Genomic DNA, 55,279 nt, shown 5'->3' with positions numbered 1-55,279 from the left:
TCCTGCCATTCCGGCACCCAGGTGGTTCCAAAGGGCAGGAACAGCCCGTTGGGCAATCGCGCGAGAAGATCCGGATCATAGGTAAAAACGCGGAAGAACCGCCGATGGCTGAGCCGCAGCAGACGGTGGTGGGACGCCGACATGATCTTCGGCTCCATCACCATCAGCGACAGCTGCGCGCGGCAATACCAGTTTAGCTGAAAATGCATCGCCGTCTTGGCAAAGACGATCAAATGATCCGCCGCGGTCAGATCGCCAACGCTGCCGCCCTGCAGCCGGTCGGGGCAGCCCAGTGGCCAGTGCAACTGCGCCAGCGGCATCTGCGGCAGCCCCCGATCAAGTTTCTGGCCGTAAGGCAGGATAGCAATCGCAGGCTCAGTCATGGCAACCGCTCCAGCATGGGAGGCAAGAGAACTCAGAACTCAATCACATGCTCCCATTTACAAATGCAGCGGAAGATCGACCTCTCCCCGCATCAGAACAAATCCCTCTCCGGCAACTTTTACCCCCGTCAGCGCCTCTGCCGGTCCCACGCGGGTCACACGCGCCTGCCCCGGCCGCCCCAGCCCGTGCCCCTGTTCAGCCACGAAGCTGTCCTTAAGCATCAGCCCGTGCTTCCACAGATAGGCCGCCATCGCGCCGGTTGCTGAGCCAGTAAAGGGATCCTCCGGTGGGCTCGGCGGCGCCATCAGCAGGCGGGAAAAGGTATCCCCCGCCTCTGTGGCGCCATCCAGCGTCACCAGAAAGGGCTCCATCATGTCGATCCCATCAGCGCCAAGCTGTGCCGTCAGCCGGGCAAGGGCATCAAGATCCAGCCTTGCTGCCTCTAGCGCGGCGCGGTCCTTCAGCACGGTGACGCAAAAGGGCAAGCCGGTCGACACTTTCTGCGGCTCACCGATAATGGCTTCCGGCGGCAGGGACACTGCTGCCGCAACCAGGGCCGGATCCGGCTGCGGGCCGAACTCTGGCGCCACCTGCGTCATCTCGATCAGGTCGCCCTCGATCTGCACCGGAACAATTCCCGCGCCGGTTTCCAGCGTCACCGAGGTGCCGTTGATCAGCCCGCGATCCTTGAGCGCGGCAACGGTGGCGATGGTAGGATGACCGGCAAAGGGGATTTCGCGGCTGGCCAGGAAATAGCGCACTTTGAAATCCGCCACCTGCGACGGCCCGGTAAAGGTGCATTCGACCAGAGAAGTCTCCCGCACGAAGGCGGTGCAGACCTCCACCGGCAGGCTGGCACCCTCATGCACGACCGCGCAGCCATTGCCGCCAAAGGGGCGATCCGAAAACGCATCCACCCAGTCAAAAGAAAACGATGTCATGATATCAAACGCCCCAAACCGCTGTTTTACCGGGACGTTACCGGCGCAGAGAGCAATGATCCAGCCGCGAAAGCCCGTCGGGGACACGACTTGCGCCTCAACAGCCGTTTTGGACGATTATTCTCCCGGTCTCGCGCGGGAGGTTTCTGGAAGCTATCCAAAGGCACGACTGCCCCGCCACAGCGGGGCAATCCGGGGGGGCGCATTCGCGCCCCTGAAGGAGTTGTTCAGTGCACCGTCACCGGCGACAGGTCATTCTGGCGCGCCAGAACAAAGGCCATGCGGCGGTCTGCCACCAGCGCCAGCTGTTCGCCTTCGGCGTCGTGCACCGCGTAAAGCTGCTTGTGTCCCTTGGCACCGGCCTGCACATCCTCGGGCAGGTCCGCAACATCAACCGCCTTGACGTAGACGATCCGCTTGCCGGTTTCGTTGAAATCAAATGGTGTATGCATGTCTCTTACCCCTTTCGAATATTGATGGTCTGAACCACGGTTTCCGGGCGGGCACGGGTCAGGTCCACGTGCAGCAGACCATTCTCCATCAGCGCCTCGCCCACTTCGACCCCGTCGGCCAGCACGAACATGCGCTGGAACTGACGCGCGGCGATGCCCCGGTGCAGGAAGACGCGGCCATCGCTGTCGTCGCGCTGACGGCCACGGATGACCAACTGGCGGTCCTCGACGGTGATGGAAAGATCCTCTTCGGCAAACCCGGCCACGGCCAGGGTAATGCGATAGGAATGATCCGAGGTCTGCTCGATATTATAAGGGGGATACCCCTCGTTGCCGGATTTGGCCGAGCGTTCCAGAAGGCGTTCAAGCTGCTCAAACCCCAGCATATGCGGGTAAGAGCCCAAGGTAAGTTTCGACACGTGTTACGTCCTTTGTTCGAAAGCGACGGATAGTCTTGCGGCCCCAACAGGCGACCGCTCTTACAGAATATGGTAAGTTCTTTTGATTACTCAAGAGCGTGGACGCATAGGCCTAGCCGAAAAGCCGTTAACGAAGTATCTTGAACCCCGCATCTTTCACCAGCCTCCGAGTCGCCAATGAACGCCCCTACCGATATCTCGATGAAGACCGACGACGTCCTCAAGGTTGAGCTTGAGGTGTTCCGCAGGCAGCACCGGGATCTGGACGAGGCGATTACCGCCCTGCAGGAACGCGGCACCGCAGATCAGCTGACCATCCGGCGGCTGAAAAAGCAGAAACTGGGCCTCAAAGACAAGATCGCCCTGATCGAAGATCGGCTGACACCGGACATCATCGCCTGATCGCCTTGGCGGGCTGACAGACGCCCGGTCGCCGACCTCTTCCAGCCGACCCGCCTCTTGCTTCTGGCGTCAAAGTGCGCCCGCCGATCAATCCAGTTCAAGCCACCCAAATCCTCCCGCGCCTTTTGCAGGTTGGCAGCCATGCTGCCGCAGGCAAAACCCTTGGGCCCGGCAGCGCGCATGGGCGCGCTGTGGTCACGCAAATCGGTAGCCTGGGCCCCCGGGCGTTTCCGTGCCGACACAGCCTTATTTTGCCCGCATTGCCGCATTGCACCATGCGCGTCTTCGACTATAGTGCGCGCTCCTTCCACCCCAGCAGGTCCAATGCAGGCCTGCGGCATGACAGGACCGGATCACATGCCTGAAACCACCGCTGACATCAAAGTGGGCATCATCATGGGCAGCCAGTCAGACTGGCCCACCCTGAAAGAGGCCGCCACGATTCTGGATGAACTGGGCGTGCCCTACGAGGCAAAAATCGTGTCGGCGCACCGCACCCCTGACCGGCTGTGGACCTATGGCAAGAGCGCGGCAGAACGCGGTTTGCAGGTCATCATCGCCGGCGCTGGTGGCGCGGCGCATCTTCCCGGCATGGTTGCCTCGAAAACCCGCGTTCCGGTGGTAGGCGTCCCAGTGCAGACGCGGGCGCTGTCGGGTGTGGATTCACTTTATTCGATCGTGCAGATGCCCAAGGGGTTTCCCGTCGCCACCATGGCCATCGGCGCCGCCGGTGCTGCCAATGCCGGGTTGATGGCCGCTGGCATCCTCGCCCTGCAGGATCCCGCGCTTGCCACCCGTCTGGACGACTGGCGCGCAGCCCTTTCCGCCTCGATCCCGGAGGAACCCGTCGATGACTGATCCTTTGCAGCCCGGCGCAACAATCGGAATTCTCGGCGGCGGTCAGCTGGGGCGCATGCTGTCAGTTGCGGCCTCCCGCCTTGGCTTCAAGACGCATATTTTTGAACCCGGCGCCAACCCGCCCGCAGGCGATGTCGCTCACATGGTCACAACCGCACCTTATGAGGATGAGGCCGCGCTGGCCGCCTTTGCCGCCTCGGTGGATGTGATCACTTATGAGTTCGAAAACATCCCCACTGCGGCGCTGGATGTACTGGAGCAGCACCGCCCGATCCGCCCGGGGCGCGAAGCCCTGCGTGTGTCGCAGGATCGGCTGACGGAAAAGGCCTTCCTGCAGGATCTAGGCCTGCAAACCGCCCCCTTTGCCGACATCCCAGATCAGGCCGCACTGGATGCGGCGCTGGCAGAGATCGGCGCGCCCGCGATCCTGAAGACGCGGCGCTTTGGCTATGATGGCAAGGGGCAGGCGCGGATCATGGCCGCAGAGGACGCCGCCCCCGCGCTGGCCTCGCTCGCCGGTGCGCCTGCCATTCTCGAAGGGTTTGTCAATTTCACCCATGAAGCCTCGGTGATTGCCGCGCGCAGCCCTAGCGGCGAGGTCGCCTGTTTCGATCCCGGCGAGAACGTGCACCGCGACGGCATCCTGCACACCACTACCGTGCCTGCCCGCCTCAGCCAGAGCCAGCGCATGGATGCGGTGCTGATGGCGGCGAAGATCCTGAACGCGCTCGATTATGTCGGCGTGATGGGGGTCGAGCTCTTCGTCACCCCCAAAGGGCTGGTGGTCAACGAGATCGCGCCGCGCGTCCACAACTCCGGTCACTGGACCCAGAACGGCTGCGCGGTGGATCAGTTCGAACAGCACATCCGCGCAGTGGTCGGCTGGCCGCTGGGCGACGGTCAGCGGCACAGCGATGTGGTGATGGAGAACCTGATTGGCGACGACGTCATCCGTATCCCCGATCTGGCGCGGGAGCGCGATTGCGCCTTGCATCTCTATGGCAAGGCCGACGCCAAACCCGGGCGCAAGATGGGCCATATCAACCGGGTCATCCGCGCGCAGAAATAACACTTCGCCAGCCGCACGCATCCGAAATTCGCCAATGGCGGGTTTCGGGCGCAGCATTGAGGGTCCGCCAGCCGGGCGTGAGAGGCCGCGCCCTGCCTGCCCGATTGAGGGTTAGCCTAGAAAGCGCGCCACGATCTCGCCGCTCATATAGCTGACGCGCCCGCCCGACAGGGTTGCCGCAACCCGCTGGCTGTCTTTCTCAAGGATCACCACATCGGCGCGTTTGCCTGGCGCCAACTCTCCACGGTCATCCAGCCCCAGAACTTCGGCAGGGCCCTTTGACACCAGATCCCAGGCCCCTGCCAGATCCAGCAGCCCGCTACGGGCCAGCATCAGCGCAGCGCGGCGCGGGCTGGGATAGTGATAGTCCGAGGCGATCGCATCACACAGCCCCATGGCGATCAGCTCAACCGCAGACACGTTGCCCTTATGCGAGCCACCCCGCACCACGTTCGGGGAGCCCAGAATGATATGATCGCCCCCGGCCCGTGCCGCCTCTGCCGCTTCTAATGTTTCCGGAAATTCGCTGATCCGCACACCGCGATCCCGCCATTCGGCCCGCATGGCCGCGTTTTGGTCATCATGGCTTCCAAGACGCACGCCCATAGCGCCAAGTTCGGCGCAGATCGCATTCAGAGCAGCAGGCACCTCATCCGATCTGGCGTGCATATCCTGCAGCATCTGCCAGTGGACCTCCGGGTTGCGCCCCGCCTTCAGCGCCTGCCCCACAAGCCGGGGCGGTTTCTTTCCCACTGCCAGCCGGTCATGCGGCAGGTGATCGTTGAAAACAACATAGCCCACTCCGGCCGCCGCAATACGCTGAGGCAGGCCCGCGTAGTCATCCAGCATATGAGTCTCGAACCGTAGCTGTGGTAGGATATCCGTCACTACCCGGTTCCGCACAGCAGTGATCGCAGCAAAGACCTGGTCGGCATAGTCCGGCGCGCGCAGCCCGCCTTCCCAGCTGTGGAACTGCGCCAGAACCGCCGTGGTGATACCGGTGGCTGCCAATTCTGCCTCGGCAGCGATGACGCCCTCGTCCATCTGCTTCATCGCGCCGCGTCGGGGGGCAAGATGGCGTTCGAACCCGTCGCCGTGCAGGTCGATGATGCCCGGCAGTACCAGATAGCCAGACAGATCCACCGCGCGACCGGCGCGATCCGCGACGATTGCCCCCTCCGCGAGTGAGAGTTCCGCGCCCGGCACCAGCCCCTCAGGCAGCAGCACATCGGCGCCCTGCAGCGTCAGTTCAAGTGTCATCAGCTCCCGGCTCCTTTGCCGCCTTGTCGGTACAGGCGCCCTCATCGCACAGGCCGTCGGGCAGGCCAAGCACCGCATCAAGCCAGGTGATCTTGGGATCGAACCGGCCATGCTCCAGAAAATGTAGCGCCTGGGCGATGACCAGCGGATTGTTCATCATGAATGTATGGGTGACCGGCAGTACGATGTGATCGGCCATCCCTTCGAGCCGGGTGCTTTGAACCGAAACCTTGCCATCGTCCTGACCGGGAATGAGACTGGACCACACCGGGTTGAGCGAGCGGTTCCCCGCTATAATCCCCAAGGGGAAATCCGCAGGCGGCAGCCGGTTCGGCAGGCTCTCCGGCCCGGTGCCCAGCTGCAAACCCGCCGGTCCGTGCAGCAGGCCAAACACCTCCCAGTCGCCCAGTTCGTCCACCAGTTCGCTACCATGGTTCGGAGGCGCTAGCATGACAACGCGGCCCAGATTTTCCGGTCGGTTGTCCTGCAGCCATTGTCGCACCAGAATGCCGCCCATCGAATGGGTAATCAGATGCACCGGCTGATCGCCGCAGGCCGCAAAGGCATCAGGCAGCGTCTGTTCGGCCAGCACGGCCACAGGTTCCTCGGTCGAAGGATAGCCCGGGCTCTGCACGGTGATGCCGCGCCCCTCCAGAACCTGTTCCATCACCGAGAAGGACGATTCCGTGCGAGCCAGCCCGTGCAGCAGGATGGCGCAATCCGCCAGAGCGGGCAGAGGCAGCAACAGGGACAGCGCTGCAAGAACAGGGGACATAAGACGTTTCATGCAGATCAGATAGACATGCACCGCGCCAGCGAAAAGCCCCTATCGCGCGCGCGGTGCGCTCCAGATCACCAGGGCAATCCCGCCAAGGACCGCACAGGTTCCCAGCGCCAGCCGCAGCCCCACGGGTTCGGCCAGAAAGACAAAGCCTCCCAGAATGGCAATGATCGGGACGCTCAGCTGGATCGTCGCAGCGACCGCAGGCTGCAATTCCGGCAAAACACGGTACCAAAGCGCATAGCCCATCCCCGAGGTGACAGCCCCGGATATCACCGCCAGCAGGATACCTTCGGGCGAGGCATGGAGCGATGCCGCCGCAAACAGCATGAAAGGCAGCATCATTAGGGTTGCGACCACAAAATTCATCGCGCTAGCCCGCACAGGATCGCCCGCACCACGCCCAAGCAGGGTATAAACCGCCCAGCCCAGACCGCTGAGCGTCATCAGCGCAGCAGCCCCCGGCGGCACCTGCACCGGGCCGCTGGGCCAGACCACATAGGCGAGACCCGCAAACGCCACCAAGGCCCCCAATACCTGACCAGCCGTTGTCCGACTGCCACGCAGCGCGCCCCAGCCGAACATGGAAATCTGCACCACGCCAAACAGAACCAGCGCGCCAAGACCAGCATCAAGCCCCTGATAAGCGAGACAAAATCCAATCATATAGAGGGTCAGAGCCGCCCCGCCCAGCAGGGCGTCTTTCCATCCTGCGACCGGCGTCTCCCCCGCCCCCTTGCTTCGTGACCGGGCCGCTTGCAGCGCGACCAGAAACACCAGGGCAACGGCGCCAGAAGCCAGGCGCAGCAGGCCAAAGCCCATCGCATCCATATAGCCCCAGCCGATGGCCATGCGGCCCAGAACCGAATTCGCCGCAAAGGCAATCAGGACGAGCAGAACCAGAACAACGAGTTTCATCACCGGCCTCCGTTTCAGGCCGGAATGACCCGCCTATCAGTTCAGAATACGCAGGTCGGTATCACCGTATCCGCAGGTGTAGCAACAGTCATTGCACCTTTGTGAATTGTTGAGACCGACACCCCAATACTTGTTGCTGTCGCCGCGCACCCAGGCGCCATAGCAGATCGTCTCGCCGGTCTCACAGCTGAGGCTATATTCGCGCACATCGTAGTCGTCGACGATATAGACCTGACCGTCTCCGGGCCAGGCACGGCGATAGTCCTGACTGTAGAATTCCAGACTTACGATATGCGGATAATCGCTGCGGATCGTCCATTTCAGACTGTCCGCCCTTGCTGCCTCTACAGCTCCAAAAGTGGCAGCAACAACCGCCAGCAGTGCCAATCCCTTCATCACGTCCCCCAGTGCACAATTTTTTGAACGGGTTCAGCGTACGGGACAACTTCGAAGAAAATCAAAATATTTCGGTATTGGCGCAGGTCTGGAACGAAAAACAGGCAAGGAGGCACGCGCTCTCCCCAAAAAAAGAAAAAGGGGCCGCCCGAAGGCGACCCCCAAATCATCCGGTTGGATGGCGTGACTTACATCATGCCGCCCATGCCGCCCATGCCGCCCATGTCGGGCATGCCGCCGCCAGCTGCGCCATCTTTCGACGGCTTGTCAGCAACCATGGCTTCGGTGGTGATCAGCAGGCCTGCGATCGAGGCTGCGTCTTCCAGTGCGGTACGGGTCACTTTGGCCGGGTCGATCACGCCGAAGGAGAACATGTCGCCATATTCTTCGGTCTGAGCGTTGAAGCCGAAGTTCTTGTCGGAGCTTTCGCGGACCTTACCGGCCACAACCGCACCGTCGACACCTGCGTTCTCGGCGATCTGGCGCAGCGGCGCTTCGATAGCCTTGCGCACGATCACGATACCGGCGTTCTGGTCGGAGTTTGCACCTTCCAGACCTTCCAGCGCCTTGCCGGCCTGAACCAGAGCAACACCGCCACCGACGATCACGCCTTCCTGCACGGCTGCGCGGGTCGCGTTCAGAGCATCATCCACACGGTCTTTGCGCTCTTTCACTTCGACTTCGGTCATGCCGCCGACGCGGATCACAGCAACACCGCCTGCCAGTTTGGCAACGCGCTCTTGCAGCTTCTCACGGTCGTAGTCCGAGGTGGTTTCTTCGATCTGGGTGCGGATCTGAGCAACGCGTGCTTCGATCTCGGCCTTCTCGCCTGCACCGTCAACGATGGTGGTCTCGTCTTTGGTGATCTCGACTTTCTTGGCGGTGCCCAGCATGTCCATGGTGACGGACTCAAGCTTCATGCCCAGATCTTCGGAGATGACCTGACCACCGGTCAGGATCGCGATGTCTTGCAGCATGGCCTTGCGGCGGTCGCCGAAGCCCGGTGCCTTGACGGCTGCAATTTTCAGGCCGCCGCGCAGTTTGTTGACAACCAGAGTTGCCAGCGCTTCGCCTTCGACGTCTTCCGCGATGATCAGCAGCGGTTTCTGCGATTGGATGACCTGCTCCAGCAGCGGAACCATCGGCTGCAGGGAGGAGAGTTTCTTCTCGTGCAGCAGGATCATGCAGTCGTCGAGATCTGCGATCATCTTGTCCGGGTTGGTGACAAAGTAGGGCGACAGGTAGCCACGGTCGAACTGCATGCCTTCGACCACGTCGGTCTCGGTTTCCATGCCTTTGTTTTCTTCGACGGTGATGACGCCTTCGTTGCCGACTTTCTGCATCGCGTCTGCGATCTGCTGGCCGATTTCGGCTTCGCCGTTCGCGGAGATGGTGCCAACCTGAGCGACTTCAGCGGAGTCGTTCACCGGGCGAGCCATTTCTTTGATGCCTTCAACGACTTTGGCGGTTGCCATGTCGATGCCGCGCTTCAGGTCCATCGGGTTCAGACCAGCAGCAACCTGCTTCAGGCCTTCGCGCACGATCGCCTGGGCCAGGACGGTTGCGGTGGTGGTGCCGTCACCGGCTTCGTCGTTGGTGCGGGAAGCAACTTCCTTCACCATCTGGGCGCCCATGTTTTCGAACTTGTCTTCCAGTTCGATTTCCTTGGCAACCGAAACACCGTCTTTGGTGATGCGCGGTGCGCCAAAGGATTTGTCCAGAACCACGTTGCGGCCTTTGGGGCCCAGGGTCACTTTGACAGCATCAGCGAGAACGTTCACGCCGTTCAGCATCTTGTTGCGGGCATCGGTGTCGAATTTGACGTCCTTAGCAGCCATATCTGTTTCTCCTCGAGAAAATCTGTAGTTGTCAGCGATAAAGGGGGATCAGAGAAGCCGGTGGGCTTACTCGATGATGCCCATGATGTCGCTTTCTTTCATCATCAGCAGCTCTTCGCCGTCGACGGTAACTTCTGTGCCGGACCACTTGCCGAACAGGATGTTGTCGCCGGCTTTGACGGCCATTGCGATCAGCTCACCGCTGTCTTTGCGGGCGCCTTCGCCGGTGGCGACAACAACGCCTTCGGAGGGCTTTTCCTTGGCGCTATCGGGGATGATCAGCCCGCCAGCGGTTTTCTCTTCGCTTTCGGTGCGGCGCACCAGCACACGGTCATGAAGCGGTTTCAATGCCATCTTTGCAGCTCCTTAATAGGCTCAAAGGTTGTTATATCTGGTCTGCCCCTGCTCTCCGCAGAGGCGTTATCACTCACACCGGGTGAGTGCTAACGGAGCAATAGCTAGGCAGCGGCCTGCGCCGAGTCAACAGGTTTGATGCAAGAAAATTGACCCATCCCGCACGGAAAATCAGACTGCCGCAACGCAGCAATCTGAAGCAGCTCTGCGGACCTGTTCAAGAAAGGCTGTGATCCCAGTCCGCTAACCCGCTGCGCCCCTGTTCGCTAAGCTCGTAGATGCCCTTCTCGACCTTGGTGAACCAGCCATAATGGTTGTCCCGCATCAGCGTCGTGGCCCGCCCAACGCCGGTTGTATGCGCTACCTCAGCCCCCTTGCAGGCACCGTGCTGCGCCAGATGCGCGGCACAGACCAGGGCATCCTGCCGATAGGCGGTGACGATTCCGTGGCGGGTGGCGCCACCGGAATTCGGATCCCCGCGCAGCCGGTCGAACTCCCGCAGCAGGCGCTGTTTGCGGACCTTGGATTTGCGCGGTGCATAGGGGCCGGGATCGCATTGCACTTCGGCCCGGCCATCAGCCAAAACAGTGATCAATCCAAGGCCAAGACGCCGACATAAGGACAGGTTGTCCTTCAGCATCCGCCGCGCCTGTTTACCCTTTGGTTTTGGCACCGCGATATAGACCAGATCTGTCACGGCCTGCCGGGACACGGCCTGATGGAACAGCGACAGGGCAAACCGCAGCTTCAGCTCGACGATCACCGGATCCTCATCCCCGCGCCGCGCCACCACATCGGCGGCACCGACCTCTCCCTTCACCTCATAGCCCTGCCGTTCCAGCAGCGCCTTGATGGGGGGATACAGCTGTTCTTCTTTTTCCATGCCCGCAGCATAACCAGCAATGACCGCGAGAAAAACCACATCAAGCCAGATCGCGTCCTGCTTGTCGTGCGTGCCGCCCGCCCATAGCATGAGGGCCACAGACAAAAGGACATACCATGCGCGCCTTCCTCCTTCTTTTTCTCTGCCTGCTGCCCGGTGGGGTGTTTGCGGCCTGCGGCGGCAACGACCTTCGCCTGACGCTGAGCCCGGCCGAGCGCGAACAGATCCAGGCCGACCTCGCCGATGTGCCCTTCAAGGAAGGCAACCACTGGATTGCGACCAAAGGCACCCGCCGGGTGCATGTGATTGGCACGATGCATCTCAATGATCCCCGCATGGAGAAGATCACCAAAGATCTGACACCACTGATCACCAGCGCCGACACGCTAATGCTTGAAGCGACGAGCGCAGATCAGACCGCCATGCAGAAACAGATGGGGAAAACCCCATCCCTGTATCTGATCACCGAAGGCCCCTCCCTGATCGACCGCATGGGAGAAGAGGACTGGGCGCTGCTCTCTGAACGCAGCGCGGCGCGTGGCATTCCGCCCTGGATGGCCGCCAAGATGCGCCCCTGGTTTCTGTCACTGTCGCTTTCCCTGCCGCCGTGCCTCAAACAGAAGGAGCAAATCAAAGACGGCATGGACCGGCGTCTGGAGATGCTGGCGCATGAAAACGGTGTTGCGACGGCATCACTCGAAGACCCGCTGACGGTGATCGAAACGCTGAACCTGCACCCGCTGGACGAACAGGTCCGGCAGATGCGCGCCACATTATCGATGTACGGAAACGGCAGCCCCGATGATTACCATACCATGGCGGAAAGCTATTTCGACGAAGAGGCTCGTTTCTATCTCGCCTTGGCCAAGCAGCGTTTTAAAGCCGACACCAAGCTGCCCGCCGCCGAGGCCGAGGCTCTCTGGGCCGAGGCGATGCATCTCCTGATCCGCGAGCGCAACCACAACTGGGTCCCGGTGATCGAGGCTGCCGATGGCGACCGCATCGTCGTTGCCGTCGGGGCGCTGCATCTTCCGGGACCCGATGGCGTGCTGAACCTTCTGGCCAAACAGGGATATCATCTGCAACGCGCCGCGTTCTGACACCTGACTGGCGTACCCTGCATTCAGGTGATACGGGTTCCTGTGCGACCTTTCGCCCAAAACCGTGTCCCCGGCGCCTCCTGCATGGCCGCCCCGCAACAGCTGCAACGCTGGCGGGGTGACAAACCTCCCTGCCCTGTTATAAGGCGCGCAAAATCGCCCGCTATGTATAGGACTGCATCATGACCACGCTTGTTTTCGGCCACAAGTCTCCCGACACCGATTCCACCGGCTCCCCCATCGTCTGGGCCTGGTACCTGAACGAGATCAAAGGCATCGACGCCGCGCCCAAACTGCTGGGTGAACCCAACACCGAAGCCGCCTTCATGCTGCAGCGCTGGGGCCTCGAGAAGCCCGAGATCATGGCGGATGTGGCCGACGATCAGGCCGTTGTCATCGTGGACACCAACAACCCGGCCGAACTGCCCGCCAACATCAACGGCGCCGACGTTCAGGCCATCATCGATCACCACAAATTGGTTGGCGGTCTGGAAACCAAAGGCCCGATCGACATCACCATCCGTCCGCTGGCCTGCACCGCAACAATCATGCACGACCTGATCGGCGATGACATGGCGAAGATGCCCGAAGCCATCAAAGGCGCCGCGCTGACCTGCATCCTGTCCGACACGCTGGAGTTCCGCTCGCCCACCACCACCGATCACGACCGCGCCGTCGCCGAAAAACTGGCCGCTGATCTGGGCATCAACATTGCCGACTACGCAGCCGAGATGTTCGCCGCGAAATCCGATGTGTCCTCCTTCTCCGATGCCGAGCTGATCCGCATGGACTCCAAGGAATACGAAGTCGACGGCACCAAGTTCCGCGTTTCGGTTCTGGAAACCACCGCGCCGGGCGTCGTTCTGGACCGCAAGGCCAGCCTGATGGACAGCATGACCACCGTCGCCAGCGAAGACGGCGTGGATCAGGTGCTGCTGTTCGTTGTCGACATCCTGAACGAAGAAGCCACCCTGCTGGTGCCGAACGATCTGGTCAAAACCGTCGCCAAGAAAAGCTTTGACGCCGATGCGACAGGCGACACCGTCGTTCTGCCCGGCGTGATGAGCCGCAAGAAGCAGATCATCCCGAACCTCAAGGTCTGAGTTCGAGCACATTTTCCTATGAAAAGGCGCCCCTTGGGGCGCCTTTTTTCTTAACTCGCCAATCCATCGAAACAATGCACACCGTCGGGAACGTGGTGGAATGCCTGTTTCTCGGCCAGGTACAGCGCTACTTTCGGGCCGCCGAACCGTGCCGGATCGTCAAGCGTTCCGATTTTCACAATCACCGCCTCCAGACCGTCGCGGTGGTTGGCCACATGCGTGCCGCAGCTTTCGCAGAAGTCGCGCGTCACCATCGCATCGGCTGCATCACGCCGGAACTGTCTCGGGGTCCCTTGGGTGTAACTGAACCCCTGTTTCGGCATCACCATGAACAAATTCGGCGCGCCGCCCGAATGGTGCTGACAAGACCGGCAGTGACATTGCCCCTTCATCAACGGCCTGCCTTCTACCTGGTAGCGTAGCGTACCGCAGAAACACCCACCTTCCATTTTCATCACGTCTCTCCTTCTGGCTTTGCCACAAGATGGACAGGGGCACGTCGGCATCATAGTGTCGCATTTGACATCTTTCAGGCCAAAATGGACAAATGCCCACTATCGACACCATCATCCTTTGCCCCGATCCCTGCCAGCGCTCCAGTCTCGCGATCTCGGGCGACATGCTGGAGGCGGCCAACCGGGTTGCCCGTATAAACGGAAAGCCCCCCTTTTTCACGGTCAGGCAACTCACTCCGAGTCAGGCACTTGCACCGGATGCTTCGGCACAGCTTGTGATTCTGCCGGGGATGGGTCTTGCGACCGAACGCGAGGTGCGTGAGACGACACAAACCGTCCAATTCGCCACGCTGACTGACGCTCTGGTCAAACTGGCCGCGCCCGGAACGATCATTGCCGGGTCCTGTTCGGGCTGTTTTGCTTTGGGACAGGCAGGGTTGCTGGACGGTCGGGTGGCCACGACAACATGGTGGCTGGCCCCTTTGCTGAAGACCATGTACCCAAGGGTCCGATTGAACAGCCGTGACATTGTAGTGGAGGATGGCCCACTGGTCACCGCCGGGGCTGCATTCTCACACATCGACTTGTTGTTGCACCTGATCGAACGCTTTGCCGGTTTCGCCGTTGCCGAAGACTGTCGTCGTTTCATGATGGCTGATAGCCGCCCCAGCCAGTTGCCTTATCTTTCGGTTGGCACTTTGCTGTCCGCAGCTCCCGATCTGCAGCAGGCCGAACTCTTCTTACGTCGCAACATCAGGCGACAGGTGAGCATTGCCGAACTGGCGGCGGCCTGCGGCATGTCTCCGCGCACCTTTTCCCGGCACCTGCAACGCGTTACCGCGATGACCCCGACAGCCTTTGTTCAGATCCTAAGGGTCACGGAAGCAATCCGTTTGCTCCGAACCCGGGGCCTGACCGCCGATGAGATCGCAGCTCGTGTGGGTTATGCTGATGCAACCGCGCTACGCCGCGTAATGCGGAAAAGAACCGGTCGGACCCTCGACAGTTTTCGGGAGGAACAATACCCGTAACCACGGCGCGGTAGATTGACCAGCGGCGCCCGGCGCCACTGGTCCAATAGGTTCAGCCGCGACCACCGCCATGGCCACCACCGTGTCCGCCACCATTGCCAGCGCCACCGCCATTTCCTCCGCCGCCATTTCCGGCGCCACCTTGACCACCACCACCGTTGCCGCCGCCATGGCCACCGCCGCCATTTCCGGCACCACCCGCGTCGGCACTATGACCGCCACCGCTACCCTGGCCAGTGTCACTGCCCGCGGTGCCCAGCTTGCCATGCGCGCTCCGGGTCATGACGCCGTTCATCTCATCCTCGCCCGGGGTGTCTTCGGAAACCGCCTGATTTTCATCGTGATACTGGGACAGGACCTCGTCGTCCTCTTCCGCCCAGGGGTTTGCATGCGATGCGAGCACCGGATGGGCCGATGCCACAAGGACGGCCACGGCCATTGCCGGTGCAAGTCGTTGAGTGAAGGTTTTGTATGTCATTGCTATGCCTTTTCAGATCACTTGTCGTGTTCGCACGCACACACATTGTGTTTTTAGAATGTTTAATAAACCCCTACCCACCCATATCTTGTTCCGCCTAGGCGAAGACTCGCCACCAGGTCCTGTCTTGCGCCGAAACCCGCCGCACCGGGCACGGGGAATTCAAGCTGGCGCGGGGATGGGAACTCGGGCATATCTGGCGCCGTATTGCCGCGCCCGCAGGTTCACAGAGGAAAGGACCCGATCATGACCCGCATCATCGAAACGCTTGCCGAGGTTTCCGATCCCTACCGGGCGCTGTTCGTGGACCTTTGGGGCTGTGTGCACAACGGCATCACCGCCTACCCCGAGGCCGTTTCCGCCCTTCAGGCCTACCGCCAGCGTGGCGGCATCGTGGTACTGCTCACCAACTCTCCGAAACCGCGGGCCGGTGTGGCTGAGCAGCTGGCGCAATTCGGCGTGCCGCAGGATGCCTATGACACCATCGCGACCTCCGGCGACTCCGCGCGGGCCGCGATGTTCACCGGGGCCGTGGGAGAGAAGGTCTATTTCATGGGGGAATGGCAGCGTGATGCGGGGTTCTTTGAACCTCTTCATGTGATCGACGCACCTGTCGAAATCACGCGCGTCCCGCTGCAAGAGGCAACCGGCATCGTCTGCTGTGGCCCCTTTGATCCGATGGCAGATCCCGACGTGAACCGGGCTGATTTTCTCTATGCCAAGCAGAAGGGCATGAAACTCCTCTGCGCCAACCCGGATATCGTGGTGGACCGAGGAGAGACCCGTGAATGGTGCGCCGGGGCGCTGGCGCGGCTTTACACGGAAATGGGCGGGGAAAGCCTGTACTTCGGCAAACCGCATCCGCCGATCTATGACCTGGCCCGCCGCCGCCTGGCAGAGCTGGGACAGGACATTGCCGATGGCGATATTCTGGCTATCGGCGACGGCCCACACACCGATGTTTCGGGTGCCATGGGGGAAGGAATTGATTCCCTCTTCATCTCGGGCGGGCTTGCGGCATCGGAAACCAAAACGTCGCACCAACCGGAACCAGAGGCACTAACCGCATACCTGACAAAGGAAAACAGCGCACCGACCTTTACCATCGGCCGCCTGCGGTAGACCAGAAAAGCCTTGATTTTCTGCAACTGCAAAGTAATAAAGTTGCAGAACAGGGCGCCCCATGCGTCCAAAAATTTCAAAGGCATCTACCCGAGCCAGTCAACCCGGAGGGGCGCATGTTGGATAACCTGCCACGCGGAACCATCTGCATCGAAGACATTGAAATGGGCATGGTCCGCTACCTGCGGAAGGTGGTGACGGATGAGGACATCCAGAAATTCGCCGATGTCTCGACCGACCATAACCCGGTCCATATGGATGACGATTATGCCCGCGACACCATCTTTGAAGGCCGTATTGCCCATGGGATGCTGACCGCCGGTCTGATTTCCGCCGTCATCGGGGAGCAGCTGCCCGGCCATGGCACCATCTACATGAGCCAATCACTCAAATTCCTCGCACCTGTGCGCCCCGGCGACATGGTGCTGGCCGAGGTCGAAGTGACCGACATCCAGATCGACAAACGCCGGGTCAAACTCGATTGCCGCTGCATGGTCGATGGCAAGAAGGTTCTGGTCGGCGAAGCCATGGTGATGGCGCCCTCGCGCAAGTTCGACTGACCAGGCACGGCCCAGTCCGCAACGGCAGCACATCGCGCGCTTGCAAGCCCCGCCACAGGGCGCTAGGCAGGCGCCATGCGCATCATCCGTGACTATCAGTTTGTAGAAGAGCGGGATCGCGGCGCCTCCGCCGCGATCGGGAATTTCGACGGCGTTCACCGCGGTCACCGCTCGGTCATCGATCTGGCCCGCAAGGCGGCGCCGGAGGCCCCTCTGGGCGTGGTCACATTTGAACCGCATCCGCGCGAATTCTTTGCCCCCGCCGCGCCGCCCTTTCGCCTGATGTCCGCCGCCGCGCGCGCATCGCGGCTGGAAAAACTCGGCGTGGACAAGCTCTATCAGCTGAATTTCAACGCCGCCCTGTCCGGGCTGACCCCGGAAGATTTTGCCAGCAAGGTACTGGCCGAAGGTCTGGGTCTGAAACACGTGGTGGTGGGCGCCGATTTCTGTTTCGGCAAGGGGCGCGCCGGCACCGCCGAGGATCTGATCCGCTTTGGGCAGAATCTGGGCTTTGGCGTCACCATCGCGCCGCTGATGGAGTATTCCGAACATACCGTCTCCTCGACCGCGATCCGCCAAGCGCTGAGCGATGGCCGCCCTCGCGACGCCGCGGCGATGCTTGGGCACTGGCACCGCATCGAAGGCACTGTGATCGGCGGCGAACAACGCGGCCGTGACCTGGGCTTTCCCACTGCAAACATGTCCATTGATGGGCTGCACCCACCCGCATTCGGCGTCTATGCGGTGCTGGTCGATGTGCTGGACGGCCCGCACAAGGGCAGCTACCACGGCGCCGCTTCGGTCGGGGTGCGCCCGATGTTCGATGGCGATCATCCCAATATCGAAACCTTCCTGTTCGACTTCACCGGTGATCTTTATGGAGCGACCCTGTCCGTGGGGCTGGTGGAGTACCTGCGCCCCGAAATGACCTTTGACGGGCTGGAGGGGCTGATCGCGCAGATGGACGCCGATTGCGCCAAGGCCCGCGACATACTGGCAAACGCATGAAACGATCTGGTATCGAACGCTCCGGCCTGACCCCGCGCTTTTGGGAGAAAAAGCCGCTCGACAAGCTGTCTCAGAAGGAGTGGGAGGCGCTGTGCGATGGTTGCGGCAAATGCTGTCTCAACAAGCTGGAAGACGAAGACACCGGTGAAGTCGCCCTCACCCGCGTGGCCTGCCGCCTGCTGGACGATCAGACCTGCCGTTGCGCCCATTACGAGAACCGCCACCAGTTCATTCCTGAATGTATCGTGCTGAAGCCGGACAATCTGGACACCCACGCCTATTGGATGCCGCAGACCTGCGCCTATCGCCTGTTGTGGGAGGGCAAACCGCTGCCCGCATGGCACCCGCTGGAAACCGGCAGCCCGCACAGCGTGCATGAGGCAGGCGTATCCGTACAGGGCATGACCGTTTCCGAATTCGACACCCCCGAAGAAGACTGGGAAGACCATATCATCGAGGAGCCCATCTGATGTTTTTCGCCTCTGACAATTCCGGCCCTGTGCACCCCGAGGTTCTGGAGGCGTTGACAGAGGCAAACATGGGTTATGCCATGGGCTATGGCGCCGATGCTCAGATGGAGGCGGTGCGCCACCGCCTGCGCGATATCTTCGAAGCTCCCGAGGCAGCGATCTATCTGGTCGCCACCGGCACCGCTGCCAACTCCCTTGCGCTGGCAACGCTATCGCAGCCCTTTCAGACGATCTTTTGCAGCCCCGTGGCCCATATCCACGAGGATGAATGCAACGCCCCGGAATTCTATACCGGTGGCGCCAAGCTGACGCTGGTGCCGGGCGGCGACAAGATGAGTGCCGAGGCCCTGCGCCAGAGCATCGCGGGTGAGGAAGTGCGCGGCGTGCACGGACCGCAACGCGGCCCGGTCTCCATCACCCAAGTCACCGAACGCGGATCTGTCTATACCACCGATGAACTCTCCGCCCTCTGCGCCGTGGCCAAGGACTATGACCTGCCGGTGCATCTGGATGGCGCGCGTTTCACCAACGCGCTGGTGTCGCTGAAATGCTCGCCTGCGGACATGACCTGGAAAGCGGGGATCGATGTGGTGTCCTTTGGCGGTACCAAGAACGGGCTGATGGGCGTCGAAGCGGTGATTTTCTTTGATCCCAAACACGCCTGGGAATTCGAATTGCGCCGCAAACGCGGAGCGCATCTGTTCTCCAAACACCGCTATCTTTCGGCGCAGATGCTGGCCTATCTGCGCGATGATCTTTGGCTGTCCAGCGCACAGGCTGCCAATGATTCCTGCGCCTTCCTGGCCGACGGGTTGCAGGCCGCAGGTGCCACGCTGGAGATGCCGCAGGCCAATATGGTCTTTGCCGCCTTGCCCCGCGCCACTCACCAGCGGTTGCTGGATGCAGGCGCGGTCTATCACCTGTGGGATGGCCCGCTGGATGGTCCCGGGGATGAAATGGTCACCGCACGTTTCGTCTGCGACTGGTCGATCAGTCGGGACGAGATCACAGCCTTTCTGAACCTTCTGTGATCTGACCTGCGCCTCAGGCGCCCTGCCCTGTCAGCGCCGAGGCCAGCCGATCTGCCGCCCCTGCGGCAAAGCTGGTCCGCCTATGGGCAATCCCCATCCGGCGGCGCACATCCTTGGCGTCACGCAGCGGGCGCACCACGATCCGCTGCGAAGCACGGCCATGGGACATCGGCACCAGCGCCACACCCAGCCCGGCAGCGACCAGATCCAGCAGTTGGGCATCGTGCATGGCCTTGGCTGCAACAGGCAGAGCCTTTTCCGGGTCAGGATCCTGCAGAACCCCGCCGAACAGATCTGCCGAGGGGCAATAGGGACGCGCAATCATGGACACCTCAGCCAGATCCGCGAGGCTCAGTTCGGCCTCCCGGCTCAGCGCGTGCCCGACAGGCAGGGCTACGCCATAGCCTTCTTCCCACAAAGATCGGAACGGCATGCCCTGCGGCGCGCAGTCTTCGGCGCAAAGCACCACATCGGCAAGTGCCGCATCGTCAGTGAACTGCAGCACCGCGCCCTCCGCATCCCGGGTGATTGCCCGTAGCCCCTGTTCAAAGGGCGAAGTCAGCACATCCGCAAAGCAATAGAGACGCAGCACGGGCCGCACCCGCCGGGCCAGCCGATCCTCCATCTGGTTGAGGCTGTTCAACACCACCCCTGCCATCTGGTACAGCTCACGGCCCAGATCCGTCGGCACCAGCCCCGCAGCGCCCCTGTGAAACAACGGCCCCCCGTAATGCGCCTCCAGCCGGGCAATGGCGGCAGAGACCGACGGCTGGCGCACCTCGTTCAGCCGCGCCGCCGCGCTGAAGGTTCCGGTTTCATAAGCGGAGCGAAAATACCTGAGTGGCGCAAGATCATTCATAGGCATCAGCTATACCATGGATAGCCGATCCAGCAATTACCTATATCCCTACGGTCTGCCAGAAAGACCCCACTCGTTACATCAGCAAGAAAGTGGAGCTTACCATGAACATCCAGACGGACACCCCTACATCAAATGATCAATCTCAGGGACCTGCGATTGATCAGGTCCTGCGCCTGTTCGAGGCTGCAGATCCGGCAATCCTCGGACTTCTGGCCGAGGACATTGATTTCCGCATTGATCACTACAAGGATGAGGCAGACACCAGTTGGCAGCAGGCAAATGGCGTGAGTGAGCTTGGCGGCCTTCTGGCCCGGCTCGGGACCGAGGTCTTCCCCAAGGGCACGCGTATTCTTGACCTCTCCACCACGCCGCTCGGCAATGGCTGGGCGATGACGCGTTTTGAGCAGGAGTTCTTCTACGGCGTGCGGGACGGTATGGTGCGCAGCCTCACCTATATCACCTCTCACGAGGAGGCCGGGAAGCTCGATTTCTTCAGAGAGACCGTCACCACAATCACCACATTGTGATAGAAACCGGGACGTCCTAACGGCCTGCCGGCGCCGTTTCGCGGTCTGTATCGCTCCAAAAGGCACGAATCGCGGCTGCGGTTTCGGCAGGATGGGTGATCGGCACCATATGCCCGGCGCCCGCGATCACCCCAGATCGGGCGTTGGGCAGACGGCGCAGCAGACCGTCGTTGACCACGCCGATGATAGGGTTGGTTTCACTGCCGCGCAGCAGCAGGATCGGCAGATCGAGCGCCTCAAGAACGCCCGGCGCCAGGACCCCCGGCCGATCCTGATAGACCGCCGCGTCACAGGCCGGAACGATATGGATGGCCCGCGTCATCGCTGCGCGGGTGGACTCGGGCAGATCCGGCCAGCGCGGCGCGCCAGAGCTCCAGCTGCGGTTGAACAGCCGTGCCGCCAGCGCCTCGTCCCCGGCTTCATAAGCGTCCAGGAAGGGCCTGTTCTCCTCCTGAACTCGGGCGCTCATTTCCGGATCATCCTCCAGCGCGACCCGGAACAGAACCGGCTCGATCAGGGTTAGGCTGCGCACCTGGTCCGGCCGGGCCAGCGCCATACGCAGCGCCACTGTGGCGCCAAAGGAATGGCCGATCAGATCGATCGGCTCATCCATCGGCATCAACGATAGGCCTGCCGCCGTGTTGCGGTCCTGATAGTCACCCTGCCGGTCCCAGTCGGGGCTGCGGCCATGGGACAGCATGTCAAAGGCCGTGATGGTCACGGCCCCTTCCAGTGCCTCGCACAAACCGCGCCAGGTACCGGAATGCGCCAGCGAGCAGTGCACCGCCAGCATCTGGCGGGCCCCCTCCCCGAAACTGCGGGAGAATACCGGTTGTGGCAGGTCGTGCGGCAGATCTTTCATCCAGGGCTTACTCCGACAGGTGCCGGTCCAGATCATCCAGCCGGTCCTGGCCCCAGAACTTGGCGCCATCACCGGTGACATAGAAGGGTGCACCGAAAACACCAGCGGAAACCGCGTCTTCAAGGTTCTGACCGTACGTCTCAGCGCCCGCCAGAAGGCCACTGTCTGCCAAAGAGGCATCAAACCCTGCCGCCGTTAGGCACTCGCGGATCACGGCATCCTCGGCGATGTCCTTTTCCTCGGCCCAGCAGGCGCGCAGAATGCTCTGCACCAGGGCGCCCAGATCACCGCCCCCTGCGTTCTGCGCTGCGATGATCGCATAGGAGGACGGCGCCGCATTGGTGGGCCAATGTGCGGGCTTCAGGTTGATCGGCAGGTCCAGCTTCTTGGCCTGACGCTCCATCTCGATCAGGCGGTATTCCTGACGGGCCGGATGACGGTCCTTCGGAGCGGTGCCGCCGGTGCGCGGGAAAAGCGCCTGAATATCGAACGGTTTGTACGTAATTTGTGCATCATGCGCGGCGGCAAGCTGCTCGAGCCTGTTTCCCGCAAGATATGTGTAAGGGGACAGGGTCGAGAAGTAGAAATCAATTGTTGCCATGTCGCTTTTCTCCGGCTTTGAACTAGGCTGGAACCTAGGCGCATGCTAAGCGGGGTTCAATATCACGAATCTGACACATTGCCGTTGCTGCCCGGGGATATCAGCCAATGCCGACCATGAACGAACCCAAGCTTATCGCTGGGAACGCCAACCTCCCGCTCGCCAATTCCATTGCCCGCCGCATGAGCATGCACCGCGGCGTCGATCAGGGGCTGGTGGATGCCCGTGTCGAGCGGTTCAACGACGGAGAGATCTTCGTAGAAGTCTACGAGAACGTCCGTGGCGAGGATATGTTCATCATTCAGCCGACCTCGAACCCGGCCAATGACAACCTGATGGAGCTGCTGATCATCTCGGATGCGCTGCGCCGCTCTTCGGCCCGCCGCACCACCGCTGTGATCCCCTACTTCGGCTATGCCCGGCAGGACCGCCGCACCAAGGCCCGCACGCCGATCTCGGCCAAACTGGTGGCCAATATGCTGACCGGCGCCGGGATCGAGCGGATCCTGACCATGGATCTGCACGCGGCGCAGATCCAGGGCTTCTTCGATATTCCCGTGGACAACCTCTACGCCTCGCCGATCTTTGCGCTGGATGTGAAGCACCAGTTCAAGGACAACATGGCCGATCTGATGGTCGTTTCGCCCGACGTCGGCGGTGTGGCCCGAGCCCGCGAGCTGGCGAAACGCATCAACGCCCCCCTGTCGATCGTCGACAAACGCCGTGAAAAGCCTGGTGAAGTGGCCGAGATGACCGTAATCGGGGATGTAACGGACAAGATCTGCCTGATCGTCGACGACATGTGCGACACCGCCGGCACGCTGTGCAAGGCGGCGCAGGTGCTGCTCGACAATGGTGCGCGCGAGGTGCACGCCTATATTACCCACGGCGTCATGAGCGGCCCGGCAGTGGAACGCGTCACCAACTCGGTGATGAAATCGCTGGTTCTGACAGACACCATCCAGCCGACCGAGGCAGTTTCGGCCGCGCCGAACATCCGTATCCTGCCGACCGCGCCCCTATTCACGCAGGCGATCCTCAACATCTGGCACGGCACTTCGGTCTCGTCGCTGTTCGAAGACAAGACCCTGATCCCGATCTACGAGTCGCTTTACAGCCACGTCTGACGGCCTGCGCGCCCCGTTGGGTGCAGCGACCGGAAGTCCGAAAAAACACCGGCCCCGCGCGAAATTCTCGCCGGGGCCGTTTGATTACCGGGATGTGCTCAGCAGAGCTGCGCTCAGAAGCCGGTCAGTCTACCACCCAGTCATCCTCGAACGGCATATCGCCAATGGCCATCCAAGCTGCCCGTACCCGCGCCACGCGGCTGTCGGCCCAAGTGCGAAACACCACATCAAACCCGGTGGCGGTTATATTCTCGGCTACCAGTTCGGCCCGCACGGCAGCCGAGGTATCCATGTCCCACATCGACATCGACACCTGCACCGCCGGCGGGCGGGCAAAGGCTTCGGAAAACCGTACGGTCTTGCGCCGCTCCCGGGCGCCCTCCCCTGTCCACATGCTGCCGCCACTGTCGAACTCGGAAAACACCACAAGATCGCCCTGATCAATCCCGGTGCGCGGGTTTCGCAGTCTTTTCATGAATTTCCAATCCTCCGCTCGCGGGCAGCCTGACGCACCCACAACCCTGAAGCGTCATAAAATCATCTGAGCGCACAAAAGAAAACCGGCCCCATAAGGGCCGGTTTACAAAGTCTTTCTCGCTTGGCGCGGAACCTTAGAGGCTCATGTGGGTGCCAAGGGCCTCCATGTCCGCCAGAAGTTTCGCGGCTTCCTCGACGATGTCGTGGGGCTGCTCTTCTTCCTTAGCGGTCTTGTAGGTCTCACGTGCGTCCTCGATCAGCTCATCCAGGTGCGCACGGGTCATTTCATCCATCGGGATTGCCTTTTCGGCCAGAACCGAGAGCGCCTCGGAACCGATTTCGGCAAACCCACCGGTGACCACATACTCCGAAGTGCCTTGGGGGCTTTCGACCCGCAGGACACCCGGGCGCAGCGTGGTGATGGTCGGCGCATGCATCGGCATTGCCGTCATGTCGCCTTCCGCGCCGGGGATCTGAACCGCGCTCACCTGAAGCGAAGCAAGGCTCCGCTCCGGGCTCACGAGGTCGAATTGCATGGTATCAGCCATCAGGGCCCTCCTTAGGCCGCCTCAGCAGCCATTTTCTCGGCTTTTGCCTTCACCTCTTCGATGCCGCCAACCATGTAGAAGGCGCCTTCGGGCAGGTGGTCGTATTCGCCGGCCACAACTGCCTTGAACGAGGCAATTGTGTCTTCCAGCGGAACCTGCACACCATCAGAACCGGTGAACACTTTCGCAACGTCGAACGGCTGGGACAGGAAGCGCTGGATCTTACGGGCACGGGCCACGGTCAGCTTATCTTCCTCGGACAGTTCGTCCATACCAAGGATCGCGATGATGTCCTGCAGCGACTTGTAGCGCTGGAGGATCTGCTGAACGTCGGAAGCCACTGCGTAGTGCTCTTCGCCAACGATCTGCGGGTCCATCAGGCGCGACGAGGAGTCGAGCGGGTCCACAGCCGGGTAGATGCCCAGCTCGGAGATGGCACGGTTAAGAACCGTGGTCGCATCGAGGTGAGCAAAGGTGGTTGCCGGTGCGGGGTCGGTAAGGTCATCCGCGGGAACGTACACAGCCTGGATCGAGGTGATCGATCCGTTCTTGGTGGAGGTAATACGCTCCTGCATCGCACCCATGTCGGTCGCCAGCGTCGGCTGGTAGCCCACAGCGGAGGGGATACGGCCAAGCAGAGCCGAAACCTCGGAACCGGCTTGGGTAAAGCGGAAGATGTTGTCCACGAAGAACAGAACGTCGGTGCCGGACTGGTCGCGGAACTGTTCTGCCAGGGTCAGACCGGTCAGAGCAACACGTGCACGGGCACCCGGAGGCTCGTTCATCTGGCCGTAAACCAGGGCAACCTGCGATTCTTCCAGGTTGTCAGGCTTAATCACGTTGGATTCGATCATCTCGTGGTAAAGGTCGTTACCTTCACGGGTCCGCTCACCAACACCGGCGAACACGGAGAAGCCCGAGTGCACCTTTGCGATGTTGTTGATCAGTTCCATGATGAGAACGGTCTTGCCCACGCCGGCACCGCCGAAGAGGCCGATCTTACCACCCTTGGAGTAAGGCGCCAGAAGGTCGATGACCTTGATGCCTGTCACCAGGATTTCCGATTCGGTCGACTGTTCGTTGAACTCAGGCGCCGCCGCGTGGATCGGACGGGTTTCTTCGGCTTTCACCGGGCCCTTTTCGTCAACGGGCTCGCCGACGACGTTCAGAATACGGCCCAGGGTCGCGTTACCAACGGGGATTGAGATCGGCGCGCCGGTGTCGGTGACTTCCTGACCGCGAACCAGACCTTCGGTTGCGTCCATTGCGATGGTACGGACGGTGTTTTCGCCCAGGTGCTGCGCAACTTCCAGAACCAGATTCTTACCGTTGTTGTCGGTGTTGAGGGCGTTCAGGATCGCGGGCAGGTCATCGTCGAACTGGACGTCGACAACGGCGCCGATGATCTGAACCACCTTGCCTTTTGCATTTGCCATTTGTTGGTCTCCGGTTGTCTCTTAGAGCGCCTCGGCGCCCGAAATAATTTCAATCAGCTCGTTGGTGATCACGGCCTGGCGGGAACGGTTAAACTCGATGGTCAGCTGGTCGATCATATCGCCTGCGTTGCGTGTCGCATTGTCCATCGCGCTCATCCGGGCACCCTGTTCGGATGCGCCATTTTCCAGCAGCGCCGAAAAGATCTGGGTGGATACGCCACGAGGCAGCAAGTCGGCGAGAATCGCCTCTTCGCTGGGTTCGTAGTCATATACCGCCGAGGCTTCTTCGGCTTCGCCGCCCTCGTAAGAGGCCGGAATGATCTGCTGTGCCGTCGGCACCTGTGTCACGACGTTGACGAACTCCGAGTAGAAGATCGTCGCGACGTCGAATTCACCAGCGTCAAAGCGGGTCAGGATGTCCTTTGCGATGCCCTGCGCATCGGCATAGCCAAGACGCTTGACCTCGCTCAGGTCCACGTGACCGACAAAATCGGCTTCAAAGTCGCGGCGCAGCGCGTCGCGGCCTTTTTTGCCAACGGTCAGGATCTTGACCGTCTTGCCTGCCGCTTTCAGCTCAGCTGCCTTTTGACGGGCCAGCTTGGCGATGTTGGCGTTGAAGCCACCACACAGACCACGCTCGGCTGTCAAAACGACAAGCAGCTGTACCTGATCGCTTCCGGTGCCACGAAGCAGCTTGGGCGCTGCTTCGCTGTCGCCGACCGAGGCTGCCAGAGATGCCATAACGGCGTTGAACCGCTTGGCATAGGGACGGCTGTCTTCGGCAGCTTCCTGGGCGCGGCGAAGTTTCGCCGCGGCCACCATTTGCATGGCTTTTGTGATCTTACGAGTGCTTTTGACACTCGCGATCCTGTTTTTCAGGTCCTTGAGATTTGGCACTGCCTTATCTCCTTACGCGAAGTCGGCAGCGAATTCGTCGAGTACCGCCTTCATTTTTTCGACCGGCTCACCCTTTTTGAATTTGGGGTCTTCGTCGGTGATCCACTGCAGGAAGTCAGCCTTCTTGCCGCGCAGGAAGCTCAGCAGTTCGGCTTCGTACCGGCCAACGTCCTTGACGTCGACGTTGTCGAGGTAACCGTTGGTGCCGGCAAAGATGATGCAGACGATTTCCGAGTTGGTCAGCGGCGAGTACTGCGGCTGCTTCATCAGCTCGGTCAGGCGCGCACCACGGGCCAGCAGCTGCTGGGTTGCAGCGTCGAGGTCGGAACCGAACTGCGCAAAGGCCGCCATTTCGCGGTACTGAGCCAGCGACAGTTTAACCGGACCGGCAACCGAGGACATCGCGTCGGTCTGAGCCGAGGAGCCCACACGCGAAACTGACAGACCGGTGTTCACAGCAGGACGGATGCCCTGGTAGAACAGTTCGGTTTCCAGGAAGATCTGACCGTCGGTGATCGAGATCACGTTGGTCGGAATAAACGCGGACACGTCGCCGCCCTGGGTTTCGATGACGGGCAGAGCGGTCAGCGAACCGGAGCCGAAGTCTTCGTTCAGCTTCGCGGAACGTTCCAGCAGACGGGAGTGCAGGTAGAAAACGTCACCCGGATAAGCTTCACGTCCCGGCGGACGACGCAGCAGCAGGGACATCTGACGATAAGCAACCGCCTGCTTGGACAGGTCATCATAGATGATCAGGCCGTGCTTGCCGTTGTCGCGGAAGTATTCTGCCATCGCGGTTGCGGCATAGGGTGCCAGGAACTGCAGCGGAGCCGGGTCGGACGCGGTTGCGGCAACCACGATCGAGTATTCCATCGCGCCGCTTTCTTCCAGCTTCTTCACCAGCTGGGCAACGGTGGAACGCTTCTGGCCGACAGCAACGTAGACGCAGTACAGTTTCTTGGACTCGTCGTCGCCTGCGGCGTCGTTGTAGACTTTCTGGTTCAGAACCGCGTCGAGAGCAACAGCGGTCTTACCGGTCTGACGGTCACCAATGATCAGCTCACGCTGGCCACGGCCGATCGGGATCATCGCGTCAACCGATTTCAGGCCGGTTGCCATCGGCTCGTGAACCGATTTACGCGGGATGATGCCCGGTGCTTTGGAGTCGGCAATGCCGCGCTCTTTGGCGTTGATGGGGCCCTTGCCGTCCAGCGGGTTGCCCAGACCGTCAACAACGCGGCCCAGCAGTTCGGGACCAACGGGAACGTCCACGATCGAGTTGGTGCGCTTGACGGTGTCACCTTCTTTAATGTCGCGGTCCGAACCGAAGATAACGATACCGACGTTATCGGCTTCGAGGTTCAGCGCCATGCCCATGATGCCGCCCGGGAACTCGACCATTTCGCCGGCCTGGACGTTGTCGAGGCCGTACACACGGGCGATACCGTCACCGACGCTCAGCACGCGGCCGATTTCGGCCACCTCTGCTTCTTGACCAAAATTCTTGATTTGGTCTTTCAGGATCGCAGAAATCTCTGCTGCTTGGATACCCATTTATCCGACCTCTTTCATTGCATTCTGTAGGGAGTTGAGCTTGGAGCGGATCGAGCTATCGATCATCTTCGAACCCACTTTAACGACAAGACCGCCAATGATGCTCTCATCGACGGTTGCATTGATGGTAACCTTCTTGCCCACGCGCTCGGCCAGAGTCTTGGCCAGCTTTTCGCTTTGGGTCTTGGTCAGCGCCTTGGCCGAGGTGACCTCTGCGGTCACTTCGCCACGTGCTTCAGCCAGGCTGGCGCGCAGGGAGTCGATCAGAGCCGGCACCACGAACAGGCGGCGTTTCGCAGCCATCAGCGACAGGGTGTTGCGCAAGGTGGGGTCCAGCCCCATCTTGGTGCTGACCGCATCGATTGCGGCGGCCTGCTCTTCGCGCGTCACCAGGGGCGAGCTGATCAGGTTTTGAAGGTCTTCGCTGTCAGCCAGGGCAGCTGCCAGGTCATTGATGCTGGTCTCAAGGCTGTCGAGCGCCTTGTTCTCGTCAGCGATCTCAAAGACCGCTGTGGCATAGCGCGCGGCGATGCCTGCAGAAATCGAAGCTGGTTCGGACACGTCCACCCTTCCGATATTATTTTGGCCCCGGTCTGCATACCTGCGTCAGGCAGCACCCGGGGGTGTGAGTCAGCCCACCAGCGTGGCAGGCCATCGAAATCAGCGTGGATGTAGCAGAGCGTTCCCAACCTATCAACTGCCTATAACGGTAACGGCAAAATGATCGAGTTAAGTGTTTTCAATACCTTAGCGGAACTGCGGCCCTTTGCCCCCGCAACAGGCTACAAAAAATGAACAAGTTCTTCATCGAATTGCGATTCCTGAGGGTCAAAAAACGGCATTTGTTCCCCCTTCGTGCAGTCTTGCCGCAAAATGAGCACGCCACGCGCCCGGCAGGGCACCTGCGGGAATCACCGTTAGCATTGCGCCCTGTGCATGGCTGCGGCCATCGGCACGGGGACATGGCGCGGGTCAGGCAGGTTCTGCCACAGGGTTCGACAGCCCCTCAAGCACCCGGATCGGGTTGCTGCGTTTGACGCGGGTCATCAGCCCCTTTTGCTGATGGGTCTGCTTGCTGACCTCGACCAGGATCACCCCTCCTGCCAGCACCGCCGGCAGGCGCCGCCCCATCTTTTCCAGCAGCGCGCCGGATTTCAGCCAGAACCGCCGGGAACTCGGCAGTCGGTAAAGCGCCGCCGTATGCTGCTCGATGGTGAACTGGTGCAGCCGCAGTTGGTTTTCCAGCTGTGTCAGCGTATAGGGGCGCCCATAGCCAAAGGGCGTCTTGTCCGACCGCGCCCAGAACCCTGCCCTGTTTGGAACAATGAAAATCGCCCGCCCGCCGGGGCCAAGCGCGCGCCAGGCTTCCTCCAGCAGATCCGACGGGCGTTCAGAGGTCTCCAGCCCGTGCAGCATCACCAACCGGTCCACGCGCCCGGTTTCGATAGGCCAGCTGACCTCTTCGCACAGGACCGACACATTCGGCATGCCCGCCGGCCATTGCATCACCCCCTGCGGCCCCGGCATCATCGCCATCACCCGCCGCGCATCCGCCAGATAGGGACGCAGCAGCGGCGCGGCAAAGCCAAAGCCCACAACAGTCTGCCCCGTCGCATCGGGCCACATCTGCAACAGGCGCGCCCGGATTGCCGCCTGCGCGGCCCGGCCAAGGGTACTGCGGTAGTAGAAGTTCCTCAGATCCTGAACATCAAGATGCATTGCGGGCGCCTGCTGCTTGGGTCACTCTGGGGGCAGTCTAACAATGAAAAAGCGAATGACCATGCCCCTTGAGATCGTCACCGTTCCCTGCCTCTCTGACAACTACGCCTTCCTGCTGCATGACGCCGCATCGGGGCGCACCGCACTGGTTGACGCTCCGGATCCTGCCGCCATCACCGCCGCCCTGAAGAAGCGCGGATGGGGGCTGGACGAGATCCTGCTGACCCATCACCACTGGGACCATATCGACGGGACCAAGGAGCTGTGCAGCACCTTTGGCGCCTCGGTGACCGGCGCGGCGGCAGATGCGCACCGGCTGCCAGATCTGGATCGCGCTGTACAGGATGGTGAAAGCTTCGATTTGTTCGGTCACGAGGTTAAGGTGCTGGATGTTTCCGGCCACACCGTTGGCCACATCGCCTTTTACATCCCGGACAGCAACGCCGTCTTTACCGCTGACAGCCTGATGGCGCTTGGCTGTGGCCGCCTCTTCGAAGGCACGCCCGAGCAGATGTGGAACAGCCTGTCGCGCCTTGCCGCTCTGCCTCCCGAAACCGTGGTTTATTCCGGCCATGAATACACCCAGGCCAATGCCGCCTTTGCCATTACGATCGACCCGGACAACGACGCCCTCAAGACCCGCATCGCGCAGATCGACACCGCCCGCGCGGCGGGCGAGCCAACCGTGCCCTCCACGCTGCAACTGGAATTGGACACAAATCCCTTCCTGCGTGCCCATCTTTCCAGCGTTAAGGAATCGATGGCCATGCAGAACGCTGAAGACGTTGATGTCTTTACAGAAATCCGGCGCAGAAAGGACAATTTCTGACCTCTGGCGTGTATCATTTCCGGCTTAGCAACAAGAAATGTGACCGAAAAATAAAAGAAAGCGCTTGAAGCCGGCGGTCTATCAACCAAACTCTAATACTATGAGGCCATGGTTGAGAGTGGGGAAGGATGGTAAATACGCCGCCCCGCCCCCCTCAACCCAAGACAGAGGAGCACGCCCGTGCCTTCATTCTCGAGCACATTGGAACAAGCCATTCACGCAGCGCTGGCGCTGGCGAATGAGCGGCGACACGAATTCGCAACGCTGGAGCACCTGCTGCTGGCGCTGCTGGACGAACCCGACGCAGCCCGCGTAATGCGCGCCTGCAGCGTTGATCTCGGCGAATTGCGAACGGCCCTGGTGGAATTCGTGGATGAGGATCTGTCGAACCTGGTTACCGATATTGACGGCTCCGAAGCTGTGCCCACCGCGGCATTCCAGCGGGTGATCCAGCGGGCTGCGATCCATGTCCAAAGCTCAGGCCGCACCGAAGTCACCGGCGCCAACGTGCTGGTTGCGATCTTTGCCGAGCGCGAAAGCGATGCCGCCTATTTCCTTCAGGATCAGGACATGACCCGCTATGACGCGGTGAACTTCATCGCCCATGGTGTGGCCAAGGATCCTGCATTTGGCGAACCGCGCCCGGTTTCCGGCGCTCACGAGGCTGAAGAAGAACCACAGCCGCAGGCCGCCGAGGGCGAAAATAAGGAAAGTGCGCTGGCCAAGTATTGCGTCGATCTCAACGCGAAATCCCGCGAAGGCGACATCGATCCGCTGATCGGCCGCAGCCATGAAGTGGAGCGCTGCATTCAGGTGCTGTGCCGCCGCCGCAAGAACAACCCGCTGCTGGTTGGTGATCCCGGCGTTGGCAAGACCGCCATCGCCGAAGGTCTGGCGCGCAAGATCGTGCAGGGTGAGGTGCCGGAGGTTCTCTCCGAGACCACCATCTATTCGCTCGACATGGGCGCCCTGCTGGCCGGCACCCGTTATCGCGGTGATTTCGAGGAACGCCTGAAAGCGGTTGTGACCGAGCTGGAACAACACCCCGACGCGGTTCTCTTCATCGACGAGATTCACACGGTGATCGGCGCTGGCGCCACATCTGGCGGCGCCATGGATGCCTCTAACCTGCTGAAGCCTGCGCTTCAGGGCGGCAAGCTGCGCACCATGGGCTCCACCACCTACAAGGAGTTCCGTCAGCACTTTGAAAAAGACCGCGCCCTGTCGCGCCGGTTCCAGAAGATCGACGTGAACGAACCCACGGTCGAAGACGCGATCGAAATCCTGAAGGGCCTGAAACCCTATTTCGAGGAACACCACAGCGTCAAATTCACCACCGATGCGATCAAATCGGCGGTGGAGCTGTCGGCGCGTTACATCAACGACCGCAAACTGCCGGACAAGGCCATCGACGTGATCGATGAGGCCGGCGCCGCGCAGCATCTGGTGCCCGAAGACAAGCGTCGCAAGACCATTGGCGTCAAAGAGGTTGAAGCCGTCGTCGCCAAGATCGCCCGCATTCCGCCCAAGAGCGTGTCCAAGGACGATGCAGAGGTGCTCAAGGATCTGGAGAAATCGCTCAAACGCGTTGTCTTCGGTCAGGACGATGCCATCGACGCGCTGTCCAGCGCCATCAAACTGGCGCGCGCAGGCCTGCGGGAGCCGGAAAAGCCCATTGGCAACTACCTCTTTGCGGGCCCCACCGGTGTCGGCAAGACCGAGGTCGCCAAACAGCTGGCCGATACGCTGGGTGTGGAACTGCTGCGCTTTGACATGTCGGAATACATGGAGAAACACGCGGTCTCCCGCCTGATCGGCGCGCCTCCGGGCTATGTCGGCTTTGATCAGGGCGGTCTTCTGACCGATGGCGTCGATCAGCATCCGCATTGCGTGCTGCTGCTGGATGAAATCGAAAAGGCGCACCCGGATGTCTTCAACATCCTGTTGCAGGTGATGGATAACGGGCAGCTGACCGATCACAACGGCCGCACCGTGAACTTCCGCAACGTGGTTCTGATCATGACCTCCAACGCCGGCGCCTCGGATATGGCGAAGGCCGCCATCGGCTTTGGTCGCGACCGCCGCGAGGGCGAAGACACCGCCGCCATCGAGCGGACCTTCACCCCGGAGTTCCGCAACCGTCTGGATGCGGTGATCTCCTTCGCGCCGCTGCCCAAAGAGGTCATTCTGCAGGTTGTCGAGAAATTCGTACTGCAGCTTGAGGCGCAGCTGATGGACCGCAACGTGTCGATCGAACTGACCCGCAAGGCTGCCGAATGGCTGGCCGAGAAGGGCTATGACGACAAGATGGGTGCGCGTCCGCTGGGCCGGGTCATTCAGGAGTATATCAAGAAACCGCTGGCCGAGGAACTGCTGTTCGGCAAGCTGACCAAGGGCGGTCTCGTCAAGGTTGGCATCAAGGACGGCAAGATCGACCTGCGCCTTGAAGGCCCAGGCAAGCCCCGGATTTCCGGTAACAAGCCGCCGCTGCTGACCGCAGAATAATGTATCGCACGCTTTTCGCGCTGTTTTCATCGCTCGCCGCACCCGTTGCGGCGGGCGATTTCGCATTGGACTGGCCCATCGACTGCGTGCTGGGCGACAGCTGCCACATTCAGCAATACGTCGACCGGGATCCCGGCCCCGGGGCGCAGGATTTCACCTGCAACGGCCTGACTTATGACGGGCACAAGGGCACGGATATCGCTCTGCCCTACCTGTCGGACATGCAAACCGGCGTCACGGTGCGTGCCGCCGCAGACGGAGTCGTTGCGGGGCTGCGCGATGGCATGCCGGATCAATACGCGACCAAGGCAAACGCCGCCGAGATCAAGGACCGAGAATGCGGCAACGGTCTGGTGCTGCGCCACGCGGGCGGCTGGGAAACCCAGTATTGTCACATGAAGCGCGGCTCGCTCCGCGTTGCCAAGGGCGACCGGGTGCCCGCTGGAACCGCCCTCGGCGAGGTTGGCCTCTCCGGCAAGACGCAATTCCCGCACCTGCATCTGTCGCTGCGCAAGGATGGCGCGGTTGTCGACCCCTTCCAGCCAGATAGCAGCGCCGCCTGCGGCACCGCATCCGGCGCCTCCCTGTGGGCGCAGCCAGTTGCTTATGAGGCTGGTGGCTTCCTCGGTGCCGGGTTCAGCACCGGTGTTCCAGCCTATGACGCGATCAAATCCGGCGCCACTGCGGCGAAGGGAGAGATGCTGGCAAAGGATGCGCCTGCGATGGTATTCTGGGCCCATGCCTTTGGTGGACGGGAGGGCGACACCCTTACCCTCACCATTGACGGACCGGGCGGCAAAATGTTCGATCAGAAGGCCACTCTGAAAAAGGATCAGGCGCAATTCTTCCGCGCTGCGGGCAAACGTCTGCGCCGGGCAGCCTGGCCTGCCGGGCTTTATACCGGGATTGCCCGGTTGATGCGCGACGGGGCAGAAGTGGACCGGATCATCCAGCCGATCCGGATCGACTGATCCGCGCCCTTTCGCCCCGCCCTAGCGTTCGGTGAACTTCAACTCGATCCGCCGGTTCTGGGCGCGGGCTTCTGGCGTGTCGGCAGTGTTGACGGGCTGATATTCGCCAAACCCATTCGCCGCCAGCCGCCCCGGCGGAATGCCAAGCGCATCAATCATGTAGCGCACCACCGACAGTGCCCGCCCCTGGCTAAGCTCCCAGTTATCCTTGAACTTCGGATGCCCCAGAAGGGTCGTGTTGTCGGTATGGCCATCGACCCGGATGATCCAGTTGATCTCTGGCGGGATCGCAGCGGCCACGCTTTGCAGGATACGGGCAACCTTGGCGATTTCCGCCTTGCCCGCCTCCGACAGCTCGGCGCTTGCCGGAGCGAACAGCACTTCGGAGGCAAAGACGAAACGGTCACCCTCAATCCGCACACCGTCCTGGCTGCCCAGAACATCCCGCAGGCGCCCGAAGAACTCCGACCGGTAACGCTCCAGATCCTGCGCCTTGTCGGCCAGAGCTGCCGCCTCGGCCTCCAGCCGCTTGCGCTCCTGCTCTTCCAGTATCCGGCGCTTGCGCTCTTCCGAGGCGGCACGGGCCAGCGCGGCGTTCAGATCCTGACCAAGGTTCTGTAATTGCACCTGCTGCGCTGCATCGCGCGCCTGATAATCGTCCAGAATGGCCTGCAGGCTACCCAGCTGTTCACGCAGGGCCGCGATTTGCTGGTTCAGCAGTGCCGCCTCGCGCTGCGCCTTGGTCGATAGCTGTTTCTGATCGGCAAGTGCCGCGCGGGCCTGCGCCAGCAGCGTGGCGCGTTCCTCTGCAAGGTTGCGCTGCCCCTCGGCGCTGGTCTCTGCCTCCTTCTGGGCATTGAGCGCAGCAAGCAGGCGCTGTTGCAGGACATCCGTATCGCTGGCCGCCGCGCGGGCGTTTTCCAGTGCTTCCAGCGCAGTCAGCAGACGTTGCTCCACCGCAGCCCGGTCCTCTGCAGTGGAACTGGCAGCGCTGCGGGCAGCGGCAAGATCAGCGCGGGCCTGCTGCAGTTGTGCCTCAAGCCCGGCCTGCAGGCTGGCGGCATCCGCCCGGACCTCAGCCAGCTGTTGTTCCAGGGCGCGCCGCTCTGCGTCGGCCTTGTCTTCGGCCGCGCTCAGCGCCGCTTCCAGATCCGCCCGGGCCTTGGCGTGGTTTGCCTGAAGCTGGGCAAGCTGGTCTTCATACTGTGATTGCGTCTCGACCGAGGCCGCTTGCTGCCGCGCAAGTTCCGCTTCCAACTCGTCACGGGTGCGGGCGGCATCTTGCCGGGCGGCCTGCAGATCTGCAGTCAGACTGGCGCGGGTGGCATCCGCATCGGTCCGCACCCGGTCGAGTTCCGCCTCGAGAGCGCTGACCCGCGCCTCGGCCTCGGACTGGCTGACCTCCATCTGCGCCAGAACCCGGGTCAGCCGCTCGGCCAATTCGTCTCGTTCCCGCGATTGCGCGCGGGCGGCTTCCAGCGTGGCAAGCGCCTCTTCCAACTGGCTGTCCAGCTGCGCCTTGGCAGCCTCGGCGGCGGCCAGAAGGGTTAGCGTATCCTCGGCCCGCTGGCGTTGTGCCTCCAGCGACAGGGTCATGGCGGTCAGTTCGGCATCAGCGTCTTCCAGTTTCTTGCGCAGGGCCTCAGCCGCCGCAGCTTCGGCCAGACGGGCAGTTTCTTCTTCGCTCAGCTGGTCTTTCAGATCGGCCAGCTCAGCCTCTTGCGCCGTGCCTTCCGCCTGCAAATCAGCGATCATCGCCTCCAGCGCCTCGCGCCGGGCCGCAGCCAGCCTCGCCGCTTCAACACCGGCATCGATTTCATCACGGGCCTGTGCCAGCGCCAGGTTCAAGGCTTCCTGCTCGCTCAGCAGCTCAGCCCTGTCCGCCTCCAGCTGTTCCCGCTCCGCGCTCAGATCCGCGATTTCCGCCGTTGCGGCCTCCTGATCGGCGATCAGGGCGGCTACCTGCGCCTCAAAGGCAGTGATGCGGCTACGCGCGGCCTCCAGATCGGCAACCCGCGCGTCCCGCTCAGAGGTGAGCGACGCAATCAGCGATTTCTGCTCGGCAATCTGTCCCTCGGCCTGCTGAAGTTCGTCCTGCGTCGTGCTCAGCGTTGCGGTGAGCGCGCCAAGCCGGGCGGTCAGAAGATTGTTCGAACGTTCCTCAAGCCCCAGCGCATTGGCCAGCGCCTGTACCTCGGACGAAAGTTCGTCCAGCTCGCTTTCCTGTCCGGTGATGGTTTCACGCAGAACCGATTGCACCACCATGAAAATGGTCAGCACGAACATCAGCACCAGCAAAAGCCCGGTCATCGCGTCGACGAAGCCCGGCCAGATCGAGGCCTGGAACCGTTGCCCAGTGCGCCGGGACAGGGCCATGGGTCAACCCTCGTCCTGGGAGGCGGCCTTGGCTGCGCGCTGGCCGCCCCGTGGCGGTGCAAAGGCCTTGACCATCAGGTCGATATCCTTGCGCAATTCGGCCAGGCTTTCCTGTCGACCGGCCGAAATTTCCTCAAGGATGCGCAGCATCTGCACGTCGATCGAGCGCAGCCGCATGCGGCTTTCGGCATCAAGGCCCACGTCGCCATGGGCGCGCATGATCTCGGTCAGGGTTTCCTGCCCGACAGCCACCCGCTCCAAGGCCGCGCTCAGCGTTTCATTCTGTTCCTGACGCTGGTTCATGTCGTTGATACTATCGACCAGCTGCGAGAGTTTTTCCTCGACCGCGACGCGGCCCTGTGCGGTTTCGGCGAACATGCCCTGCAGGGCATCCATCTGCTCGGCCATGGTATCCAGTACCTCGGAGACGATCCCGCTGTCCCCGGCCCCATCTTCGCCCGAAGAAAAGCTGACCCGGGTAAAGGAGGACAGCCACTCTTCCAGCTCGCGATAGAACCGGTTCTGGCCGTGCCCGGCAAAAAGCTCCAAAAGACCGACGATGAGCGACCCGGCAAGCCCTAGAAGGGAAGAGGCGAAAGCAACACCCATGCCGCCCAGCTGCGCCTCAAGCCCCGTCATCAGCCGGTTAAAGATGGTCAGGCTTTCTTCGCCCTCCTGCGGAGCAAGGCTGCGAATGGTATCTACAACCGCCGGAACCGTGGTCGCCAGACCATAGAACGTGCCCAGAAGGCCCAGGAAAATCAGAAGGTTGACGATATAACGGGTGATTTCCCGGTCTTCATCGATCCGCGTCGCCACGGAATCCAGGATCGAGCGGGTGGAAGAAGAGCCAAGCTGCATCCGCGCACCCCGCGACCGCAGGAGCGAGGCCAGCGGCGCCAGCATCGACGGTGGCCGGTCTTCGCCGCGGCTGCCGCCGCCGGCAAAGCTTTCGATCCAGCGCACCGAGCCGATCAGCTGCACGACCTGCCAGAAACAGGCCAGCACCCCGATCACAAAGACGAAAAGGATAAACCCGTTGAGCCAGGGGTTGGCCTGAAACACCGGCAGTACACGTGGCAGCGCAACAAAGGCGCCAAACCCGGCAAGCCCCAATGCAATCAGCATCAGAATGACCTGTCGGACCGGTTGGGAAAACTGGGGCCTGATCTTACCGTCTGGCTGCGCCATATTAAGGGGCTCCTGCCTCTTTCAGTGCTCGTGTCGCGCCTGAAGCCTACAGGGAAAGAGAATGCAAGGCCAAGGCTTTATGCTGTGATCTGCCGCACGCGCCCCGCCAGCCAGTCCAGATCTTCATCATTCAGCCCGATCTCTGCCAGATGGCTTGCGGTATTATAGAGGTATTCGGTGTTGGGGCCCCGTCCGCCCACCGCATGGGCAATGATCCGGGCCTGTTCCTCAAGGCTCATCCCGCCGCAATACTGCACATGATGGGGATCGATCACATAGGTCACCGCAGTGACGAGATCCCCGGTGTGCAGCTCCACCTCCAGATCCCGCTCGACATAGGCCGAGGAGATCAGCTCACGCTCGCGCAGATAATCCAGCGTCTCGGTTTCAGCGCCGTTTTCCACCGCCAGAGCAAGGCCCGTGCAATGAGCCCCGACGACCTCATCCAGTGCCAGAACCAGACCCGGTTTCTCTTCAGTGCCGCGATGGTGAACCGAACTCATGCAGAAGGAGCGCGCATAGCCCTGCAGCGTCGCGATCTCGCGGCGCGCGACGGGAAATCCCGGGTTCCACAACAGTGATCCGTATCCGAACACCCACATGGTCATGACAACTGGTCCTTTCTGATCCCTGTCTGTAAACAGCAAATCTGCTCCGGGCAAAAGAGGGTCTTTGGCATGCGCGTTGTGAAACTTCTGGTGGCTGCCGGGCTGGTGTGGAGCTTGTATTGGGCCGCCAGCGCCTGGGGCCTGCGCAGCGGTATTGCCCAATGGTTCGACGAGCAGGAGCGGCAGGGTTGGCTGGCGGAATACTCTGCGCTGGAAAGTTCCGGTTTCCCGACAGCCCACCGGACGCGCATCCTGCATCCAACGCTGGCCGACCCCGGAACCGGCGCCGCCTGGAGCGCGGACTGGATCAGCCTCTACAGCCTGCCCCTGAAGCCGCAGGAGGTGACGCTGCAGTTTCCCCGCGCCCCGCAGCGCCTGTCACACTATGATAAGACAGCAGTCCTGCAAGCTGCGGACATGCAGGCGGACCTGCAGCTCGCGCCCGGATCAGCCATGTCACTGGAACGGATGTCACTGCAGGCGGCAGAGTGGAAGATATCGCGGGCGGGTAAGGTCCTGCTATCCGCCCCTGCCTTTGCCCTGGACATGACCCGAACGGGGGACACGGAGAGCTATCGCATTTCGGCCCGGGCAGAGACGCTGACCCCCCGCGGCAGATTGCAACGGATGCTGATCTCAGCCGAAGAGCTGCCACCCAGCCTGACCGATGTCACGCTCGCGGCGGATGTCCTTTTTGACACCGCATGGGACCGACGCGTGCTGGAACTGCGCCGCCCACAACCGCGCCGGATCACCCTGACGCAGGCAGAGGCGCATTGGGGCGCCCTTGCCCTGCGGGCCAATGGCAGCGTGGATGTGGACGAGGCTGGCCGGATGAGCGGTAAGGTGGATATCAGGGCAGAGAATTGGCGTGGCCTGCTGCGGCTTGCAGAACGCTCCGGCCTGCTCCCCGCCCGCCTGCGCAGTGGCACCGAACGGATCCTGGGGCTGCTGGCTCAGATGCATGGCCGCGAACAGGATCTCGACATTGCACTGTCGATCACCGACGGGCAGATGTACCTTGGCCCGCTGCCACTGGGCGCCGCTCCGCGTATCACGCTCTACTGAAGGAGCCTGCCGACATCCCTCATGGGTCTAACCCGATCAGCGACAGTAGGATCCACCCCGGTGGCGCGCCACGTCCAGATGGAAGTGATCCTTGTGATAGCGATCCGCGTCAGGCCCTAGTACCGTGCCAAAGGGCCCACAAGCCGCCTTCCAGATCTTGCGCAACTTCCTGCGGGTGCGCCGCTTCTGCCAGCCTTCCAGAACGGTGATCGTCTCACCATCTTCCAGGGTGAAGCCGGAAATATCGATCGCCTTGCCCTTGCCATGCTCCGAGATGCGCGCGCCCGGACGGTTGTTGCGGGTGCGGCAGGAATAATGCGCAGCCACCCGCAGCGACACTACGCGGTTGCGGCGGCCAAATGCCTTTTCCACGTCCCGTTCGACCCAGCGGTTCAGCGATTTCGCCATATCGCAGGTCATCACCGATTTCTTGCTGAGCCGCACACCCGCGACCGAGGACACCCGCACCGCCGATTTCGCACCGCAGCCCGGCAGAGAGCCGACGACAGAGCCAACCGGCTCTCCCTGAATATCGATATCGCCGCAGACCGAGGTTTTACGCAGCTTGCGCCGCTTGAACAGCACCTGCTGAACAATGGCATCGGGGCGCAGGCTGGGGCGCAACGAACTGCCCGGCCCGACATCGGGCAACGTGACCGCACCCAGCGCCGCCACGGCTAAGGTTTGTTCTGACATCGGCCGCCCTTGTGGTCGCATCAGCTCGGGCCCAGCCAAGGTAGAGACCTCAAGTTCGGGGGCCGGTGAGGCTGCAATGCCTGCCGGGCGCCCGGCCGGACGCAAGGAGTCCTCTGGCGCCGTTGCAGCAGCGGCATCGGCCAACAAAAGGCCCAGCGCAAAAGCAGCTCGGGCGATCATGTCTTCTTTGCCCGTCCGAAATCCGGTGCATCCGTATCCTGCCCGGCCTCGATGATCCCGCGGCGGATGGCGCGGGTGCGGGTGAAATATTGGTGCAGATGCTCCCCGTCGCCGGTGCGGATCGCCCTTTGCAGGGCGAAAAGCTCCTCGGTGAAACGGCCCAGGATTTCCAGCGTCGCGTCCTTGTTGGTCAGGAACACATCGCGCCACATGGTCGGATCCGAGGCTGCGATCCGGGTAAAGTCTCGGAAACCAGCAGCCGAGTATTTGATCACCTCGCTGTCGGTCACGCGGCGCAAATCGTCAGCAACCCCCACCATAGTATAGGCAATAAGGTGCGGCGCGTGGCTGGTGACAGCCAGCACCAGATCGTGGTGATCCGCATCCATCTCATCGACATTGGCGCCCATCCCCTCCCAGAGGTCACGCAGGCGCTGCACGGCATCGGGGTCGGTGCCTTCGACGGGAACCAGAAGGCTCCATCGATTATCAAACAGTTCGGCAAAGCCTGCCTCGGGCCCGGAATGCTCGGTGCCCGCCAAAGGGTGCGCCGGGACGAAATGCACGCCATCGGGGATATGCGGCGCGACAGCCTCGATCACATGGGCCTTCACCGAGCCGACATCAGACACCGTGGCGCCGGGTTTCAGCACGCTTGCGATGTCCTGCATCACCGCGCCCATGGCGCCGACCGGCACACAAAGGACCACCAGATCGGCGCCCTCCACAGCCTCGGCGGCGCTGTCGCAGACGCGGTCACACAGCCCGATGCGCCGGGCGGTGTCCCGGGTTTCGGCGCTGCGAGCATAGCCCGTGACCTCACCCGCCAGACCGGCCCGCTTCATCGCCCAGAACATCGAAGAGGCGATCAGCCCCAGCCCGATCAGCGCGACACGGTTGTAGACTGGCGCGCTCATGCTGCGCCCTGCCCGGCTTTGAAGGCCTTGACCGCGGCAGCAACGGCGCGGCAGGCGGCCTCGTCGCCGATGGTGATGCGCAGCGCATTGGGCAGGTTGTAGCCCGCCACCCGCCGCACGATCAGCCCCTGCGCCTTGAGGTAGTCATCACAGGCCTCGGCCTCTGACTGGCTGGTGAAACGCGCAAGGATGAAATTGGTGCAGGAGGTATCCGACGGCACCCCGAGTTCGGCCAATGCCTCGGCCAGCCAACCGCGCCATTTGGCGTTTTCCGCGCGGCAGCGGTCGACATAATCGGTATCCCGCACCGAAGCCTCTGCCGCGGCCAGCGCGGTGGTCGAGACATTGAACGGTCCACGCAGGCGGTTCAGAACGTCGATGATTTCCTGCGGGCCATAGCCCCAGCCGATGCGCGCACCGCCCAACCCGTAGATCTTGGAGAAGGTGCGGGTCATGAAGACATTGTCACGCTCGGCCACCAGCGAAGCGCCTGCATCGAAGCCTTCGACATATTCGGCATAGGCGCCATCCAGCACCAGCAGCGCCCCCTTGGGCAAGCCATCGGCCAGGCGCGCCACATCGGCGGCGCCGATCATGGTGCCCGTGGGGTTGTTGGGGTTGGCGATAAACACTAGCTTGGTACGCTCGGTGCAGCCCGCAAGCAAGGCGTCCACATCGGTCACCCGCTCATTCTCACGCACCTCGACCGGGGTCGCCCCTGCCGCCTGCGCGCTGATGCGATACATGGCAAAACCGTGTTCGGTATAGAGTACCTCATCCCCCGGCCCCACATAGGCCTGGCAGAGGAAGGCGATGATCTCGTCGCTGCCCGCACCGCAGATGATCTGCGCGGGGTTGAGCCCGTGAACCTCTCCGATCGCGGCACGCAGCTCGGCATGATCCGAGCTGGGATAGCGATGCATCTTGGCCGCCGCATCGCGCATTGCCTCGATGGCGCGCGGGCTGGGGCCGAGAGGGTTCTCATTGGAGGAGAGCTTGATCGTGTTGCTCACCCCGTCCACATGGGCAGCCCCGCCCTGATACAGAGCGATATCCATAATTCCGGGCTGCGGTGTGATCTGGGTCATAAGAGGGACTCCTTGGTTCCGCCCCGTTCTTACCCCTGTGCGGCGCAATCGAAAAGCCGCAAGATGCCCGCAACAGACGCAGTGCGCTTTTTGCGCCGCCTGTCGTCTTATGCCCCGATCCTGGCCTGATCAGGCCGCGCGCGGCTGGAACCTCGCGGTCGCCGGGTCCGCCTCGTATCGCGCAGCCAGATCCTCGGCCCGAAGGGCCAGATCATTGACGCTGTCGATGATATATCGCGCGGTTTCATCCCGCATCAGGTAGGAAAAATTCAGCCGCACCCATCCGGGTTTGCGCAGCTCCTTTCCGGCCTGAAGATCCGCGAACAGCGCGTTTGAATCCTGCGCATCGATATCCAGAAGCCGATGCGCATAGGGGCCTGCACAGGCGCAGCCGCCCCGCGCTTGAATGCCATAAAAGTCGCTCAGCATCCGGGTGAACAGCTGCTGATGCACGGGTCGCCCCGAAGCCCCGCGGACGGTGAAGGAAAACACCGGCAGGCGCGGCGCAGTCGGGTGGCCCAAAAGGGTCAGCTGCGGATTGCCCTGCCAGCCCTCCCGCGCCATGGCGCCGAAGCGGGCCTCCCGGCGGGCGATTTCAGCTTCACCCACGGCTTCCTTGACCAGAAACGCCAGCGCGGCGCGAATATCACCGATCACGTTCGGTGTTCCCGCCTCTTCACGCGCGGCCAGATCTGCGCTGTAGGCATGATCCCAAGGCGAGACAAAGCTGACCGTGCCGCCCCCGGGCCAAGAAGGGCATTTGCGGCGCACCGCATTGCCATTCACGATCAGCACGCCCGATGCACCGGGCCCACCGGGAAACTTGTGCGGCGAGACGACCACTGCATCCTTGCGCGCGCGCCCCTTGCCGCCCATGTCGATCGGCAGATAGGGCCCGCCCCCGGCGTAGTCCCAGACCGCAAGCGCGCCATGGGCATGCAGCAGAGCGCTGACCGCATCCGCATCGGTCAGGATGCCGGTCACATTCGAGGCCGCCGAAAAACTGCCGATCTTCAGGTCGCAGGCGGCATATTCGCTCAACGCCACCTGAAGGACCTCCAGATCAGGCCCGCCCTCCGCCGCTTCGGGGATCTCCACGACTGTTGCGCGGCTCTCCCGCCAGGGCAGAATATTGGAGTGGTGTTCATAAGGGCCGATAAAGACCACTGGCGCGCGGGCCTCATTCACGCCCAACAGGCTGACCAGCCGGTTGAGACCAGCGGTGGCCCCTGACCCGGCAAAGATCACCGCGTCCTCCTGTCTGGCGCCGGTGATCCGTGCGATTTCCGCGCGCGCCGCGCGGCGCAGGCGGGTCATATGGGCACCGCAATAAGAGGCCTCGGTATGGGAATTGGCGTAGAAGGGCAGAACGTCGGAGACGATGAAATCCTCGACCGACCGCAACGCCCGGCCAGAGGCGACATAATCGGCGTAGACCAGCGGCACCACTCCATCGGCGCCAGGGATCTGCACGCCCTCACCGATCAGCTCATCTGCCAGACGCCCTTCGCGGGCCGCATCCTTCAGGGTTTGTTTTATGGTGGCAAGGATCATCTGTTTCTCCGCTCTTCACCACAGAAACTTGACCCTCTGGAACTGGAAATACTCCGTCTAATTTTGGTTGATGGCGCACAAATTTGTGTCATATGATCGCTAAATGACTAACAATCTAGATCATATTGATCGCGCCATCCTGCGCTGCCTTCAGGGGGATGCCAGCCTGTCACAACGGGAACTCGCCGAAAAAGTCGGCCTGTCGCAGAACGCCTGTTGGCGGCGGCTGAAGGCGCTGAATGACAACGGCGTGCTACAGGGGGCAACCGCGCGGATTGACCGCGCGAAACTGGGACTGGATCTGGTGGTCTTTGTCATGCTGCGCACCCGCCACCATTCTGCGGACTGGCTGGAAACCTTCCGCAGGCACGTTCTGACCATCCCCGAAGTGGTGGATTTTCATCGCATCGGCGGTGATTACGACTATCAACTGAAAGTGGTCACCGAAGACATGACCAGCTACGACAAGGTCTACCAGCGCCTGATCGCGGGGGTAGAGCTGGACAGCGTTACTTCATATTTCGCGATGGAGGCCATTGCCGAAGGACGCCCCCTGCCCCTGTGACTCACCGGGTGATCGATCAGGGCGCAGGAAGGCAGGAAGAGCCCGGTGTGATCAGTGGCCGAAGGCGGCGTCAGGCATCCACTTCATCCGTGCGCCTTCCGCGCCCATGCGCATGTGAAGGCAAGCCGTGCCAAGGCGCTGAAAATACAAGGCATCCAGCGGATACCATCCAGCCACCGGCACTTCGACCTCGGTCATGACGGTGCTGTCGCAGGTCTGCCGCCCATCGAACTGACCAACGATCTGCCCGCCGATTTTCGCCCGCAGCCCGTCATTGGTCAGGAAATCGATATTGTAGACGCCGGGTTTGTCAAAGCGGACATAGCCGGTGATCCGGGCTACCACGTGCTGGGCCTGTTTCGACGTTAGGGTGATGTCGCCTTCGTTAGTATCCCGATGATCAAGGCCTTTCAGCGGGCGCCCGGCTTCGGATCCCTGTTTCAACGCCGCCGAAGCCTCGGACAGGGTGCGTACGTCCTGCGGATAGGCATAACGCACAGCAAGACCGGAGCGGACGCTACCCGGCTGCGGATCTGCTGGTTGCAGCTTGACAGGCGCAGCTGCCAAGGCCGTTACCAGTGTCATTGAAGCTGCGGCCAGAAACGTGCCGAATACTGTTCTCATCTTGGTCACCTCAGTCTGATGGGCTGCGCATTCCCAATGCTCGGCCCCAAGCCTACAACTGGATACGCCAAATAGACAAATGAGAATCGGTCGCTCAGCACCATTTCGCCGCGTGAAGTTGGTAGCGGCGGGTCGTAACGACTGCCAAAATGGAAAAGGGGCCGCCCGAAGGCAGCCCCTGCGCAAATCCCGAAAGGGATCCGACTTAGTTTTTGGCGTAGAATTCGACGACCAGGTTCGGCTCCATCATCACCGGGTAAGGCACATCGCCCAAGGAGGGGGTGCGCACGAAGGTGGCTTTCATTTTGGAGTGGTCGGCTTCGATGTAATCCGGAACGTCGCGCTCGGCCAGCTGAGTGGCTTCCAGCAGGACAGCCAGTTGCTTGGACTTGTCGCGGACCTCGATCACGTCACCCTCTTTCACACGGTAGGAGGGGATGTTGACGCGCTGGCCGTTGACCAGAACGTGGCCGTGGTTGACGAACTGACGGGCAGCAAAGACGGTCGGCACGAACTTGGCGCGGTAGACGACGGCGTCCAGGCGGCGCTCCAGCAGACCGATCAGGTTTTCACCGGTGTCGCCTTTGACACGCTCGGCTTCACCGTAGATGCGGCGGAATTGCTTTTCGGTCAGGTCGCCGTAGTAGCCTTTCAGCTTCTGCTTAGCGCGCAGCTGGATGCCGAAATCGGACAGCTTGCCCTTGCGGCGCTGACCGTGCTGGCCGGGGCCATATTCACGACGGTTGACCGGGGACTTCGGACGGCCCCAGATGTTTTCGCCCATGCGGCGGTCGATTTTGTACTTGGCAGACGTGCGTTTGGTCACGGCTGATCTCCTTTATTTATGGCTCCGCAATTTGATCCGAAAACCGGTTCCCACTTTTCGGATTGCGGACGCGGGGGCCAGCAAACCAGATCAGCCAGAACGCAGCCGGGCAAACGGCGGCTATAAAGGGCGTTGTCCTCTTGCCTTACGGCATGACAGGGATCCCCTTGCGGGGGCCACCAACACCAATGAAGCCGCGCTTATACAGCCAGCCCCGCCGGTGTCAACACCTGCGAACAACGGTATTTGCCATTCAGGGAGCGAAACGGCCTAGGCCGCCTCGTGCCGCAGGATTGCGGCCTCAGATGCGGTCAGGTTGCGGCGGGCAAAGGCGCCATAGCTGAGCGGGTTTTCATCCACGCCCGGCAACAGGGTCTGCAGTCGCTGGCGATCCCCCTCTGACAAGGCTGTAAGGGAGGCGTTGGCGGGATGAAAGCTTTCGCTTTCCACGCCATTTGCCCAGAGCACCTGATGCTCTTCGAACAACAGGTGAATATAGGTCACTTCGCGCAGCTGGGTATCCGGGGCAACGCTGGTCCCGTTGATCAGGTCCCGCGCCGCTACCAGCACTTCGGGCGTGTTGAACAGCGCCTGCACGCGCGCGCCCCGCAGCAACAGGCGGTGTTCCGGGGAGACCAGAAGGTCTTCTTCGGGGCGGTCCAACGCCAGCGCCCCAGCGCGCACACGCACGGGACGCAGCGCGGGGTAGACGAACAGGCGGGCACCGCTCATCCGGCGCGCACCGATCCAGCGGATTGCCTGGGGGCCGTTGTCACGGGTCTGTACCAGATCCCCCGGGCTGAGCCGATCAACCGGACATGTCCCGCCTGGCGTGTCGATCAGGGTCCCGGGTGTAAAGCAGATCAGTCCTGTGTCGGCGCCATTCTGTGGCTGCGCCCTCTGCCCCACATTCAGTGAAAGGTGCACAACCCACAGCTCCGCATCCCGCGGCGGCAGCTCATCTACAAACATCAGCAGCGGCAGCCTGCCAGCCCCGACATCGATCAGCGTCGCGGTGTATTGACGGATCCCATCGGTGACGACAAAGCCCCTGTCCGGAACCGCATCCGCCTGATCCTCTGCTTCGGGGACTGCGCCGGTGTCCAGGGCAGCGCCCACCAGCCTGCGCACCGACCGCGCGGCCCTGCGCCGCAGATCCGTTTCACCCTCTGCCACTTCCAGACGCAACAACTCCGTCGGCCCGTCCAGGCGCAGGCTGTCCCCATGCCACGACCAGGCCGCCCCGATCCTCAGGGCATCGGTCGGCGCGGACGCCAGACCGTCCAATTCTGTTTGCGACCAAGAAATGACAAACGTGCCAGTAAAGCCCGTTTTCATTGCTCTTGCCTGCCTCGGTTTTTGTTATTGTGCAGAACGTACCAATGGCCGTTGTCCAGTGAAAGGTCAAAGTCCGGCCGCCGCCGATCCTTGCCTACACAGCGGCAGCAAAGCCACAAATTCATCGTGAGTGCCACGATGGCAACGCACAACCTACCGCAGAAGCCGCCGGTTCACACCGGTCATTCTCTCCCCCTGCCCGGCTGGATATCCTGTCCGGGGCGGCGTGCCATGCGCCAGCCCAGTAAGAGATACCAAAAGGTCAAAACTTCTGTCTGATTTTCCTTCGCCGATCCAAGATAAAACTCCCGCAAACCACCATTTTTATTGCAGTTTTTGCGCCACCTAAACTTTGCTGATGCTCTATCATCAGATGGCGCCTAGAACCTTCGGGATGCGCGGCTTCTGACGCGACACAAAGCCCGCGCCCTCCCCTTTAACGTGAATAATTTGAGCGATTTCAATGCCCTGCCAATTGTCAAAAAAATGGATAGGGAAATCTACTGCCCTGCAGCGAAAACCCCTCCAGAATACCCTGCTTACGGCCACCCGCCGCCGCAGCGCGTTTTACAGATTGTTAGCCACTGTGGCGAATAGTGACAGGGTACCCCAATGTGTGTCAGGGGTTGAACGTCGGCCAAGCCCACTCCCGGGCGATCTGAAGTGCCATAGATCCCCGATGTTAGTTAGAAGGTGATCCGGTATGACGAATGACATTGACGAAGAAACCATCAGTTCCATAGTTCCTGAAGAGGTCCCTCAGGAAGCACAGCAACCTTTGACTGCGCTGACTTTGGATGACGATCCGATCGACCGATTGCGCTTGATCAAAACCTGCAAGAAGGCAGGACTGCAGATCGAGTTCACAGAGGTCGCGACAGTCGCCGACATGCGCCGGGAACTGGACCAGAACACGTTCGATATTGTGTTCCTTGATCATAATCTGGGCATGGAAACCGGGCTGGATGCGCTGAAGGCGCTGATCGCCCATGAAGACCAGGCCGACGCAATCCCAATCATGCTGACCAGCGTCACCTCCCACCATACCGCGGTCGAGGCGATGCGAAACGGCTGCGCGGATTACATCGTCAAGGAAGAGCTGACAGTCTCAGCGCTGATCAAATCCGTGACGTCCGCAATCGAGCGGCGCATTTTGTTTTCCGCCCTGTCAGGAGCACAGGCCTTCCAGCGCTCGGTTGGCGAAGTGATCGAGCGGTTCATGCTGACCTGCGGCCCGGAAATGCGTGAGATCCTGAGCAAGACCCTGGCCACCCTGCGCGGCCTGAAAGCGATCGAGAAAGCAGACCAGACCCTGGATCCGGTCATCCTGTCGAACTTCACGCTGCTGGAACGTGGCTGCAAGGATCTGACGGTACTCGTCGATGATCTGGTGAGCGTGGTGGCTGCAGCCCGCGGCGTGCCCGTGCGCAAGCGGCCCTTGATCAGCAAATAATATGCATCAAGCCCTGTTCCGCTAATTTGGATTCTTGCGCGCCTGCAGTGCAGTGCCAAGGCGGTACCTGGCCGATAAACACCCGTTTGCCCGGATACAATTCCCGGAGCGACCAACGCGAGACATAAGCTAACGAACGAGAGCCCCGATGCCACACCGTAGGCGCGTCACACTGCGAACGCGGATAGCCCTGGTTGTCCTGTTGTCCACTGGGCTGGCACTGACGATCTTTTCCGCCTATGGCTATTTCCACTCCTTGGAAACGGTAAAAACAGCCACCCGCGAACGCATGAAGCGGGCCGGCGACATCTACGCACAGCGGATCGACAGCGTGCTCTACATGATGGAGCTGGATACTGGAATTCTCGCCTCTGTCCCGCAGGCGGTCGGCCTCGCAGGGCTGACGCGGACAGCCACTGCCCCTGCGCCCGACCAGACCGAGACCACAGTGACACCACCCACTGCCACACAACCCAGCGCGGTGCGGTTCAGCGACGAACAGCCCAACGTTCCGGGGGCCAGCGCTGCCCGATCCACCGAGGGTTGGACCGAGAGCGTATCGGACATTTTCCTGAAATTCCTCGGGACAAGGCCGAAATATTCGCAAGTCCGGCTCTTGGTGAAAGAAGGCAACTGGAAGGAACTGGTGCGGGTCAACCGCATTGACGAGGAGCTGATCGTCGTCCCCGCTGGCGAACTCCAGATCAAGGGAAATGAGCCCTATCTGCAGCCCATCAAAGAGCGTGGCGTCAGCGAAGTGTATTTTTCAGAAGTAACCTATAACCGGGAAAACGGCCGCGTCGTTGGGCCGCCCACCATCCGGGTGGTTCGACCGCTGCAGGACAGCGACGGGGACATCTTTGGTGCGATCGTCATCAACGCCGACGCTGAACCCCTGCTGCAAAGCGCCGAACTCTCTGTTGCCCCCGGATTTCAGGTCTACGCGGTCAGCAACAACTTCGATTACATCTCCTATCACGGCGAGGCCCAAAGCTCTCCACTCGCCTTTCATCAGGATCCGGACTGGCAGCCACCGCCCTATTCCGACCGGCTTACATCCAACGATGAAGGAGCGTTTTTTGAAACCGGATCAAATGACATGGGATATCTCTCGGCCGTGCTGGGACAACAGAACGCGACGCCGTTCCGGCTGAACATTCTGACCATCGCCCCGCATGAGATCCTGATTGCCCCCGCATTTCAGGAGCTGCGCGCAACCGCCGGCCTGTCGATGCTGCTGGCCGCGATGGCAGCGCTAGCGGCCTCCTTTCCCGCATCGCGCCTGCTCTCCCCCCTGACCCGGCTCAACCACGAAATCCGCAGCAAGATTCAAAGCGCGGAACCGGTGGATTTTGAAACCAGCCGCAATGATGAGGTTTCCGATCTCGCGCTCAGCTTTTCGGAAATGATCAATACCAGAATTGAGGAAGCGAACCGGCTGGATGCCATCCTCAACGGCGCAGCGGACGGGATCATCACCATCGATGCCGATGGCACAGTCGAGGATATGAACCCTGCTGCGGAAGAGTTGTTCGGCTATACCGCGCAAGAGGTCGTGGGCCAGAACGTGACCATGCTGATGCCCACAGCAGATGCGAACATACACCATCTCCACGTGGCGCGCTCCCTGCTCACCGGGCACCCTAAACAGATGGCCAAGAACCGCGAAATCTTCGGCGTCCGCAAAGATGGCAGCCAGATCCCGCTTGGCATTGCGGTTAGCCACGCAGTTTATTCCGGCGGATCAAGATACATCGGGATGATCCGCGACATCTCCCCGCAAAAGGCCGCCGATGAAAAGGTGAACAGCCTGATCAGCGCCCTGAAACGTTCCAATGCGGAACTGGACCAATTCGCCTACGTCGCGTCGCACGATCTCAAGGCACCACTGCGGGTGATCAACAATGCCGCTTCCTGGCTGGCCGAAGATCTTGCCCCGCATCTGACCGAAGACACCCAGGAAAGCCTGGACCTGCTGCAAAACCGCGCCACCAGAATGGAGCGGTTGCTGGACGATCTGTTACAGCATTCCAGGATTGGCCGGGAAAAGGCGAGCAGCACCTCCGTGACCGGAGCCGAGTTGCGCGAGGAGCTGACCGACCTTCTGGACATACCCGAGGGCCTCACAGTGCAGTTCTGCGACGCGTTCGACCAGATCAAGGTTCAGCGCCTTCCCTTGCAGATTGCTCTCCTCAACCTCATCAGCAATGCCATACGGCATCATGACAAATCCGATGGGCACGTCTGGATAGACCTGACGCACCGCCCCGAAGAGATTGAGTTCCGGGTCGCCGACGATGGCCCCGGCATTCCGCAGGAATACCAGGAGAAGGTATTCGAAATATTCCAGACCCTGAAACCCCGTGACGAGGTCGAAACCAGCGGCATGGGGCTCGCCTTCGTCAAGAAACATGCCGGGCTGGTCGGCGCCACGATCAAGATCGACTCGGACGGCAAATCCGGCACAACCTTTATCCTGCACTGGCCCACCGGGCCGGACAGCACATCGTTGGAGAATTGATATGAACACCGTCGCCCTCCAATCCGAAAAAGCGCTTAATATCGTGCTAGTCGAAGACGATGATGGCGACGCCAAAGCCTTGCGACGCGCCTTTAAGAAAGCGAAGATTGCAAATCCGATTACCCGTTTCAAAGATGGGGTAGAGGCGCTGGCGTTTTTGCGTGGAAATCTGGAAACCACACCCCCCAAAACCTTTGTCGTTTTATGCGACATTAATATGCCGCGCATGAATGGTTTAGAATTACTGGGCAAAATTAGAGAGGACCCTCAGCTTCGCAAAACGCTTATTTTTATGTTGACCACATCGGATGATGAACGTGATATTGAAATGGCCTATCTGAACAATGTTGCAGGTTATATTGTCAAAGCCCGCGCCGGACATATGTTCTTGGATCTGATGACAACCTTGGACAACTATTGGCGCGTCGTAGAAATTCCGGAAATTTAGAGCAGGCACAAAAGGAAAATTTTCAAATGCTCGACATTATGATCGTGGACGATGATGAAGGTGATCGCAAGCTGGTCCGAAGGCTGCTGCGGGCTCCGGCGGGAAAGCGGTCATTCCGAGAAGCAAGCAACGGACAGGCGGCGCTGGATTACACGGAAGACAACATCGATGTCATTTTCCTGGACTACCTGCTGCCCGGCATGTCCGGTCTGGAGCTTCTGGAACATTTTTCAAAGACATGGCCAAAGGCGACGATTTTCCTGATGACCGGCCAGGGAGACGAGGAAATCGCCAAGAGCGCCATTCTGCAAGGCGCCTCGGATTACATTCCAAAATCGATCATGACCGAAACGGCGCTGAACCGGATGATCGAAAACGGCATAAAGCTCTCCAAGATGCGCTGGAAACTGGAAGAACACCGGCAAGAGCTGAGCCTGTTTTCGGATGTTCTGGTGCATGACCTGCGGGCTCCCGTCCGAGCCATCGAGTTTCTGAGCGAACAGATCATCGAGGATTTCGAGAGCGGCAATATGGATGAGGTTGCCCGGGAATTCGAAATGATGAAACTTTCGGTGAGGCGCATGTCCGAGCTGATCGAAAGTCTTGCCAGCCACATCAACCTGAATGGCCCTTCCAACCAGGAGAAGGTGTCCGTGGAAAACCTTTTTGAACGCGCCCAGATGGCTCTGGCCAAGGATATTTCGGAAAGCGGCGCCGAGGTGTGTTGGAAGGCCAACGGGCTGTCGGTGGATTGCATCGCGCCGCAGGTCGCGCAGCTGCTGCAGAACCTGATCGGGAACTCGATCAAATACGCTGGCCCTGCTAGCCCGGTCATTTCAGTCTCTGCCGCCGAAATTCCAAACGGGATCCAGTTCACGGTAGCGGACAATGGCGTCGGGGTGCCGGAAGATTTCCGCGACAAAATCTTCGAACCCTTCCGCCGTCTGCAGCAAACCGAAGAATTGCCAGGCACCGGGCTTGGCCTTGCCACCTGTCGCAAGATCGCCGAACGCCATGATGGAGAAATCTGGTGCGCCGCCGATACCGACGTCGGCACCACGATACATTTCACAATCAAACAGCGCCCCGAGGAAGAAGACGACTAGGAACGTCGCCCTATAGCGGGAGGCTCAGCAGGGTTCGCGGGCGGGTCTGTCCCGCCCCACCGTTCAGGCTGTCGTTACCGGTTCGCAGCTCTGAGCAGACTTCAACCAGCCCGCAAATTGGCAGCTGAGGTGCTCTCCGGCATGGCATCTGCCTCAGCGCAACCGATTGTCGGCCTTCCGATATCAAAGGATCCAATCAGCGTGTTCAGCCTGCCGACGTCCTCGGTCATGGAGAGCGCCGCCGCCGTCACCTGTTCCGCCATCGCCGCATTCTGCTGCGTCACCTGATCCAGTTGCGACACACCGACGTTGATTTCACCAAGACCAGTGGATTGCTGCTGCGCTGAATTAGCGACTTCCGACGTCAACTCGACCGTCCGGCCAATATCACCGCGGATCATGGTCAAAGCCTCGCCGGTATCATTAACCAGCGTCACTCCCCCCTCCACGTGGCCCGCACTGACATTGATCAGTGATTTGATTTCATTTGCGGAATCCGCTGACCTTTGCGCCAGCGCTCGCACTTCAGAGGCAACCACGGCAAAACCTTTGCCGGTTTCCCCCGCCCTTGCGGCCTCCACCCCAGCATTCAGTGCCAGCAGGTTGGTCTGAAAGGCGATATCATCGATCACATTGATAATCTGAGAGATCTGATGCGATGAATCTTCGATATCCTGCATCTTTTGAATGGCGCTCTGAACCACCTCGCCCCCGCGCGCGGCCCCGTCTCTGGTGCTATGGACGATCTTGGTGGTTTCCGATGTCGCATCGGCCGACGCATGCATGCTCACGGTAATCTGCTCGACCGCAGCCGCTGTTTCTTCCAAGGTCGCTGCCTGGGATTCCGTACGCTGTGACAGATCCTCTGCCGACTGGACCACCTCATTGGCGCGAATGTTCAACCGGGAGGCCGCATCCTGGATCGTATGCAGCACATCACGCTGAGTACAGATCAACCCATTGAAGGCCTTGCGCACCGGATCGTAGCGCTCAGGGTAGTCGCTTGCCACCGGCCCGGGGATAAGCTGTGTCAGATCCCGCGCCGCCATCCGGTCGATACCCGCCGTCAGATGCGCAAAAGCCGTTTCCTGCTCTTCCTTTTCGGCAGAAAAATGCGCATCCAGAACCAGATGAGTATCCAGCGAAAAGGCACGAGTCAGGGCGCTTATGATCTTTGGAACATTGTGCCTTCTAAACAGACCTAAAATGCCCTGGTTCCGCTCCAGAAGAAGCTCCTGAATGTGCGAAACCGCCTGCGCATAGCCGGAAAGATAGAACAAAAATGGCAAGCCGATGCGGGGGTGGATTCGGCCAATCCGATAGGCACTTGCAAAATACTCTTCGCTAAACGCACCCGACAACAACATCTCCCAGTGTTTTTGCTGTCCAAGCTTCGCCTGATCCATCAATTCCTGATTTGGAAAAAAACGCGCCATTTCGGGATCATCCATTACGACACCATAAAAACGATCCAAAACCTGAGGCAACAGCGGAACAACCAATTCTCCGCCCTCAATCAGATATTTTTTCACGACTTCATCAAAGCCAAACTTCGATAGCGCCTCTTCGTGCTCCTTTATCATAACAGCCTCGCAACCACTGAAAACATTAAAAGATTCGGCCCCAAGCGAGGCCACCAATCTCTCACTAAATGAAATCCATTAAAAATATGCAATTTTCTATTATTTTACGAACGCATTACGGGAGCGGGATCAGCTTAAACGCGATGCGGTCGGATGAACGGGCAAGAGTGCTAGCCCATGACAGGGCCAGGGTCGGTTCGCAACGCGCCAAACCGTTGCAACAGTGCACCCCTCCTCGACACTCCCCCAAAAACCGGGACCGTAACCGTGGCGATTTGGGGCTTAACGGGTGAGCCGAGTACTTAATCTGTCGAGAAAGGGCCGATGGCTGGGGTGGTAGGAAGCCTAGCCTTCCGAGTCTTTTCTTCCGCTTAGCCGACCCGTCGCCAAACCTGGGGCGGTTGCTGGGGCGGGACTGGTGCTGGTGGCGGGAATGGAGATACTTTGCCTTGGGCTATGCGGTTTCTGTGACCAGTGTGAGGGGAGCAGTCAGAGCTTGGGAGCGGGTGGGAAATAATCAAACAGCTCTGTGAAGTCTGAATAGGCAATGTAACTCGGAGCCTCGACCCTCTCCAAGCCAAAGGTATAAAAGTGCTTCCGCGCTGCTCTCCACCCTCTAACCAGACTGGGCATTCGAGTTTCTGGGCTCGACGGACCTCGCCAAGCGGAGGGATCAAGCCACTCTCCCGTTGCCAACTGGCGGTTGGATGGTAGAGGGCAGGATATGCCATACTTGCTGTTGAGGATTTGGTTGCGAGTTCGCATAGCTCGACGGACTAAGCTGAGCATTGACCTGCCCCCCGAAATCTCCCGCACTTTAATGTAGAGTTTGCTCAACCTCTTGATGGAGCAAACAGATGCGAAAGAGCCGTTTTACAGAAGCACAGATCATCGGAATGATCAAAGAAC

At 61.0% G+C, this 55,279-nt stretch carries 56 protein-coding genes (1 of these 56 cut by a window edge); 22 read left to right on the top strand and 34 right to left on the bottom strand.

Annotation, left to right across the window (positions count from 1 at the left end):
- The 4 genes from SM764_RS12605 to SM764_RS12590 all read right to left on the bottom strand — a co-directional run.
- On the bottom strand, positions 1-383 hold the 5' end (the start) of the coding sequence (locus SM764_RS12605; RefSeq protein WP_369001928.1) for a hypothetical protein. The gene continues 478 nt to the left of window position 1, outside the view; 383 of the gene's 861 nt are visible here — the first part of the coding sequence; its start codon is at positions 381-383; its stop codon lies off the left edge, out of view.
- Positions 384-440: 57 nt separating this feature from the next.
- The gene (locus SM764_RS12600; RefSeq protein WP_369001927.1) at positions 441-1,325 is read right to left on the bottom strand and encodes a PhzF family phenazine biosynthesis protein; all 885 of its coding nucleotides are present in this window, start codon (positions 1,323-1,325) and stop codon (positions 441-443) included.
- 227 nt (positions 1,326-1,552) lie between these two features.
- A complete protein-coding gene (locus tag SM764_RS12595) occupies positions 1,553-1,777 on the bottom strand; it encodes a DUF1150 family protein (RefSeq protein WP_274830142.1) in 225 nt (74 codons plus the stop codon).
- 5 nt (positions 1,778-1,782) lie between these two features.
- A complete protein-coding gene (locus SM764_RS12590) occupies positions 1,783-2,196 on the bottom strand; it encodes an Hsp20 family protein (RefSeq protein ID WP_197492324.1) in 414 nt (137 codons plus the stop codon).
- A gap of 177 nt (positions 2,197-2,373) precedes the next feature.
- Between SM764_RS12590 and SM764_RS12585 the strand changes: the two genes are divergently transcribed.
- The 3 genes from SM764_RS12585 (at position 2,374) to SM764_RS12575 (ending at position 4,525) form a co-directional block, all read left to right on the top strand.
- Positions 2,374-2,598: a YdcH family protein gene (locus tag SM764_RS12585; protein ID WP_065272897.1), complete on the top strand. Its 225-nt coding sequence runs from the start codon at positions 2,374-2,376 to the stop codon at positions 2,596-2,598.
- 357 nt (positions 2,599-2,955) lie between these two features.
- The gene (gene purE / locus SM764_RS12580; RefSeq protein ID WP_065273762.1) at positions 2,956-3,456 is read left to right on the top strand and encodes a 5-(carboxyamino)imidazole ribonucleotide mutase; all 501 of its coding nucleotides are present in this window, start codon (positions 2,956-2,958) and stop codon (positions 3,454-3,456) included.
- On the top strand, positions 3,449-4,525 hold the full coding sequence (locus tag SM764_RS12575) for a 5-(carboxyamino)imidazole ribonucleotide synthase (RefSeq protein ID WP_369001926.1): 1,077 nt from the start codon (positions 3,449-3,451) through the stop codon (positions 4,523-4,525). The genes purE and SM764_RS12575 overlap by 8 nt, the downstream gene beginning before the upstream one ends.
- Before the next feature lie 111 nt (positions 4,526-4,636).
- Here SM764_RS12575 and SM764_RS12570 read toward each other — a convergent pair whose 3' ends face one another.
- From SM764_RS12570 to SM764_RS12540, 7 genes are all read right to left on the bottom strand, one after another.
- Positions 4,637-5,788, bottom strand: a complete 1,152-nt coding sequence (locus tag SM764_RS12570) for an alpha-D-ribose 1-methylphosphonate 5-triphosphate diphosphatase (RefSeq protein ID WP_369002007.1) — start codon at positions 5,786-5,788, stop codon at positions 4,637-4,639.
- On the bottom strand, positions 5,775-6,560 hold the full coding sequence (locus SM764_RS12565; RefSeq protein ID WP_369001925.1) for an alpha/beta fold hydrolase: 786 nt from the start codon (positions 6,558-6,560) through the stop codon (positions 5,775-5,777). The genes SM764_RS12570 and SM764_RS12565 overlap by 14 nt, the downstream gene beginning before the upstream one ends.
- A 51-nt stretch (positions 6,561-6,611) precedes the next feature.
- A complete protein-coding gene (locus SM764_RS12560) occupies positions 6,612-7,484 on the bottom strand; it encodes a DMT family transporter (RefSeq protein ID WP_369001924.1) in 873 nt (290 codons plus the stop codon).
- Between the two features lie 36 nt (positions 7,485-7,520).
- Positions 7,521-7,880 (bottom strand): hypothetical protein, encoded by a 360-nt coding sequence (locus SM764_RS12555; RefSeq protein WP_369001923.1) that lies wholly within the window; start codon positions 7,878-7,880, stop codon positions 7,521-7,523.
- Positions 7,881-8,068: 188 nt separating this feature from the next.
- Positions 8,069-9,718 carry a chaperonin GroEL gene (groL, locus tag SM764_RS12550; RefSeq protein WP_065272892.1) on the bottom strand — a complete coding sequence of 550 codons (1,650 nt, stop codon included), beginning with the start codon at positions 9,716-9,718 and terminating at the stop codon, positions 8,069-8,071.
- Positions 9,719-9,784: 66 nt separating this feature from the next.
- Positions 9,785-10,072, bottom strand: coding sequence for a co-chaperone GroES (locus tag SM764_RS12545; protein ID WP_065272891.1), 288 nt, complete (start codon positions 10,070-10,072; stop codon positions 9,785-9,787).
- A 217-nt stretch (positions 10,073-10,289) separates the two neighbouring features.
- A complete protein-coding gene (locus SM764_RS12540; protein ID WP_369002006.1) occupies positions 10,290-10,955 on the bottom strand; it encodes a DUF2161 domain-containing phosphodiesterase in 666 nt (221 codons plus the stop codon).
- A gap of 116 nt (positions 10,956-11,071) precedes the next feature.
- Between SM764_RS12540 and SM764_RS12535 the strand changes: the two genes are divergently transcribed.
- Both SM764_RS12535 and SM764_RS12530 read left to right on the top strand, forming a co-directional pair.
- Positions 11,072-12,055 carry a TraB/GumN family protein gene (locus SM764_RS12535; RefSeq protein ID WP_369001922.1) on the top strand — a complete coding sequence of 328 codons (984 nt, stop codon included), beginning with the start codon at positions 11,072-11,074 and terminating at the stop codon, positions 12,053-12,055.
- 182 nt (positions 12,056-12,237) lie between these two features.
- Positions 12,238-13,158: a manganese-dependent inorganic pyrophosphatase gene (locus SM764_RS12530; RefSeq protein ID WP_368948207.1), complete on the top strand. Its 921-nt coding sequence runs from the start codon at positions 12,238-12,240 to the stop codon at positions 13,156-13,158.
- 50 nt (positions 13,159-13,208) lie between these two features.
- Here the strand turns inward: SM764_RS12530 and SM764_RS12525 are convergent, their stop codons facing one another.
- The gene (locus SM764_RS12525; protein WP_368948206.1) at positions 13,209-13,613 is read right to left on the bottom strand and encodes a GFA family protein; all 405 of its coding nucleotides are present in this window, start codon (positions 13,611-13,613) and stop codon (positions 13,209-13,211) included.
- 92 nt (positions 13,614-13,705) lie between these two features.
- Between SM764_RS12525 and SM764_RS12520 the strand changes: the two genes are divergently transcribed.
- Positions 13,706-14,644: a GlxA family transcriptional regulator gene (locus SM764_RS12520; protein ID WP_368948205.1), complete on the top strand. Its 939-nt coding sequence runs from the start codon at positions 13,706-13,708 to the stop codon at positions 14,642-14,644.
- 52 nt (positions 14,645-14,696) lie between these two features.
- Here SM764_RS12520 and SM764_RS12515 read toward each other — a convergent pair whose 3' ends face one another.
- The gene (locus SM764_RS12515; RefSeq protein ID WP_368948204.1) at positions 14,697-15,122 is read right to left on the bottom strand and encodes a hypothetical protein; all 426 of its coding nucleotides are present in this window, start codon (positions 15,120-15,122) and stop codon (positions 14,697-14,699) included.
- Positions 15,123-15,368: 246 nt separating this feature from the next.
- On the opposite strand from SM764_RS12515, the gene SM764_RS12510 reads away from it, so the two are divergent.
- From SM764_RS12510 to SM764_RS12490, 5 genes are all read left to right on the top strand, one after another.
- On the top strand, positions 15,369-16,244 hold the full coding sequence (locus SM764_RS12510; protein ID WP_274830153.1) for a TIGR01459 family HAD-type hydrolase: 876 nt from the start codon (positions 15,369-15,371) through the stop codon (positions 16,242-16,244).
- Positions 16,245-16,360: 116 nt separating this feature from the next.
- Positions 16,361-16,804, top strand: a complete 444-nt coding sequence (locus SM764_RS12505; RefSeq protein WP_065272884.1) for a MaoC family dehydratase — start codon at positions 16,361-16,363, stop codon at positions 16,802-16,804.
- A 75-nt stretch (positions 16,805-16,879) separates the two neighbouring features.
- Positions 16,880-17,812 carry a bifunctional riboflavin kinase/FAD synthetase gene (locus tag SM764_RS12500; RefSeq protein ID WP_368948203.1) on the top strand — a complete coding sequence of 311 codons (933 nt, stop codon included), beginning with the start codon at positions 16,880-16,882 and terminating at the stop codon, positions 17,810-17,812.
- Positions 17,809-18,282: a YcgN family cysteine cluster protein gene (locus tag SM764_RS12495; RefSeq protein ID WP_274830156.1), complete on the top strand. Its 474-nt coding sequence runs from the start codon at positions 17,809-17,811 to the stop codon at positions 18,280-18,282. Before SM764_RS12500 ends, SM764_RS12495 begins: the two co-directional genes overlap by 4 nt.
- Positions 18,282-19,313: a threonine aldolase family protein gene (locus SM764_RS12490; protein WP_274837802.1), complete on the top strand. Its 1,032-nt coding sequence runs from the start codon at positions 18,282-18,284 to the stop codon at positions 19,311-19,313. Before SM764_RS12495 ends, SM764_RS12490 begins: the two co-directional genes overlap by 1 nt.
- Before the next feature lie 13 nt (positions 19,314-19,326).
- Here SM764_RS12490 and SM764_RS12485 read toward each other — a convergent pair whose 3' ends face one another.
- The gene (locus SM764_RS12485) at positions 19,327-20,178 is read right to left on the bottom strand and encodes a LysR family transcriptional regulator (RefSeq protein ID WP_082996109.1); all 852 of its coding nucleotides are present in this window, start codon (positions 20,176-20,178) and stop codon (positions 19,327-19,329) included.
- Between the two features lie 98 nt (positions 20,179-20,276).
- On the opposite strand from SM764_RS12485, the gene SM764_RS12480 reads away from it, so the two are divergent.
- Positions 20,277-20,702: a hypothetical protein gene (locus SM764_RS12480; protein WP_369001921.1), complete on the top strand. Its 426-nt coding sequence runs from the start codon at positions 20,277-20,279 to the stop codon at positions 20,700-20,702.
- A 16-nt stretch (positions 20,703-20,718) separates the two neighbouring features.
- Here SM764_RS12480 and SM764_RS12475 read toward each other — a convergent pair whose 3' ends face one another.
- Positions 20,719-21,564 carry an alpha/beta fold hydrolase gene (locus SM764_RS12475; RefSeq protein ID WP_369001920.1) on the bottom strand — a complete coding sequence of 282 codons (846 nt, stop codon included), beginning with the start codon at positions 21,562-21,564 and terminating at the stop codon, positions 20,719-20,721.
- 7 nt (positions 21,565-21,571) lie between these two features.
- Complete coding sequence (locus SM764_RS12470; protein WP_274837806.1) at positions 21,572-22,165, bottom strand: 2-hydroxychromene-2-carboxylate isomerase; 594 nt, start codon at positions 22,163-22,165, stop codon at positions 21,572-21,574.
- 107 nt (positions 22,166-22,272) lie between these two features.
- Between SM764_RS12470 and SM764_RS12465 the strand changes: the two genes are divergently transcribed.
- Entirely contained in the window at positions 22,273-23,292 is a 1,020-nt protein-coding gene (locus SM764_RS12465) for a ribose-phosphate pyrophosphokinase (RefSeq protein ID WP_065272876.1), read from the top strand.
- A 124-nt stretch (positions 23,293-23,416) separates the two neighbouring features.
- Here SM764_RS12465 and SM764_RS12460 read toward each other — a convergent pair whose 3' ends face one another.
- The 7 genes from SM764_RS12460 to SM764_RS12430 all read right to left on the bottom strand — a co-directional run bounded on the left by SM764_RS12460 (position 23,417) and on the right by SM764_RS12430 (position 29,923).
- Positions 23,417-23,767, bottom strand: coding sequence for an H-type lectin domain-containing protein (locus SM764_RS12460; protein ID WP_065272875.1), 351 nt, complete (start codon positions 23,765-23,767; stop codon positions 23,417-23,419).
- A 136-nt stretch (positions 23,768-23,903) separates the two neighbouring features.
- Positions 23,904-24,317, bottom strand: a complete 414-nt coding sequence (locus SM764_RS12455) for a F0F1 ATP synthase subunit epsilon (protein ID WP_065272874.1) — start codon at positions 24,315-24,317, stop codon at positions 23,904-23,906.
- 11 nt (positions 24,318-24,328) lie between these two features.
- Positions 24,329-25,753: a F0F1 ATP synthase subunit beta gene (gene atpD, locus SM764_RS12450; RefSeq protein WP_369001919.1), complete on the bottom strand. Its 1,425-nt coding sequence runs from the start codon at positions 25,751-25,753 to the stop codon at positions 24,329-24,331.
- 21 nt (positions 25,754-25,774) lie between these two features.
- The gene (locus tag SM764_RS12445) at positions 25,775-26,650 is read right to left on the bottom strand and encodes a F0F1 ATP synthase subunit gamma (protein ID WP_065272872.1); all 876 of its coding nucleotides are present in this window, start codon (positions 26,648-26,650) and stop codon (positions 25,775-25,777) included.
- Between the two features lie 12 nt (positions 26,651-26,662).
- Positions 26,663-28,204, bottom strand: a complete 1,542-nt coding sequence (gene atpA, locus SM764_RS12440; RefSeq protein ID WP_065272871.1) for a F0F1 ATP synthase subunit alpha — start codon at positions 28,202-28,204, stop codon at positions 26,663-26,665.
- Positions 28,205-28,765, bottom strand: a complete 561-nt coding sequence (locus SM764_RS12435) for a F0F1 ATP synthase subunit delta (protein ID WP_065273759.1) — start codon at positions 28,763-28,765, stop codon at positions 28,205-28,207. It lies immediately after the preceding gene.
- Between the two features lie 411 nt (positions 28,766-29,176).
- The gene (locus tag SM764_RS12430; protein WP_065272870.1) at positions 29,177-29,923 is read right to left on the bottom strand and encodes a methyltransferase domain-containing protein; all 747 of its coding nucleotides are present in this window, start codon (positions 29,921-29,923) and stop codon (positions 29,177-29,179) included.
- Between the two features lie 55 nt (positions 29,924-29,978).
- On the opposite strand from SM764_RS12430, the gene gloB reads away from it, so the two are divergent.
- The 3 genes from gloB to SM764_RS12415 all read left to right on the top strand — a co-directional run bounded on the left by gloB (position 29,979) and on the right by SM764_RS12415 (position 34,228).
- Positions 29,979-30,752 carry a hydroxyacylglutathione hydrolase gene (gloB, locus tag SM764_RS12425; protein WP_368948197.1) on the top strand — a complete coding sequence of 258 codons (774 nt, stop codon included), beginning with the start codon at positions 29,979-29,981 and terminating at the stop codon, positions 30,750-30,752.
- Between the two features lie 180 nt (positions 30,753-30,932).
- Positions 30,933-33,257, top strand: a complete 2,325-nt coding sequence (gene clpA, locus SM764_RS12420; protein WP_065272868.1) for an ATP-dependent Clp protease ATP-binding subunit ClpA — start codon at positions 30,933-30,935, stop codon at positions 33,255-33,257.
- Positions 33,257-34,228, top strand: coding sequence for a M23 family metallopeptidase (locus SM764_RS12415; protein ID WP_369001918.1), 972 nt, complete (start codon positions 33,257-33,259; stop codon positions 34,226-34,228). The genes clpA and SM764_RS12415 overlap by 1 nt, the downstream gene beginning before the upstream one ends.
- A 21-nt stretch (positions 34,229-34,249) precedes the next feature.
- Here SM764_RS12415 and SM764_RS12410 read toward each other — a convergent pair whose 3' ends face one another.
- The 3 genes from SM764_RS12410 to SM764_RS12400 form a co-directional block, all read right to left on the bottom strand.
- The gene (locus tag SM764_RS12410) at positions 34,250-36,604 is read right to left on the bottom strand and encodes a peptidoglycan -binding protein (RefSeq protein ID WP_369001917.1); all 2,355 of its coding nucleotides are present in this window, start codon (positions 36,602-36,604) and stop codon (positions 34,250-34,252) included.
- 3 nt (positions 36,605-36,607) lie between these two features.
- Positions 36,608-37,795, bottom strand: a complete 1,188-nt coding sequence (locus tag SM764_RS12405; protein ID WP_065272865.1) for a biopolymer transporter ExbB — start codon at positions 37,793-37,795, stop codon at positions 36,608-36,610.
- A 77-nt stretch (positions 37,796-37,872) separates the two neighbouring features.
- On the bottom strand, positions 37,873-38,403 hold the full coding sequence (locus tag SM764_RS12400) for a gamma-glutamylcyclotransferase (protein WP_369001916.1): 531 nt from the start codon (positions 38,401-38,403) through the stop codon (positions 37,873-37,875).
- Between the two features lie 69 nt (positions 38,404-38,472).
- Between SM764_RS12400 and SM764_RS12395 the strand changes: the two genes are divergently transcribed.
- Entirely contained in the window at positions 38,473-39,471 is a 999-nt protein-coding gene (locus SM764_RS12395; RefSeq protein WP_369001915.1) for a DUF2125 domain-containing protein, read from the top strand.
- 36 nt (positions 39,472-39,507) lie between these two features.
- On the opposite strand, the gene SM764_RS12390 is transcribed toward SM764_RS12395, so the two are convergent.
- The 4 genes from SM764_RS12390 to SM764_RS12375 all read right to left on the bottom strand — a co-directional run bounded on the left by SM764_RS12390 (position 39,508) and on the right by SM764_RS12375 (position 43,906).
- Entirely contained in the window at positions 39,508-40,347 is an 840-nt protein-coding gene (locus SM764_RS12390; RefSeq protein WP_369001914.1) for an extensin-like domain-containing protein, read from the bottom strand.
- The gene (locus SM764_RS12385) at positions 40,344-41,264 is read right to left on the bottom strand and encodes a prephenate/arogenate dehydrogenase family protein (protein ID WP_274835083.1); all 921 of its coding nucleotides are present in this window, start codon (positions 41,262-41,264) and stop codon (positions 40,344-40,346) included. Before SM764_RS12385 ends, SM764_RS12390 begins: the two co-directional genes overlap by 4 nt.
- Complete coding sequence (gene hisC, locus SM764_RS12380) at positions 41,261-42,352, bottom strand: histidinol-phosphate transaminase (protein WP_369001913.1); 1,092 nt, start codon at positions 42,350-42,352, stop codon at positions 41,261-41,263. Before hisC ends, SM764_RS12385 begins: the two co-directional genes overlap by 4 nt.
- A gap of 129 nt (positions 42,353-42,481) precedes the next feature.
- On the bottom strand, positions 42,482-43,906 hold the full coding sequence (locus SM764_RS12375; RefSeq protein ID WP_369001912.1) for an aminotransferase class V-fold PLP-dependent enzyme: 1,425 nt from the start codon (positions 43,904-43,906) through the stop codon (positions 42,482-42,484).
- 103 nt (positions 43,907-44,009) lie between these two features.
- Between SM764_RS12375 and SM764_RS12370 the strand changes: the two genes are divergently transcribed.
- Positions 44,010-44,471, top strand: coding sequence for an Lrp/AsnC family transcriptional regulator (locus SM764_RS12370; RefSeq protein ID WP_369001911.1), 462 nt, complete (start codon positions 44,010-44,012; stop codon positions 44,469-44,471).
- Positions 44,472-44,522: 51 nt separating this feature from the next.
- Here the strand turns inward: SM764_RS12370 and SM764_RS12365 are convergent, their stop codons facing one another.
- The 3 genes from SM764_RS12365 to SM764_RS12355 form a co-directional block, all read right to left on the bottom strand.
- On the bottom strand, positions 44,523-45,095 hold the full coding sequence (locus SM764_RS12365; RefSeq protein ID WP_369001910.1) for a PA14 domain-containing protein: 573 nt from the start codon (positions 45,093-45,095) through the stop codon (positions 44,523-44,525).
- Positions 45,096-45,300: 205 nt separating this feature from the next.
- A complete protein-coding gene (gene rpsD, locus SM764_RS12360; protein ID WP_065272856.1) occupies positions 45,301-45,921 on the bottom strand; it encodes a 30S ribosomal protein S4 in 621 nt (206 codons plus the stop codon).
- A 270-nt stretch (positions 45,922-46,191) separates the two neighbouring features.
- Entirely contained in the window at positions 46,192-47,259 is a 1,068-nt protein-coding gene (locus SM764_RS12355; protein ID WP_369001909.1) for a Hint domain-containing protein, read from the bottom strand.
- A 703-nt stretch (positions 47,260-47,962) separates the two neighbouring features.
- Here SM764_RS12355 and SM764_RS12350 point away from each other — a divergent pair.
- The 4 genes from SM764_RS12350 (at position 47,963) to SM764_RS12335 (ending at position 52,787) form a co-directional block, all read left to right on the top strand.
- Entirely contained in the window at positions 47,963-48,712 is a 750-nt protein-coding gene (locus tag SM764_RS12350; RefSeq protein ID WP_274832881.1) for a response regulator, read from the top strand.
- 148 nt (positions 48,713-48,860) lie between these two features.
- Positions 48,861-51,233: a sensor histidine kinase gene (locus SM764_RS12345; protein ID WP_369001908.1), complete on the top strand. Its 2,373-nt coding sequence runs from the start codon at positions 48,861-48,863 to the stop codon at positions 51,231-51,233.
- Position 51,234: 1 nt separating this feature from the next.
- Positions 51,235-51,681 (top strand): response regulator, encoded by a 447-nt coding sequence (locus SM764_RS12340; RefSeq protein WP_065272853.1) that lies wholly within the window; start codon positions 51,235-51,237, stop codon positions 51,679-51,681.
- 26 nt (positions 51,682-51,707) lie between these two features.
- Entirely contained in the window at positions 51,708-52,787 is a 1,080-nt protein-coding gene (locus tag SM764_RS12335; RefSeq protein ID WP_369001907.1) for a sensor histidine kinase, read from the top strand.
- A gap of 101 nt (positions 52,788-52,888) precedes the next feature.
- Here SM764_RS12335 and SM764_RS12330 read toward each other — a convergent pair whose 3' ends face one another.
- Entirely contained in the window at positions 52,889-54,370 is a 1,482-nt protein-coding gene (locus tag SM764_RS12330) for a methyl-accepting chemotaxis protein (RefSeq protein ID WP_369001906.1), read from the bottom strand.
- Positions 54,371-55,279 lie beyond the last annotated feature (909 nt).

This window comes from Pseudophaeobacter sp. 1A16562 (genome assembly GCF_041008785.1).
Lineage (GTDB): Bacteria > Pseudomonadota > Alphaproteobacteria > Rhodobacterales > Rhodobacteraceae > Phycobacter > Phycobacter gallaeciensis_A.
The sequence above is the reverse complement of the archived record's forward strand: the minus strand, read 5'-3'. Positions and strand labels throughout refer to the sequence as shown.

What these genes read in the sequence shown, in the direction of transcription:
- SM764_RS12565 (WP_369001925.1), bottom strand. Translation starts at nt 6,560, where the DNA reads ATGTCCCCTGTTCTTGCAGCGCTGTCCCTGTTGCTGCCTCTGCCCGCT.
- SM764_RS12375 (WP_369001912.1), bottom strand. Translation starts at nt 43,906, where the DNA reads ATGATCCTTGCCACCATAAAACAAACCCTGAAGGATGCGGCCCGCGAA.
- SM764_RS12540 (WP_369002006.1), bottom strand. Translation starts at nt 10,955, where the DNA reads ATGGAAAAAGAAGAACAGCTGTATCCCCCCATCAAGGCGCTGCTGGAA.
- hisC (WP_369001913.1), bottom strand. Translation starts at nt 42,352, where the DNA reads ATGACCCAGATCACACCGCAGCCCGGAATTATGGATATCGCTCTGTAT.
- atpD (WP_369001919.1), bottom strand. Translation starts at nt 25,753, where the DNA reads ATGGCAAATGCAAAAGGCAAGGTGGTTCAGATCATCGGCGCCGTTGTC.
- SM764_RS12500 (WP_368948203.1), top strand. Translation starts at nt 16,880, where the DNA reads ATGCGCATCATCCGTGACTATCAGTTTGTAGAAGAGCGGGATCGCGGC.
- SM764_RS12555 (WP_369001923.1), bottom strand. Translation starts at nt 7,880, where the DNA reads ATGAAGGGATTGGCACTGCTGGCGGTTGTTGCTGCCACTTTTGGAGCT.
- SM764_RS12505 (WP_065272884.1), top strand. Translation starts at nt 16,361, where the DNA reads ATGTTGGATAACCTGCCACGCGGAACCATCTGCATCGAAGACATTGAA.
- SM764_RS12370 (WP_369001911.1), top strand. Translation starts at nt 44,010, where the DNA reads ATGACTAACAATCTAGATCATATTGATCGCGCCATCCTGCGCTGCCTT.
- SM764_RS12480 (WP_369001921.1), top strand. Translation starts at nt 20,277, where the DNA reads ATGAACATCCAGACGGACACCCCTACATCAAATGATCAATCTCAGGGA.
- SM764_RS12520 (WP_368948205.1), top strand. Translation starts at nt 13,706, where the DNA reads ATGCCCACTATCGACACCATCATCCTTTGCCCCGATCCCTGCCAGCGC.
- SM764_RS12430 (WP_065272870.1), bottom strand. Translation starts at nt 29,923, where the DNA reads ATGCATCTTGATGTTCAGGATCTGAGGAACTTCTACTACCGCAGTACC.
- SM764_RS12365 (WP_369001910.1), bottom strand. Translation starts at nt 45,095, where the DNA reads ATGAGAACAGTATTCGGCACGTTTCTGGCCGCAGCTTCAATGACACTG.
- SM764_RS12410 (WP_369001917.1), bottom strand. Translation starts at nt 36,604, where the DNA reads ATGGCCCTGTCCCGGCGCACTGGGCAACGGTTCCAGGCCTCGATCTGG.
- SM764_RS12460 (WP_065272875.1), bottom strand. Translation starts at nt 23,767, where the DNA reads ATGAAAAGACTGCGAAACCCGCGCACCGGGATTGATCAGGGCGATCTT.
- SM764_RS12465 (WP_065272876.1), top strand. Translation starts at nt 22,273, where the DNA reads ATGCCGACCATGAACGAACCCAAGCTTATCGCTGGGAACGCCAACCTC.
- SM764_RS12355 (WP_369001909.1), bottom strand. Translation starts at nt 47,259, where the DNA reads ATGAAAACGGGCTTTACTGGCACGTTTGTCATTTCTTGGTCGCAAACA.
- SM764_RS12545 (WP_065272891.1), bottom strand. Translation starts at nt 10,072, where the DNA reads ATGGCATTGAAACCGCTTCATGACCGTGTGCTGGTGCGCCGCACCGAA.
- SM764_RS12575 (WP_369001926.1), top strand. Translation starts at nt 3,449, where the DNA reads ATGACTGATCCTTTGCAGCCCGGCGCAACAATCGGAATTCTCGGCGGC.
- SM764_RS12405 (WP_065272865.1), bottom strand. Translation starts at nt 37,795, where the DNA reads ATGGCGCAGCCAGACGGTAAGATCAGGCCCCAGTTTTCCCAACCGGTC.
- SM764_RS12495 (WP_274830156.1), top strand. Translation starts at nt 17,809, where the DNA reads ATGAAACGATCTGGTATCGAACGCTCCGGCCTGACCCCGCGCTTTTGG.
- gloB (WP_368948197.1), top strand. Translation starts at nt 29,979, where the DNA reads ATGACCATGCCCCTTGAGATCGTCACCGTTCCCTGCCTCTCTGACAAC.
- SM764_RS12340 (WP_065272853.1), top strand. Translation starts at nt 51,235, where the DNA reads ATGAACACCGTCGCCCTCCAATCCGAAAAAGCGCTTAATATCGTGCTA.
- SM764_RS12385 (WP_274835083.1), bottom strand. Translation starts at nt 41,264, where the DNA reads ATGAGCGCGCCAGTCTACAACCGTGTCGCGCTGATCGGGCTGGGGCTG.
- SM764_RS12595 (WP_274830142.1), bottom strand. Translation starts at nt 1,777, where the DNA reads ATGCATACACCATTTGATTTCAACGAAACCGGCAAGCGGATCGTCTAC.
- SM764_RS12530 (WP_368948207.1), top strand. Translation starts at nt 12,238, where the DNA reads ATGACCACGCTTGTTTTCGGCCACAAGTCTCCCGACACCGATTCCACC.
- SM764_RS12475 (WP_369001920.1), bottom strand. Translation starts at nt 21,564, where the DNA reads ATGAAAGATCTGCCGCACGACCTGCCACAACCGGTATTCTCCCGCAGT.
- SM764_RS12395 (WP_369001915.1), top strand. Translation starts at nt 38,473, where the DNA reads ATGCGCGTTGTGAAACTTCTGGTGGCTGCCGGGCTGGTGTGGAGCTTG.
- SM764_RS12560 (WP_369001924.1), bottom strand. Translation starts at nt 7,484, where the DNA reads ATGAAACTCGTTGTTCTGGTTCTGCTCGTCCTGATTGCCTTTGCGGCG.
- SM764_RS12585 (WP_065272897.1), top strand. Translation starts at nt 2,374, where the DNA reads ATGAACGCCCCTACCGATATCTCGATGAAGACCGACGACGTCCTCAAG.
- SM764_RS12345 (WP_369001908.1), top strand. Translation starts at nt 48,861, where the DNA reads ATGCCACACCGTAGGCGCGTCACACTGCGAACGCGGATAGCCCTGGTT.
- purE (WP_065273762.1), top strand. Translation starts at nt 2,956, where the DNA reads ATGCCTGAAACCACCGCTGACATCAAAGTGGGCATCATCATGGGCAGC.
- SM764_RS12600 (WP_369001927.1), bottom strand. Translation starts at nt 1,325, where the DNA reads ATGACATCGTTTTCTTTTGACTGGGTGGATGCGTTTTCGGATCGCCCC.
- SM764_RS12510 (WP_274830153.1), top strand. Translation starts at nt 15,369, where the DNA reads ATGACCCGCATCATCGAAACGCTTGCCGAGGTTTCCGATCCCTACCGG.
- SM764_RS12470 (WP_274837806.1), bottom strand. Translation starts at nt 22,165, where the DNA reads ATGGCAACAATTGATTTCTACTTCTCGACCCTGTCCCCTTACACATAT.
- SM764_RS12400 (WP_369001916.1), bottom strand. Translation starts at nt 38,403, where the DNA reads ATGACCATGTGGGTGTTCGGATACGGATCACTGTTGTGGAACCCGGGA.
- groL (WP_065272892.1), bottom strand. Translation starts at nt 9,718, where the DNA reads ATGGCTGCTAAGGACGTCAAATTCGACACCGATGCCCGCAACAAGATG.
- SM764_RS12515 (WP_368948204.1), bottom strand. Translation starts at nt 15,122, where the DNA reads ATGACATACAAAACCTTCACTCAACGACTTGCACCGGCAATGGCCGTG.
- SM764_RS12335 (WP_369001907.1), top strand. Translation starts at nt 51,708, where the DNA reads ATGCTCGACATTATGATCGTGGACGATGATGAAGGTGATCGCAAGCTG.
- atpA (WP_065272871.1), bottom strand. Translation starts at nt 28,204, where the DNA reads ATGGGTATCCAAGCAGCAGAGATTTCTGCGATCCTGAAAGACCAAATC.
- SM764_RS12350 (WP_274832881.1), top strand. Translation starts at nt 47,963, where the DNA reads ATGACGAATGACATTGACGAAGAAACCATCAGTTCCATAGTTCCTGAA.
- SM764_RS12415 (WP_369001918.1), top strand. Translation starts at nt 33,257, where the DNA reads ATGTATCGCACGCTTTTCGCGCTGTTTTCATCGCTCGCCGCACCCGTT.
- SM764_RS12535 (WP_369001922.1), top strand. Translation starts at nt 11,072, where the DNA reads ATGCGCGCCTTCCTCCTTCTTTTTCTCTGCCTGCTGCCCGGTGGGGTG.
- SM764_RS12525 (WP_368948206.1), bottom strand. Translation starts at nt 13,613, where the DNA reads ATGAAAATGGAAGGTGGGTGTTTCTGCGGTACGCTACGCTACCAGGTA.
- SM764_RS12330 (WP_369001906.1), bottom strand. Translation starts at nt 54,370, where the DNA reads ATGATAAAGGAGCACGAAGAGGCGCTATCGAAGTTTGGCTTTGATGAA.
- SM764_RS12455 (WP_065272874.1), bottom strand. Translation starts at nt 24,317, where the DNA reads ATGGCTGATACCATGCAATTCGACCTCGTGAGCCCGGAGCGGAGCCTT.
- SM764_RS12485 (WP_082996109.1), bottom strand. Translation starts at nt 20,178, where the DNA reads ATGCCTATGAATGATCTTGCGCCACTCAGGTATTTTCGCTCCGCTTAT.
- SM764_RS12490 (WP_274837802.1), top strand. Translation starts at nt 18,282, where the DNA reads ATGTTTTTCGCCTCTGACAATTCCGGCCCTGTGCACCCCGAGGTTCTG.
- SM764_RS12390 (WP_369001914.1), bottom strand. Translation starts at nt 40,347, where the DNA reads ATGATCGCCCGAGCTGCTTTTGCGCTGGGCCTTTTGTTGGCCGATGCC.